This is a genomic window from Agromyces sp. P2_B3 (genome assembly GCF_056404815.1).
Genome location: NZ_JBFUDH010000002.1, coordinates 401,577 through 457,686 on the forward strand (window position 1 = coordinate 401,577; position 56,110 = coordinate 457,686).

At 71.8% G+C, this 56,110-nt stretch carries 55 protein-coding genes and 1 tRNA gene (1 of these 56 running past the window's edge); 38 read left to right on the forward strand and 18 right to left on the reverse strand.

Annotation, left to right across the window (positions count from 1 at the left end):
* Window positions 1–119 precede the first annotated feature (119 nt).
* Window positions 120–1,445, reverse strand: a complete 1,326-nt coding sequence (locus AC1DZA_RS04695) for a bifunctional o-acetylhomoserine/o-acetylserine sulfhydrylase (protein WP_309973081.1) — start codon at window positions 1,443–1,445, stop codon at window positions 120–122.
* 116 nt (window positions 1,446–1,561) lie between these two features.
* A complete protein-coding gene (locus tag AC1DZA_RS04700) occupies window positions 1,562–2,764 on the reverse strand; it encodes an acyltransferase family protein (RefSeq protein ID WP_476763157.1) in 1,203 nt (400 codons plus the stop codon).
* 104 nt (window positions 2,765–2,868) lie between these two features.
* Here AC1DZA_RS04700 and AC1DZA_RS04705 point away from each other — a divergent pair, with 104 nt between their 5' ends.
* The 12 genes from AC1DZA_RS04705 to AC1DZA_RS04760 are packed head-to-tail and all read left to right on the forward strand — an operon-like array spanning window position 2,869 to window position 13,498.
* Entirely contained in the window at window positions 2,869–3,657 is a 789-nt protein-coding gene (locus AC1DZA_RS04705) for an SDR family NAD(P)-dependent oxidoreductase (protein ID WP_476771899.1), read from the forward strand.
* On the forward strand, window positions 3,654–4,448 hold the full coding sequence (locus AC1DZA_RS04710) for a potassium channel family protein (RefSeq protein ID WP_476771900.1): 795 nt from the start codon (window positions 3,654–3,656) through the stop codon (window positions 4,446–4,448). Before AC1DZA_RS04705 ends, AC1DZA_RS04710 begins: the two co-directional genes overlap by 4 nt.
* 9 nt (window positions 4,449–4,457) lie before the next feature.
* Entirely contained in the window at window positions 4,458–4,982 is a 525-nt protein-coding gene (locus AC1DZA_RS04715) for a phosphoribosyltransferase (protein ID WP_476763154.1), read from the forward strand.
* On the forward strand, window positions 4,979–5,713 hold the full coding sequence (locus AC1DZA_RS04720; protein ID WP_476771901.1) for a Type 1 glutamine amidotransferase-like domain-containing protein: 735 nt from the start codon (window positions 4,979–4,981) through the stop codon (window positions 5,711–5,713). The genes AC1DZA_RS04715 and AC1DZA_RS04720 overlap by 4 nt, the downstream gene beginning before the upstream one ends.
* The gene (locus AC1DZA_RS04725; protein ID WP_476763772.1) at window positions 5,710–6,411 is read left to right on the forward strand and encodes a uracil-DNA glycosylase; all 702 of its coding nucleotides are present in this window, start codon (window positions 5,710–5,712) and stop codon (window positions 6,409–6,411) included. Before AC1DZA_RS04720 ends, AC1DZA_RS04725 begins: the two co-directional genes overlap by 4 nt.
* Window positions 6,412–6,458: 47 nt before the next feature.
* The gene (locus AC1DZA_RS04730; RefSeq protein WP_476763773.1) at window positions 6,459–7,037 is read left to right on the forward strand and encodes an N-acetyltransferase family protein; all 579 of its coding nucleotides are present in this window, start codon (window positions 6,459–6,461) and stop codon (window positions 7,035–7,037) included.
* Window positions 7,034–8,458, forward strand: coding sequence for an amidase (locus tag AC1DZA_RS04735; RefSeq protein ID WP_476771902.1), 1,425 nt, complete (start codon window positions 7,034–7,036; stop codon window positions 8,456–8,458). The genes AC1DZA_RS04730 and AC1DZA_RS04735 overlap by 4 nt, the downstream gene beginning before the upstream one ends.
* 54 nt (window positions 8,459–8,512) lie before the next feature.
* Window positions 8,513–9,475 carry a siderophore-interacting protein gene (locus AC1DZA_RS04740; RefSeq protein ID WP_476771903.1) on the forward strand — a complete coding sequence of 321 codons (963 nt, stop codon included), beginning with the start codon at window positions 8,513–8,515 and terminating at the stop codon, window positions 9,473–9,475.
* Window positions 9,476–9,479: 4 nt separating this feature from the next.
* Complete coding sequence (locus AC1DZA_RS04745) at window positions 9,480–10,556, forward strand: FecCD family ABC transporter permease (protein WP_476771904.1); 1,077 nt, start codon at window positions 9,480–9,482, stop codon at window positions 10,554–10,556.
* A complete protein-coding gene (locus AC1DZA_RS04750) occupies window positions 10,553–11,632 on the forward strand; it encodes a FecCD family ABC transporter permease (RefSeq protein ID WP_476771905.1) in 1,080 nt (359 codons plus the stop codon). Before AC1DZA_RS04745 ends, AC1DZA_RS04750 begins: the two co-directional genes overlap by 4 nt.
* Window positions 11,629–12,435: an ABC transporter ATP-binding protein gene (locus AC1DZA_RS04755; protein WP_476771906.1), complete on the forward strand. Its 807-nt coding sequence runs from the start codon at window positions 11,629–11,631 to the stop codon at window positions 12,433–12,435. The genes AC1DZA_RS04750 and AC1DZA_RS04755 overlap by 4 nt, the downstream gene beginning before the upstream one ends.
* 46 nt (window positions 12,436–12,481) lie before the next feature.
* A complete protein-coding gene (locus AC1DZA_RS04760) occupies window positions 12,482–13,498 on the forward strand; it encodes an iron-siderophore ABC transporter substrate-binding protein (RefSeq protein ID WP_476771907.1) in 1,017 nt (338 codons plus the stop codon).
* A gap of 74 nt (window positions 13,499–13,572) precedes the next feature.
* Here the strand turns inward: AC1DZA_RS04760 and AC1DZA_RS04765 are convergent, their stop codons facing one another.
* The 9 genes from AC1DZA_RS04765 to AC1DZA_RS04805 all read right to left on the reverse strand — a co-directional run bounded on the left by AC1DZA_RS04765 (window position 13,573) and on the right by AC1DZA_RS04805 (window position 22,214).
* Window positions 13,573–13,965 carry a Fe-S oxidoreductase gene (locus tag AC1DZA_RS04765; protein WP_476771908.1) on the reverse strand — a complete coding sequence of 131 codons (393 nt, stop codon included), beginning with the start codon at window positions 13,963–13,965 and terminating at the stop codon, window positions 13,573–13,575.
* Complete coding sequence (locus tag AC1DZA_RS04770) at window positions 13,962–15,443, reverse strand: dihydrolipoyl dehydrogenase family protein (protein ID WP_476771909.1); 1,482 nt, start codon at window positions 15,441–15,443, stop codon at window positions 13,962–13,964. Before AC1DZA_RS04770 ends, AC1DZA_RS04765 begins: the two co-directional genes overlap by 4 nt.
* A 68-nt stretch (window positions 15,444–15,511) precedes the next feature.
* A complete protein-coding gene (locus tag AC1DZA_RS04775) occupies window positions 15,512–16,375 on the reverse strand; it encodes an arginase family protein (protein ID WP_476771910.1) in 864 nt (287 codons plus the stop codon).
* A gap of 32 nt (window positions 16,376–16,407) precedes the next feature.
* Entirely contained in the window at window positions 16,408–17,061 is a 654-nt protein-coding gene (locus tag AC1DZA_RS04780; RefSeq protein ID WP_476771911.1) for a J domain-containing protein, read from the reverse strand.
* 127 nt (window positions 17,062–17,188) lie between these two features.
* Complete coding sequence (locus tag AC1DZA_RS04785) at window positions 17,189–17,926, reverse strand: PspA/IM30 family protein (protein ID WP_476763707.1); 738 nt, start codon at window positions 17,924–17,926, stop codon at window positions 17,189–17,191.
* Between the two features lie 147 nt (window positions 17,927–18,073).
* Window positions 18,074–20,122 carry a TPM domain-containing protein gene (locus tag AC1DZA_RS04790; RefSeq protein ID WP_476771912.1) on the reverse strand — a complete coding sequence of 683 codons (2,049 nt, stop codon included), beginning with the start codon at window positions 20,120–20,122 and terminating at the stop codon, window positions 18,074–18,076.
* Window positions 20,123–20,255: 133 nt separating this feature from the next.
* Window positions 20,256–20,328, reverse strand: a tRNA-Arg gene (locus AC1DZA_RS04795).
* A 51-nt stretch (window positions 20,329–20,379) separates the two neighbouring features.
* A complete protein-coding gene (locus AC1DZA_RS04800; protein ID WP_476771913.1) occupies window positions 20,380–21,576 on the reverse strand; it encodes an ROK family transcriptional regulator in 1,197 nt (398 codons plus the stop codon).
* Between the two features lie 11 nt (window positions 21,577–21,587).
* The gene (locus AC1DZA_RS04805) at window positions 21,588–22,214 is read right to left on the reverse strand and encodes an iron ABC transporter ATP-binding protein (RefSeq protein WP_476762284.1); all 627 of its coding nucleotides are present in this window, start codon (window positions 22,212–22,214) and stop codon (window positions 21,588–21,590) included.
* A 39-nt stretch (window positions 22,215–22,253) separates the two neighbouring features.
* Here AC1DZA_RS04805 and AC1DZA_RS04810 point away from each other — a divergent pair, with 39 nt between their 5' ends.
* The 8 genes from AC1DZA_RS04810 (at window position 22,254) to prfA (ending at window position 33,490) form a co-directional block, all read left to right on the forward strand.
* Window positions 22,254–23,930 (forward strand): arginine--tRNA ligase, encoded by a 1,677-nt coding sequence (locus AC1DZA_RS04810; protein WP_476771914.1) that lies wholly within the window; start codon window positions 22,254–22,256, stop codon window positions 23,928–23,930.
* Window positions 23,927–24,913, forward strand: coding sequence for an LmeA family phospholipid-binding protein (locus tag AC1DZA_RS04815; RefSeq protein ID WP_476771915.1), 987 nt, complete (start codon window positions 23,927–23,929; stop codon window positions 24,911–24,913). Before AC1DZA_RS04810 ends, AC1DZA_RS04815 begins: the two co-directional genes overlap by 4 nt.
* Before the next feature lie 201 nt (window positions 24,914–25,114).
* Window positions 25,115–26,536 (forward strand): diaminopimelate decarboxylase, encoded by a 1,422-nt coding sequence (gene lysA, locus AC1DZA_RS04820; protein ID WP_476771916.1) that lies wholly within the window; start codon window positions 25,115–25,117, stop codon window positions 26,534–26,536.
* Window positions 26,533–27,843, forward strand: a complete 1,311-nt coding sequence (locus tag AC1DZA_RS04825; RefSeq protein ID WP_309973031.1) for a homoserine dehydrogenase — start codon at window positions 26,533–26,535, stop codon at window positions 27,841–27,843. Before lysA ends, AC1DZA_RS04825 begins: the two co-directional genes overlap by 4 nt.
* On the forward strand, window positions 27,840–28,937 hold the full coding sequence (thrC, locus tag AC1DZA_RS04830; protein ID WP_476762280.1) for a threonine synthase: 1,098 nt from the start codon (window positions 27,840–27,842) through the stop codon (window positions 28,935–28,937). Before AC1DZA_RS04825 ends, thrC begins: the two co-directional genes overlap by 4 nt.
* Window positions 28,934–29,896, forward strand: coding sequence for a homoserine kinase (thrB, locus tag AC1DZA_RS04835; RefSeq protein WP_476771917.1), 963 nt, complete (start codon window positions 28,934–28,936; stop codon window positions 29,894–29,896). Before thrC ends, thrB begins: the two co-directional genes overlap by 4 nt.
* A 259-nt stretch (window positions 29,897–30,155) precedes the next feature.
* Entirely contained in the window at window positions 30,156–32,408 is a 2,253-nt protein-coding gene (gene rho, locus AC1DZA_RS04840) for a transcription termination factor Rho (RefSeq protein ID WP_476771918.1), read from the forward strand.
* 5 nt (window positions 32,409–32,413) lie between these two features.
* Window positions 32,414–33,490 (forward strand): peptide chain release factor 1, encoded by a 1,077-nt coding sequence (prfA, locus tag AC1DZA_RS04845; protein WP_476762371.1) that lies wholly within the window; start codon window positions 32,414–32,416, stop codon window positions 33,488–33,490.
* Between the two features lie 93 nt (window positions 33,491–33,583).
* Here the strand turns inward: prfA and epsC are convergent, their stop codons facing one another.
* Window positions 33,584–34,162 carry a serine O-acetyltransferase EpsC gene (gene epsC / locus AC1DZA_RS04850; protein WP_476762370.1) on the reverse strand — a complete coding sequence of 193 codons (579 nt, stop codon included), beginning with the start codon at window positions 34,160–34,162 and terminating at the stop codon, window positions 33,584–33,586.
* 4 nt (window positions 34,163–34,166) lie between these two features.
* Entirely contained in the window at window positions 34,167–35,102 is a 936-nt protein-coding gene (gene cysK, locus AC1DZA_RS04855; protein ID WP_476762369.1) for a cysteine synthase A, read from the reverse strand.
* A gap of 127 nt (window positions 35,103–35,229) precedes the next feature.
* Here cysK and prmC point away from each other — a divergent pair, with 127 nt between their 5' ends.
* A complete protein-coding gene (prmC, locus tag AC1DZA_RS04860) occupies window positions 35,230–36,102 on the forward strand; it encodes a peptide chain release factor N(5)-glutamine methyltransferase (RefSeq protein ID WP_476772009.1) in 873 nt (290 codons plus the stop codon).
* 21 nt (window positions 36,103–36,123) lie between these two features.
* On the opposite strand, the gene AC1DZA_RS04865 is transcribed toward prmC, so the two are convergent.
* Window positions 36,124–37,167, reverse strand: coding sequence for a TetR/AcrR family transcriptional regulator (locus AC1DZA_RS04865; RefSeq protein ID WP_476771919.1), 1,044 nt, complete (start codon window positions 37,165–37,167; stop codon window positions 36,124–36,126).
* Between the two features lie 142 nt (window positions 37,168–37,309).
* On the opposite strand from AC1DZA_RS04865, the gene AC1DZA_RS04870 reads away from it, so the two are divergent.
* The 15 genes from AC1DZA_RS04870 to AC1DZA_RS04940 all read left to right on the forward strand — a co-directional run bounded on the left by AC1DZA_RS04870 (window position 37,310) and on the right by AC1DZA_RS04940 (window position 50,141).
* Window positions 37,310–38,221 (forward strand): ATP-binding cassette domain-containing protein, encoded by a 912-nt coding sequence (locus AC1DZA_RS04870; RefSeq protein WP_476771920.1) that lies wholly within the window; start codon window positions 37,310–37,312, stop codon window positions 38,219–38,221.
* 5 nt (window positions 38,222–38,226) lie between these two features.
* Window positions 38,227–39,063 (forward strand): ABC transporter permease, encoded by an 837-nt coding sequence (locus tag AC1DZA_RS04875; RefSeq protein WP_476771921.1) that lies wholly within the window; start codon window positions 38,227–38,229, stop codon window positions 39,061–39,063.
* A 136-nt stretch (window positions 39,064–39,199) separates the two neighbouring features.
* A complete protein-coding gene (locus AC1DZA_RS04880) occupies window positions 39,200–40,009 on the forward strand; it encodes an L-threonylcarbamoyladenylate synthase (RefSeq protein WP_476771922.1) in 810 nt (269 codons plus the stop codon).
* Complete coding sequence (locus tag AC1DZA_RS04885) at window positions 40,006–41,295, forward strand: MraY family glycosyltransferase (protein ID WP_476761135.1); 1,290 nt, start codon at window positions 40,006–40,008, stop codon at window positions 41,293–41,295. Before AC1DZA_RS04880 ends, AC1DZA_RS04885 begins: the two co-directional genes overlap by 4 nt.
* Window positions 41,276–41,755, forward strand: a complete 480-nt coding sequence (locus AC1DZA_RS04890) for a hypothetical protein (protein WP_476771923.1) — start codon at window positions 41,276–41,278, stop codon at window positions 41,753–41,755. The genes AC1DZA_RS04885 and AC1DZA_RS04890 overlap by 20 nt, the downstream gene beginning before the upstream one ends.
* A gap of 180 nt (window positions 41,756–41,935) precedes the next feature.
* Window positions 41,936–42,715 (forward strand): F0F1 ATP synthase subunit A, encoded by a 780-nt coding sequence (gene atpB / locus AC1DZA_RS04895; RefSeq protein ID WP_309973007.1) that lies wholly within the window; start codon window positions 41,936–41,938, stop codon window positions 42,713–42,715.
* 45 nt (window positions 42,716–42,760) lie between these two features.
* On the forward strand, window positions 42,761–42,994 hold the full coding sequence (atpE, locus tag AC1DZA_RS04900; protein ID WP_022888426.1) for an ATP synthase F0 subunit C: 234 nt from the start codon (window positions 42,761–42,763) through the stop codon (window positions 42,992–42,994).
* Between the two features lie 44 nt (window positions 42,995–43,038).
* Window positions 43,039–43,593, forward strand: coding sequence for a F0F1 ATP synthase subunit B (locus AC1DZA_RS04905; RefSeq protein ID WP_476761138.1), 555 nt, complete (start codon window positions 43,039–43,041; stop codon window positions 43,591–43,593).
* 3 nt (window positions 43,594–43,596) lie between these two features.
* On the forward strand, window positions 43,597–44,391 hold the full coding sequence (locus AC1DZA_RS04910; protein ID WP_476771924.1) for a F0F1 ATP synthase subunit delta: 795 nt from the start codon (window positions 43,597–43,599) through the stop codon (window positions 44,389–44,391).
* Window positions 44,392–44,468: 77 nt separating this feature from the next.
* Entirely contained in the window at window positions 44,469–46,109 is a 1,641-nt protein-coding gene (gene atpA / locus AC1DZA_RS04915; protein ID WP_476761132.1) for a F0F1 ATP synthase subunit alpha, read from the forward strand.
* Window positions 46,110–46,151: 42 nt separating this feature from the next.
* On the forward strand, window positions 46,152–47,048 hold the full coding sequence (locus AC1DZA_RS04920; protein WP_159602194.1) for a F0F1 ATP synthase subunit gamma: 897 nt from the start codon (window positions 46,152–46,154) through the stop codon (window positions 47,046–47,048).
* A 21-nt stretch (window positions 47,049–47,069) separates the two neighbouring features.
* Entirely contained in the window at window positions 47,070–48,530 is a 1,461-nt protein-coding gene (atpD, locus tag AC1DZA_RS04925) for a F0F1 ATP synthase subunit beta (protein WP_309972984.1), read from the forward strand.
* Window positions 48,531–48,532: 2 nt separating this feature from the next.
* Window positions 48,533–48,793, forward strand: coding sequence for a F0F1 ATP synthase subunit epsilon (locus AC1DZA_RS04930; protein WP_159602190.1), 261 nt, complete (start codon window positions 48,533–48,535; stop codon window positions 48,791–48,793).
* Between the two features lie 10 nt (window positions 48,794–48,803).
* Window positions 48,804–49,376 (forward strand): P-loop nucleotide/nucleoside kinase family protein, encoded by a 573-nt coding sequence (locus tag AC1DZA_RS04935; protein ID WP_309972981.1) that lies wholly within the window; start codon window positions 48,804–48,806, stop codon window positions 49,374–49,376.
* The gene (locus AC1DZA_RS04940; RefSeq protein WP_476771925.1) at window positions 49,377–50,141 is read left to right on the forward strand and encodes a YaaA family protein; all 765 of its coding nucleotides are present in this window, start codon (window positions 49,377–49,379) and stop codon (window positions 50,139–50,141) included. It abuts the gene before it with no gap.
* 6 nt (window positions 50,142–50,147) lie between these two features.
* Here AC1DZA_RS04940 and AC1DZA_RS04945 read toward each other — a convergent pair whose 3' ends face one another.
* Both AC1DZA_RS04945 and AC1DZA_RS04950 read right to left on the reverse strand, forming a co-directional pair.
* Window positions 50,148–50,765, reverse strand: a complete 618-nt coding sequence (locus tag AC1DZA_RS04945) for a DNA-3-methyladenine glycosylase I (RefSeq protein ID WP_476772010.1) — start codon at window positions 50,763–50,765, stop codon at window positions 50,148–50,150.
* 5 nt (window positions 50,766–50,770) lie between these two features.
* A complete protein-coding gene (locus tag AC1DZA_RS04950) occupies window positions 50,771–51,262 on the reverse strand; it encodes a methylated-DNA--[protein]-cysteine S-methyltransferase (RefSeq protein ID WP_476771926.1) in 492 nt (163 codons plus the stop codon).
* 126 nt (window positions 51,263–51,388) lie between these two features.
* On the opposite strand from AC1DZA_RS04950, the gene AC1DZA_RS04955 reads away from it, so the two are divergent.
* Together AC1DZA_RS04955 and AC1DZA_RS04960 are read left to right on the forward strand one after the other, a co-directional pair.
* Window positions 51,389–52,357, forward strand: coding sequence for an aldo/keto reductase (locus AC1DZA_RS04955; RefSeq protein WP_476771927.1), 969 nt, complete (start codon window positions 51,389–51,391; stop codon window positions 52,355–52,357).
* Window positions 52,358–52,448: 91 nt separating this feature from the next.
* Window positions 52,449–53,618 carry a DUF4192 family protein gene (locus AC1DZA_RS04960; protein ID WP_476771928.1) on the forward strand — a complete coding sequence of 390 codons (1,170 nt, stop codon included), beginning with the start codon at window positions 52,449–52,451 and terminating at the stop codon, window positions 53,616–53,618.
* Here AC1DZA_RS04960 and AC1DZA_RS04965 read toward each other — a convergent pair.
* Together AC1DZA_RS04965 and AC1DZA_RS04970 are read right to left on the reverse strand one after the other, a co-directional pair.
* Window positions 53,605–55,050, reverse strand: coding sequence for an NAD(P)/FAD-dependent oxidoreductase (locus AC1DZA_RS04965; RefSeq protein ID WP_476771929.1), 1,446 nt, complete (start codon window positions 55,048–55,050; stop codon window positions 53,605–53,607). The two genes, AC1DZA_RS04960 and AC1DZA_RS04965, sit on opposite strands and share 14 nt — an antisense overlap.
* A protein-coding gene (locus AC1DZA_RS04970) for an aspartate aminotransferase family protein (protein ID WP_476761126.1) crosses the window boundary here: on the reverse strand, window positions 55,050–56,110 show its 3' portion. Its footprint extends 352 nt past the window's final position; only the last 1,061 of its 1,413 coding nucleotides appear in the window; its start codon lies beyond the right edge, outside the window; it ends in the stop codon at window positions 55,050–55,052. The genes AC1DZA_RS04965 and AC1DZA_RS04970 overlap by 1 nt, the downstream gene beginning before the upstream one ends.

Here is a 56,110-nt window from a genome sequence, read left to right on the forward strand (position 1 = left end):
GTCTCGATTCTCCCGAACCCCGGCGGCGGCCACGCGTTTGTTACGCCCGGCACCCCGTGGAACGACGGATGCCGCGGGCACGTGCGGCCCGCGGCATCCCTCGTTCGTGTCGGCCGGGGTCAGACCCGGGCGGCCTCCGTGGCGGCGCGCGCCGCGGCCAGGCCGGCCTCGAGGTCGGCCTTGAGGTCGTCGATGTTCTCGATGCCCACCGAGAGGCGCACGAGGCCCGGCGTGACGCCGGTCGTGAGCTGCTGCTCGGGCGTGAGCTGCGAGTGCGTGGTGGACGCCGGGTGGATGACGAGCGAGCGCACGTCGCCGATGTTGGCGAGGTGGCTGAAGAGCTGCAGGTTGTCGACGAGCGCGCGACCCGCGTCGACGCCGCCCTTCAGCTCGAACGAGAGCACCGCGCCGACGCCCTTGGGCGCGTACTTGTTCGCCGCGGCGTACCACGGGCTCGAGGGCAGGCCCGAGTAGTTCACGCTCGCCACGTCGGGGTGGTTGTCGAGCCACTCCGCGATCTCCTGCGCGTTCTGCACGTGACGCTCGATGCGCAGCGACAGCGTCTCGATGCCCTGGATCAGCAGCCACGCGTTGTTCGGGGCGATCGCCGCGCCGAGGTCGCGGAGCAGCTGCACCCGCGCCTTGATGACGTACGCGAGGCCGTCGCCGACCGCGGCCGTGTAGCTCGCGCCGTGGTACGACGGGTCGGGCTCGGTCAGGCCGGGGAACTTCTCGACGTTCTTCGACCACTCGAACGTGCCGCCGTCGACGATGGCGCCGCCGATGACGGTGCCGTGGCCGCCGAGGAACTTCGTCGCCGAGTGGATCACGATGTCGGCGCCGTGCTCGAACGGGCGGATCAGGTACGGCGTGGCGATCGTGTTGTCGACGATGAGCGGGATCCCCGCGTCGTGCGCGACGCCGGCCACGAGCTCGATGTCGAGGACGTTGATCTTCGGGTTGCCGATGGTCTCGGCGAAGAAGAGCTTGGTGTTCGGGCGCACCGCGCGGCGCCACTCGTCGGCGTCGTCCTGGTTCTCGACGAACGTGGTCTCGATGCCGAGCTTGGCGAGCGTGTACTTGAAGAGGTTGTACGTGCCGCCGTAGATCGACGACGACGAGACGATGTGGTCGCCCGCCTGGGCGATGTTCAGCACCGCGAACGTCTCGGCGGCCTGGCCCGAGGCGACGAGCAGGGCGCCGGTGCCCCCCTCGAGCGCGGCGATGCGCTCCTCGACGACGGCCTGCGTGGGGTTCATGATGCGCGTGTAGATGTTGCCGAACTCGGCCAGCGCGAAGAGGTTCTGCGCGTGCTGGGCGTTGTCGAACACGTACGACGTGGTCTGGTAGATCGGGGTGGCCCTGGCGTGGGTCACCGGGTCGGGGGCTGCGCCTGAGTGCACCTGCTTCGTCTCGAAGCGCCAGTCGGCGGCATGCTCTGCCATGAGGTCTCCTTCTCGGTCGGGTGTGCGGACCCGCCGCAACCGCGAGCCACGTTACGTCCGCGCCGAGAGGGCGGCAACGGATGCCGACACACGGCGTCATCGGGCGGCGGCCCGCGTCACGCCTGGGGAGTCGGGCCAGTCCGCGGCGGATCCTCGGGTCCGGCCGACTCGGCCGGCGGCGCTGCGGGAGGGGGCGATTCCTGCGCGACGGACGGGGCCGGGGGCATCGCACCGGGCGGCAGCACGAGCGTGCCCGTCGCGGTCGCGGGCTCGGCGCGGAACAGCCACCTCGCCCGCGGCTCCACGAGCGGCCGGAACACCCGCCGCACCGGCTTCAGCGACAGCACCACCGAGATGCCGATGCAGAACAGGATCATGGCGGGCAGCACCCAGAACGGCTGGCGTCCGTGCAGGAGCGGCGTCTCCCGGAACGGGAAGAGGATGAACGTGTGCAGCAGGTAGATGTACATCGTGGCCGTGCCGAAGCCCGTGAACCAGCGCGACCCGCGCGGCATCAGCACGAGGAACGCCACGGCGAGCAGCATCGCGGAGAGCAGCAGCACCAGCCGGATCGCGCCCGACCACGGGTCGTCGTAGCCGATCGCCACGTACGCCTCGTCGTAGAGCATGAAGCGCCGGAGCTTCAGGTCGCGCCACGTCTCGATCGCGAACGGCATCAGCAGGAGGACGCCGGCGAAGAGGGCGATCGCGCCGGCACGCCAGCGCCACGCCACCCGTGACGGCAGGTCGAGCCACCTGCCGGTGAGCTGCCACTGGCGCAGCTTCCACCCGAACACGAAGAACGGCAGCATGCCGAGCGTGCGCGAGATCGCCAGCGTCGAGTCGATCGTCTCGGTGTACCCCGCCCCGATCGAGATCGCGACGGCGATGAGCAGGGGGTAGCGCAGCAGCACGAGGTAGGGCAGCACGATCCGCCAGATCGCCAGGGCGATGAGGAACCACAGCGTCCACGACGCGGTCGTGTAGTCGAGGCTGAACTCGCCGCCGAGCGCCCACTTCACGACCGACCAGATGGTCTCGAAGATGAAGTAGGGGAAGACGATGTCGGTGAGGATCTGTCGCAGCGACCTCGCAGTGGGCGGCCCCGACTTCGCGAAGTAGCCGCTCACCGTGACGAAGACGGCCACGTGGAACGAGTAGATGAACAGGTAGACGCTGTACGCGATGTCGTCCTCCGCGATGAGCGGGAGGATGCCGTGGCCGATCACCACGAGCGTGATCGCGATCCACCGGGCGTTGTCCCACAGCGGGACCCGCCGGCGCTTCGTCGGGGTCGTCGGGTGCGGCCTCGTCTGCATCGACCCATTCAACCGCACCGGTTCGACGGATGCCGCGGCGGCGGCTCCACGCGTCCTGCCGGTGCTGTGCCGGATCGGACCGGCCGCAGTGCAGAATAAGGCGCATGGGAGTGCTGCGAGCGGTCGTGACCGGGGCGAGTTCGGGGATCGGCGAGGCCACCGTGCGCGCCTTCCGGGCCGCCGGGTGGGACGTGGTGGGCGTCGCCCGCCGCGAGGAGCGCCTGCGTGCGCTCGCCGACGCGACCGGGGCATCCGTGTTCGTGGCCGACCTCACCGACCAACGCGACGTCGACGCCCTGCGCGACCACCTCGAGGCCACCGGCCCGGTGCACGCGCTCGTGAACAACGCGGGCGGCGCGAAGGGCCTCGACTCGGTGGAGGCGTCCTCGATCGACGACTGGGCGTGGATGTTCGAGGTCAACGTGCTGGCGCTCAAGCGGGTCACGAGCGCGCTGCTCCCGTTGCTGCGCCGCGGCGCGGTCGAGCGCGGCGTGGCCGACGTGGTGAACGTCACCTCGATCGCGGGGCACACCGCATACGTGGGCGGCGGCGGCTACAACGCCGCCAAGTTCGCGGCGCACGCGCTCACGGAGGTGCTGCGGCTGGAGCTGAACGGCGAGCCGCTCCGAGTGGTCGAGGTCGCGCCGGGCATGGTGAAGACCGAGGAGTTCGCGCTCGTGCGCTTCGGGGGCGACCGCGAGCGCGCCGACGCGGTGTACGACGACGTGCCCGAGCCGCTCCTGGCCGACGACATCGCCGCCGTCATCCTCGACGCCGTGCAGAAGCCCCGCCACGTCGACCTCGACCTCATCGTCGTCAAGCCCGTGGCCCAGGCCGCGCCGCACCGCTTCGCCAAGGGCGAGCTCGCGGTCAAGCCCGAGGCCGCACGGTGACGACCCTCCGCGGGACTCCCGAGGGCGACGAGGCCACCAGCCGGCGACGCCGCTACGTCGACGCCACCGGTCGCAGCCTCGCGCTGCTCGGCGTGCTGTTCGTGTTCACCTACACGGTGTACGTGCTGTGGCCCGATCGGCCGCAGACGGTGACGACCGTCATCTTCGTCATCCTCATCGCCACGTGGATCCTCTTCATCGTCGACGTGGTGATCCGGATCGTACTCACGCCGCGCGGCCGGCGGTGGCACTACGCGTGGCATCACCCGCTCGAGGTGCTCTCGGCGATCCTGCCGGTGTTCCGGGCGCTCCGCGTCGTCGGCCTCCTGCAGGACCTGCCCCTGCTGAAGCGGCACACTCCCAGTGCGGTCCGGGCGCAGTTCATCATCCTCGCGCTCGCCTACGCGACGGCCTGGGTCTTCTTCCTCGCGCTCGCGACGCTGGAGGCCGAACGCGACGCGCCCGGCGCGAACATTACGACGTTCGGCGACGCCATCTGGTGGGCGCTCGTGACGATCGCGACGGTCGGCTACGGCGACACCTACCCGGTCACCGCGCTGGGCCGCTTCTACGCGGTGCTGCTGATGGCCGGCGGCATCGCGATCGTGGGCACGGCGTCGGCGACGATCATCTCCTACCTCAACGAGCGGGTCGCCGGGCTGCGGCACACGGGTGCGGGGCTCGCGCCGCCGTCGCTGTCCACCGGCGAGCAGCCCGATCCGGCTGCCACACACTCGCTGCCGCCCGAGGAGCCCGCCGCCCCCGAGCGACCCACGGGCGCCGCCGGGTAGCCTGTTCGGATGACCTTCGATGCGAACGACGCAGGCACCGGCGTCGACGGGATCCGCCGCGAGATCCTCACCTGGGACGCGTTCGGCGAGGCGGCTCGATCGCTCGCCGGCGACGTGCTGCGATCGGGGTTCACCCCCGACGTCGTGATCGCCATCGCCCGCGGGGGGCTGCTGCTCGCCGGTGCGATCTCGTACGCCCTCGGCACCAAGGCGTGCGGCTCCATCAACGTGGAGTTCTACTCGGGCATCGACGAACGCCTGCCCGAGCCGGTGCTGCACCCGCCGATGCTCGACGCCCCGGCCCTCGGCGGCAAGCGGGTGCTGCTCGTCGACGACGTCTCCGACTCCGGCCGCACGCTCGCCAAGGTGGTGGCGATCATCCGCGACGAGGGTGCCGAGGTGCGCACCGCGACGCTCTACACCAAGTCCCACACGGTGCTCGTGCCCGACTTCGACTACCGGCGCACCGACGACTGGATCATCTTCCCGTGGTCGGCCCTGCCTCCGGTCACCGCGGGGGAGGATGCCGCGTGAGCGTCCACCTCATCGGCGGGGCCGCGACCACGACGGCGGATGCCCCGCTGCACGCGCCGTTCGTCGCCGAGGCCGCCCTGCGGGCGCAGGCCGCCGGTCGGGCGCGGCCCCGCATCGCCGTGATCTCACTGCACCCCGAGGCCGAGGAGAAGGCGGCGGCGCTCGCCGACCTGCTGGCCGCGGCCGCCGGCGGTGATGAGATCGACGCGCACCTCACCGCCGGACGGCCCGGCGAGCCGATCGGGCTCGCCGCGATCGCCGACGTCGACGGCATCGCCGTGGGCGGCGGCCTCGTCGAGGACGTGCGCGCCGGACTCGAGCCGGTGTTCGGCGAACTGCGTCGGCTCGTCGCCGATGGGGTGCCCTATCTCGGCGCCTCGGCCGGCGCGATGATCGCGGCCGAGGGCTCGCTCGGCAGCGGCACGCGCATCGGCGGCGTGGTCGTCTCACCCGAGGACCCCGAGGACCCGGACGAACCGGCGTTCGAGCTCGAGATCGAGGCGGGCATCGGGCTCGTCGACGTCGCCATCGAGGTGCACGTCGCCCAGCGCGGCACGCTCTCCCGCCTGGTCGCCGCGGTCGAATCCGGTCTCGTCGCCGGCGGGCTCGGCATCGACGAGCGCACGGCGCTGATCGTGGGCGAGGGCGGCCTGCGGGTCGAGGGGAGCGGCAGCGTCTGGCGGGTGCTCCCGACCGAGGGCGGCGTGCTGGTCTCCACGATCGGCGGTTGACGGTGCCCGGGAAGTCCCTCGACGAGCTCTCCGCCGACGGGCTCATCGACCCGGGCTGGGCACGCGCCCTCGCCCCGGTCGGGCCGCGCATCGCCGAGATGGGCGACTTCCTCCGCGCGGAGACGGCGGCCGGCCACGGCTACCTCCCGAGCGGCGAGCACGTGCTGCGCGCGTTCGGCCCCCCGCTCGACGACGTGCGCGTGCTCATCGTCGGCCAGGACCCCTACCCGACGCCGGGGCATCCGATCGGCCTGTCCTTCGCGGTCGACCCCGACGTGCGGCCGGTGCCGCGAAGCCTCGCGAACATCTACCGCGAGCTCGCCGACGACCTCGGCACGACGCCGCCGAGCCATGGCGACCTCACCCTGTGGAGCGCGAACGGCGTGATGCTGCTCAACCGGGTGCTGACCGTGCGCCCCGGCGCGCCGGCGTCGCATCGCGGCAAGGGCTGGGAGGCGGTGACCGATCACGCCATCCGCACGCTCGTCGCGCGCGACCAGCCGCTCGTCGCCATCCTGTGGGGCCGCGACGCACAGGGGCTCCGGCCCCTGCTCGGCCGCACCCCCGTGATCGAGTCGGCGCATCCGAGCCCCCTGTCCGCGAGCCGCGGCTTCTTCGGGTCGCGGCCGTTCAGCCGTGCCAACGCGATGCTCGTCGCGCAGGGCGGCGAGCCGGTCGACTGGAGCCTGCCCGCGTGAGGCGCCAGGGGCATCCGGTGCCGCCCCTTCGGCGGTAGTCTGCTGCAATGCTCGAGGAGGAATACCAGGAACGGCGGGTCCTGCCGCGGCATCTCCGCAAGGCGCCCGAGCCCGAGAAGCCGTTCGACTTCACCATCCGTGACGCCGTGCTCGCCGACATGCCGGCCGTGCGGGAGATCTACAACTACTACGTCGCGAACTCCACGGTCACCTTCGACGAGGACGCGATGACCCTCAAGGAGTGGAAGGCGAAGTTCGCCTACCTCGACAAGCTCGGCATGCCCTTCCTCGTGGCCGAGTCGCCGAGCGGGCAGCTGCTGGGATACGCCCTGGTCGCGCCGTGGAAGCAGAAGCGCGCCTACCGCTACACCGTGGAGAACTCGATCTACCTCGGGCCCGCTGCGGCGGGCAAGGGCCTCGGCCGCGCTCTCCTGGCCGAGCTCATCGACCGCTCCAAGGCAGCGGGCCTGAAGGAGATCATCGCCGTGATCGCCGACCAGGGTGCCGACGCGTCGATCGCGCTGCACGAGAAGTTCGGCTTCCAGGAGATCGGCCGCATGGGCCGCGTCGGGTTCAAGTTCGACCGCTGGCTCGGCACGGTGCTGCTGCAGAAGTCGCTAAAATGACCGAGCTGCACGAGTACACCGCCCTCCAGCTCCACCAGCTGCTGCAGCGCCGTGAGGTGTCGCCGGTCGAACTGACACGCCACTACCTCGAGCGCATCGAGCGGCTCGACGGTGAGGTCGGCGCGTTCGCGACGGTGACGCCGGATGCCGCGCTCGCCCGGGCGCGCCACGTCGAGGAGCACGTGCCGACCGCCGCGCCGCTCTGGGGCATGCCGGTCGCCGACAAGGACCTCAACCGCCGCGCCGGCGTGCCGGCGGCATTCGGCTCGCGGGCCTTCGCCGGCTTCGTCCCCGACGAGTCCGACGACCTCGTGCAGGCGGTGGACGCGGCCGGTGCGGTGAGCCTCGGGAAGACCGCCACGCCCGAGTTCGGGCTCCCGTCGTACACGGAGGCGCTCGCGGGGGCCCCGACCCGGAACCCGTGGGACCTGACGCTCGGCGCGGGCGGCTCGAGCGGCGGCGCGGCGGCGGCCGTGGCATCCGGCATGCTGCCTTTCGCACCCGGCTCCGACGGGGGCGGGTCGATCCGCATCCCCGCGGCCGTGTGCGGACTCGTCGGGATGAAGCCGTCGCGAGGCCGCGTGCCGTCGGGATCCGGACTGGCCGGCCTCGCGGGCCTCGGTGTGGCCGGTCCGATCGCGCGCACGGTGGCCGACGCCGCGCTGCTCCTCGACGGGCTCATCGCGCCCCTCGGATACCCGGCCGCGCACCGGTTCGCGGTGCGCGCGCCCGGTGACGACGGCCCGTACCTCGGCGCGGCCATCCGCGGTGAGGGCCGGTTTCAGCTCGGGGTGATGACGGATTCCCCGTGGGACGACGCGTACGAGATCGACCTCGCCGAGGAGGCGCGCTCGGCCCTCGACCGCGCGATCGAGGCGTTCGAGGGGCTCGGCCACGGCATCGAGGCGATGGCGCCCGCGCCCGAGCCCGGGTATCCCGCGGCGTTCCGCACCATCTGGCAGGCGGGTGCGGCGACGATCCCGGTCGACGGTGCGGCCGAGTCGCTGCTCGAGCCGCTCACCCGGTGGCTGCTCGAGCGGGGGAGGGCTGTGCCGGCGCGGCAGCTCGCCGAGGCGCTCGCCTGGCTCGCCGGCTTCGAGGAGCGCACCATCCGCCGGTTCGCGCCGTTCGACGCCGTGCTGACCCCCGCGCTCGCGCTGACGCCGCCGGTCGTCGGCTGGTACGACGCCGACGACGGCGAGCGGAACTTCGCGCAGCAGGTGCAGGTCACGCCCTTCACGTCGTTCGTGAACGTGGCGGGGCTGCCCGCGATCACCGTCCCGGTCGAGGAGACCGCCGCCGGGGTGCCGATGGGCGTGCAGCTGATCGGCCGCCCCGGCGGCGAGGAGGTGCTCTTCGCCCTCGCCGCGCAGCTCGAGCGGCGCGTGCGTCGCGCACACCGGCATCCGCCCGTCTGGTGACGCCTCGACGTCTTCGGATGCACACGATCGGGTCGCGTGTGTAAGACTTAGGTAATGCTTACCTCACTCGTCGAAGCCGCGCCGCGCGAGCGCCCCGCCTACCGCAGCTTCCGCGTGCAGGTAGCCAGGGTCGAACGCCTCGCGCCGCACTTCACGAACGTGACCTTCGCGGGTGACGACCTCGAGGGATTCGGCACCGCCGGGCTCGACCAGCGCGTGAAGGTCGTGCTCCCGCTGCCCGAGATCGGCTTCGCGGCCTTCCCCGACGGCGACGACTGGTACGGCGCCTGGCGCGAGCTCCCCGCCGAGCTGCGGAACCCGTTCCGGACCTACACCGTGCGCGCCGTGCGCCCGCAGGCCCGCGAGGTCGACATCGTCTTCGTCGGCCACGGCGACGGCGGTCCGGCGTCCGCGTGGGCCGCGACGGCCGCGCCCGGCGACGAGATCGTGCTCATCGGACCCGACGAGCTGAGCCCCGGCCGCACCGTCGGCATCGACTGGCGCCCGGGCGTGGTCGACACGCTGCTGCTCGCCGGCGACGAGACGGCCGCCCCCGCGATCGCCTCGATCCTCGAGTCCCTGCCCGCCGATGCGAAGGGCATCGCCCTCATCGAGGTGCCCGCCGACGGCGACCGCCTCCCCGTGCGTGCGCCCGCCGGCGTCGAGGTGCGCTGGCTGTCCCGGGCGGATGCCGCAGCCCGGCACGGCGACCTCCTTGTGCCGGCCGTGCGCGACTGGGTCGTGCGCCACCTCACCGCCATCGGCGCCGCGCGTGCCGCCGACGCCGATGAGGCGGCCGCCGCGCTCGCCGCCGCAGAGCACGACGACCTGGCCGACACCCCGCTCTGGGACGTGCCCGAGGGGCACAGCCTCGACGGCGACTGCTACGCCTGGCTCGCCGGCGAGGCATCCGCCATCACGACGCTGCGCCGGTTCCTCGTGCGCGAGGCCGGCCTCGACCGCCGCCAGGTCGCGTTCATGGGCTACTGGCGCCTCGGTCGCGCCGAGCTCGACTGAGCAGGTGAGCGAACGGATGCCGCGTGCCGGGACGCTCGCGCCGACGACGGGCACGCCCGGGCAACCGGCACGCGGCCGTCGGCGCCGCCTTCCGCCGGGCGCGACGCTCGGCATCGCCGTCGGTCTGCTCGCCGTCGTCGCGATCGCGAGCCTCGCCATCGGAGCGCGGCAGATCCCGTTCGACGTGGTCGTGCAGGCGTTCACGTCCCCGGTTCCCGGTGACGCCGACCACGTGGTCGTGCGCGACCTCCGGCTGCCGCGCGCCGTCATCGGCATCATGGCGGGAGCCGCTCTCGGCGTCGTCGCGGCACTCCTGCAGGGCTCGACGCGCAACCCGCTCGCCGACCCGGGCCTGCTCGGCATCAACGCGGGCGCGTCCCTGGCGGTGGTCGTCGCCATCGCGTTCCTCGGCATCGCGTCGCCGTTCGGCTTCATCTGGTTCGCCTTCGGCGGGGCGGCCGTCGCCGCGGCCATCGTCTACGCGATCGGATCCAGCGGGGGAGCGGGCGCGAGCCCGGCCAAGCTCGCCCTCACGGGGGCCGCGCTGACGGCGGCGGCGACCCCGCTCATCACGCTCCTGCTCATCAGCGACGAGGGCACGCTGTCGCAGTACCGGTTCTGGTCGGTCGGCTCCCTCGCGGGACGCGGCATCGACACGGTCGTCGTGCTCTGGCCGTTCCTGGTCGTGGGACTCGTGCTGGCCGGCTGGCTCGCCGGGCGCCTCAACCTGCTCGCCCTCGGCGACGACGTGGCGCGCGGCCTGGGCGTGCGGCTCGCGACGACGCGGGTCGTCACCGCGGTCGCGGTCATCGTGCTCGCCGGCACGGCGACCTCGCTCGCGGGCCCCATCGCCCTGCTCGGCCTCGCCGTCGCGCACGCGGCTCGCGGCCTCGTCGGCGGCGACTACCGCTGGCTCACCCCGCTCGCCGGCGTGCTCGGCGCGATGGTGCTCCTCGCCGCCGACGTGATCGGCCGTGTCGTCGTGGCCCCCGCCGAGCTCGAGGCTGGCATCGTGGCCGCGATCGTCGGGGCACCGGTGCTCATCGCCCTCGTGCGTCGCGGCAGGGGGGCCACGCTGTGAGCGCGGCACCGGTCACGGCGCCCGCACCCGTCGGCGGGGCGATCGAGGCCATCGCGCAGCGCGTCGGCGCCGCGCGCACCCGGCGTCGCCGCCGGCTCACCGGCGTCCTCGTCGCGACCTCGCTCGCCGCGCTCGCCGCCGCGACCGCGTCGCTGCTCCTCGGCGCGGCCGGGCTCGGCCTGGGTGACGTGGTCGCTGCGCTGGTCGGCCAGGGGTCGCCGAAGGCGGAGTTCGTGATCCTCCGGCTCCGGCTGCCGCGCGTCCTGGCGGCGATCATCGCCGGCACGGCCCTCGGCCTTGGCGGCGCGCTCTTCCAGACGACGCTCCGCAACCCGCTCGCGAGCCCCGACATCCTCGGCGTCACCGGCGGCGCCAGCCTCGCAGCGGTCGGCTCGATGCTGCTCCTGGGGCTCGACGGGCCTGCCGTTTCGATCGCCGCCTTTGCGGGCGCGCTCGTCGTCGCCGCGCTGATGTGGGGCCTGGCCTGGCGCGACGGGCTCACCGGCATCCGCTTCGTGCTCGTCGGCATCGGCCTCGCGTCGATCGTGTCGGGCCTGCTCGGCTGGCTCATCACGCGCGCCGACGTGCGCGAGGCGTCGGAGGCGCTCGTCTGGATGGTCGGCGGCATCGGATCGATCGCCTGGCCCGAGCTCGCGACCGCGGGGGGCGCGCTCGTCGTGCTCCTCGTGCTCACGGCGCTGTTCTCGCCCCGGATGCCGCTCATCGCCCTCTCGGACGACAGCGCCCGTTCGCTCGGGCTCGACGCCACGCGCGCGCGGCTCGTGGCGATCGTGCTGGGCGTCGCGCTCGTCGCCGTGGCCACGGCCCTCGCCGGACCCATCGCGTTCGTCGCCCTCGTGGCGGCGCCCATCGCGCGGACGGTCGTGGGGAACGGGCAGGCCGCGCTCGCGGCATCCGCCCTCGTGGGCGCCGCCATCGTGCTCGTGGCCGACCTCGTGGCGCAGCACGCGTTCACGGGCGTCGCGGTGCCCGTGGGCATCGTCACGGGTCTCATCGGCGCGCCATACCTCCTCTGGCTGATCGCGAGGGGCAACCGGAAGGGATCGGACGGATGACCGCGACCGCATCGCACGGGCTGCGAGCCGAATCGATCACGCTCGCCTACGACGGCCGACGGGTCGTCGAGGGCCTCGACCTCGAGATCCCCGACGGACGCATCACGGCGATCGTGGGCCCCAACGCGAGCGGCAAGTCCACGTTGCTGCGGGGGCTCGCGCGCCTCATGCGCCCAGAGGCCGGACGGGTGACGCTCGACGGCCGCGACATCCGCTCGTATGCGCCCAAGGAGTTCGCCCGCCGCGTCGCGGTGCTGCCGCAGCAGCCGGTCGCGCCCGACGGCGTGCTCGTCGGAGAGCTCGTGTCGAGGGGCCGGCACCCGCACCGCGGCTGGTTCGGCGGGCGTTCGAGCGACGACGACCGCATCGTCGCCGAGGTGCTGGAGGCGACCGGCACGGCCGACCTGGCCGACCGGGCGGTGTCTGAGCTCTCGGGCGGCCAGCGGCAGCGCGTCTGGATCGCGATGGCACTCGCCCAGCGGGCCGGGATCGTGCTGCTCGACGAGCCGACGAGCTTCCTCGACGTGAGCCACCAGCTCGAGCTGCTCGACCTGCTCACCGAGTCGAACCGGCTGCACGGCACGACCGTGGTGATGGTGCTGCACGAGCTCAACCTCGCCGCGCGCTACGCCGACCACCTCGTCGTGGTCGACGGGGGACGTATCGCTGCCGCGGGCGCACCGGCCGCAGTGATGACCGCGGAGACGGTCGGTTCGGCCTTCGGCCTCGAGTGCGTCATCGCCGAGGATCCGGTGGCCGGTTCGCCCATGATCGTGCCGATCGGGCGGTTTCACCGGGCCTGAAGTTTAGGTTAGGCTAACCTCAATCCACCCCATCGAAAGGGACTTCATGCACGCCCGACGCACGATCGCCGTCATCGCCGCCGCCGCAGCGGCCGCCCTCACGCTCGCCGGCTGCTCCTCGGCCGCTCCCGAGGAGTCCGGCCCGGCCGCGGCATCCGACGGCACGTTCCCCATCACGATCGAGCACGCCTTCGGCGAGACGGAGATCCCCGCCGCGCCCGAGCGTGTCGCGACCTGGGGCTGGGGGAGCACCGAAGCCGCGCTCGCGGTCGGCGTCGTGCCCGTCGCGATGGCGCAGCAGTCGTACGGGGCGAACGCCGACGGCGTGCTGCCGTGGGTCGCCGACAAGCTCGACGAGCTCGGCGTCGAGACCCCGGTCATCCTCACCGACGACGGCGAGGCGCCGCCCTACGAGGAGCTCATCGAGGCCGCGCCCGACGTGATCCTCGCTCCCTACTCGGGCATCACCGAGGAGCAGTACGACCTCCTCAGCGAGATCGCGCCGACCGTCGCGTACCCCGACGAGCCGTGGACCACCCCGTGGCGCGAGACGGTGACCATCGTCGGCACCGCGCTGGGCAAGGCCGACGAGGCGCAGGCCGTGCTCGACGACCTCGACGCGCAGCTCGCCGCGCAGGCCGAGGCCCACCCCGAGCTCGACGGCAAGACCATCGCCGCGGTCTGGGACGTCGGCGGCACCTTCTACGTCTACACGCAGGAGGACTCGCGGGTGGAGTTCCTCTCCGCGTTCGGCATCGAGGACGCGCCCGCCGTCGCCGAGCTGGCGAACGGCGACTCGCCGTTCTTCTACACGCTGAGCTACGAGCAGCTCGACCAGCTCGACTCCGACCTGATCCTCAGCTACCACGACACCCAGGCCGAGGCCGACGCGTTCCTGCAGTCGGCGCCCATCCGGGCCATCCCCGCGGTCGCCCGCGGCCAGGTCGCCCAGGTCGTCGGCACCGAGCTCATCGCGGCCGTCTCGCCGCCGACGGCGCTCTCGCTCACCTACGGGCTCGACCAGCTCGTCGCGTCGCTCTCGGCCGCCGCGCAGGCGGGCTGAGCCGGCCACGCCGACCACGACCGACCTGAACGGCCCGGATGCCGCAGCACGCGGCATCCGGGCCGTTCTGCGTCTCAGCGGCGGGGCCGCCGACGCGGCAGGTATCCGCCGGCCTCGAGTCCGGCCTCGATCTCGAAGCGGTTCTGCAACGGATCGCGCCCGGCGATGAGGTAGAGCAGCGGGAAGAGCATCCCGTGCGTCAGCCACTGCTGCTTGTGCACCGCCTCGTGGCCGAGCACCACCTCGCCCGCGTTCCGGTCGGTGAGGTAGCACCCGCCCACGCAGGAGCCGCCGCGTCCGAAGGTCCACTTCGGCATGCCCGTGAAGACGAAGAGCCCCTGGCGTCGCTCGATCGGGCCCGTGCTCCAGAGGAACCCCCAGGTGAATCCGACCAGGGTCGCCCACCAGTAGCCGGCGCGGCTGATGGCGGAGTCGGTCAGCCGGATCGTCACCCGCCGCTCGCTCATGCGGCCGCCTCGGGCCGGCCGAGGTCCTCGAGCAGGCGCAGCCACACCTCGCTCATGGTGGGGAACGACGGCACCGCGTGCCAGAGCCGCGCGACGGGCACTTCACCCACCACGGCGATCGTCGCCGCGTGCACCAGCTCGGCGACGTCCTGGCCGACGAACGTGGCCCCGATGACGACGTCGCGCTCGGCGTCGATCACGAGACGGGCACGGCCGTCGTAGCCGTCGGCAAGGATGCCGGCGCCGCTCGCGGACTGCATCGGCACGTCGGCGATCCGGATCGCACGGCCCGCCTTCGCGGCATCCGCCTCGGTCAGCCCGACCGACGCGCACTCGGGCTCGGCGAACACCACCTGCGGCACCGCGGCGTGGTCGGCGGTGGCCACGTGCACGCCCCACGGCGACACGTCGACCGGTCGCCCGAGCGCCCTGGCCGCGATGAGGTCGCCGGCGGCGCGGCCCTGGTACTTGCCCTGGTGGGTGAGCAGCGCACGGTGGTTGACGTCGCCGACGGCGTAGAGCCAGTCGCGGCCGTCGCCGTCGCCGTCGGCGCCGTGGCCGTCGCCACCGTTGCCTTCGACGCCGCGGACGACCATCGTGTCATCGACGTCGAGCCAGGTTCCGGGCTCGAGGCCCACGGTCTCCAGGCCCGCTCCGTCGGTGCGGGGTCGCCGTCCGGTCGCGACCAGGACCTCGTCGGCGATCACCGTGGAGCCGTCGTCGAGGGTCAGGACCACCTCGTCGTCGCCGTTCCGCTCGACCCGCGTCGGCGTGATGCCGAGTCGCACCGTGGCGCCGAGGCCGCGCAGGCCGGCGGCCACCGCCTCTCCTGCGAAGGGCTCCATGCCGCCGAGCAGTCCGCTCCTGGCCAGCACCGTCACCTGGGTGCCGAAGCCGGCGAACGCCGTCGCCATCTCGACGGCGACCACGCCGCCGCCGATGACGGCGAGGCGGGTGGGTGGCTCTTTGACGCTGGTGGCGTCGCGGCTCGTCCAGGGTCGCGCGGCGGCGAGCCCGTCGATGGGCGGTACGACCGGATCGGATCCGGTCGACACCACCACGGCGTGGCGGGCCACGAGCGTCGTCTCGCCGTCGTCGGCGTGCGTCACCACGACCCGGCGCGGCCCGTCGATGCGACCGTGACCGCGTTCGAGCTGGATGCCCACGCTCGCCACCCAATCGGCCGCGCCGTGGTCGTCCCAGTCGGAGACCCAGTAGTCACGGCGGCGGAGCACGGCGGCGACGTCGAGTTCACCCGTGATCGCCTCCGCAGCTCCGGGCACGCGCCGCGCGGCGCGGAGCACGGCCGCACTGCGAAGGAGTGTCTTCGACGGCACGCAGGCCCAGTACGAGCACTCGCCGCCCACGAGCTCGTGCTCGACGAGCACCACCTCGAGTCCGCCGGCCCTGGCCCGGTCGGCCACGTTCTCACCGACCGGCCCGGCGCCGATCACGACGACGTCCACCTCGCGCTCCATGCGTCTCCCTCCGGGCCCGATCGCGGCCGGGCAGCCATGGCCAGCCTAGGCAGGCGGGGGGACCCGCGTCACGCGTCGGTCGCCGTCCGCGTGCCGCCGGCCGACGTGAGCGCCGCCACGATGCGCAGGATCGTGGGCAGGTCGTCTTCGGCGGCCTCGGCCGAGCGCGGCGCGAACCCGGCGATCGCCGCCCCCGCGAGCGGGAACCGCGCGGCGACCGCTCGCAGGAGCGCGACGAGGGCGGTCGTGTCGACGCCGAAGGGCATCGGGTACGACAGGCCGGCCAGTGCCGACGGGTCGAGCACGTCGAGGTCGACGTGCACGAACACCTGACCGGCCCCGGTCTGCTCCAGCGCGGCGACGACCGCCGTGGGGTCGAGGAGGTCCTCGACGGTGAGCACGCTGACGGCGTGCTCGTCGATGAAGCGGGCCTCCTCGTCGTCGATCGCGCGGACGCCGCCGAGCACGAGCCGGGCGGGCGGGATGCGCGTCTCGGCGTCGAGCGCGAGCCCGTCGGCGCCCTCGCCGGCGATCGCCCGCAGGGTCATCCCGCCGAAGCCGCCCGACGGGGACGACTCGGGCGTGTTCAGGTCGGGGTGCGCGTCGAGCCAGAGCACGGCGAGGTCGCCGCCGCTGCGGCGTGAGGCGTGCGCGACCGCCGCGAGCGACGCGCCGCAGTCGCCGCCGATCGTGAGCGCCCAGTCGGGCACCTGCGCGAGCGCCTCCTCGGTGCGCTCGCGCACCCGGAGCAGGGCGCTGTAGCGGCGCACCCCCGAGCCGAGCTCGTCGCCGGCCTCCACCGGGACCTCGACGAGGACGGTCGCGGAGGCAGGCAGATCGCCGAGGATCGCGGCGGCACCGTCGGCATGGCTCATCGCGCGCGACGACACGGAGCCCTGCCACTGGGGAACGACGACGAAGGTTGCGGGCATGCCTCACAGTATCGCGCGGGCGCCCGACGTCGTCACTGGTCGGGGAAGCGCACCAGGCGGGCCTGCACGGCGAGCCCGAAGCTCGCCACCATCATGAATCCGAGCCCGAGCAGGCCGCCCACCGTCGTGGCGAGCACCACGGCCACGCCGTTGACGGCGATGAGGACCAGCGTCGTGTTCCAGAGCCACCGTCGCCCGGTGAGGCCCGTCGCGATGGCGGATGCCGCGAGCAGCACGACGCGCAGCCACAGGTCGACCGGCTGCCACACCGGGAGGCCGGACAGGGCGAGCACCGCGCCGATGACGAGGAGCAGCGTCCACGTGGCGAACAGCCCCCAGCTGGCCGGCACGGGACGCACCGAAGCCACGACGTCCACGACGTGCTCGTCGACGATCCGCACCCGCGTACCGGTCCTCGGATACCCCGGACCGTCGTCGCCCGACGGGTCGTCGGCGCCGGGTCGTCCGCCGCCGCCCGCGCGGCTCGCGGCGGAGCGCAGCAGCACCTCCTTGGCCAGGGTCGCATCGACGAAGCGCTCGCTCGACGCCTGCACCGTCGAGGGCGCTGCGCCGATGGCCCGGTCGGGATGGAGCTCGCGGGCGAGGCGCCGGTAGGCGTGGTCGATCTCGGGCTCGTCCGCATCGGGTGCGACACCCAGCACCTCGGCCGCCTCATCCGGCGTCATGCCCGAACGTTACCGCGTCACGCTGGGATCGCGCTTCGCGTCTACGGGCCCGGGTCGTCGCGAGTTGCGGCGGCGAGACACGGATGCCGCGGGCACCCGTGCGCCCGCGGCATCCGTGTGCTCGTGCTCAGCCCGAGATGGCGCCCTGCGACGATCCTCCGGCCTTCAGCGCGGCGAGCCGTGCGTCGACCTCGGTGAGCTCGCCGAGGTCGTCGAGCTCGTTGAACTGCGCGTCGAGGCTGGATGCGGCGAGCTCGCTCTGTCCGCGCACGACGGCCTCCTCGCGGCGGATCTTGTCCTCGAACCGGCCGATCTCGCTGGTCGGGTCGAGGATGTCGATGGACTTGACGGCGTCGTTCACCTGCCGCTGCGCCTGGGCGGTCTTCGCCCGCGCGATCAGCTCGGACCGCTTGTTCTGGAGCTGGACCAGCTTCTCCTTCATGCCGTTGAGCCCCGACTTGAGCTTGTCGACAACCTCGGTCTGCGCCGCGATCTGGGGCTCGGCGGCGCGCGCCTCGTTCTCGGCGGAGATCTGGCGGCTCAGGGCGACCTTGGCGAGGTTGTCGAACTTGTCCCCGCCGGACGCGTCGCCGGCCGAACGAAGCTCGTCGCCCTTGCGGCTGGCAGCGAGCGCCTTCTCGCCCCACTCGCGGGACGCCTCGACGTCCTCGCGGTGGTCGTCCTCGAGGAGGCGCAGGTTGCCGATGGTCTCGGCGATCGCGGCCTCGGCGTCGGCGATGCTGTTGGTGTAGTCGCGCACCATCTGGTCGAGCATCTTCTGCGGGTCCTCTGCCTCGTCGATGAGCGAGTTGATGTTCGCCCGCATGAGCTGCGAGATGCGGCCGAAGATGGACTGCTTAGCCATGGTGGTTCCTTTCGGTGATGGTCGGTCGTGGTCGGTCGTGGTCTGTGGTGGTGAGTCGTCGTGGTCGGGTGGTGGTGATCGTGGTCCGTCGTGGTGATCGTCGGGCCCTGCCGGGTGTGGCTCAGGCCGGCGGCTGCATCGTGGAGCTCAGAATCGGCCTCCGCCCCCGCGACGCGACCGCGTGCCCGAGCCTCCGAAGCTCCCGGGCGACCGCCGGCCGCCTCCGCCGAAGCCTCCGCCGAAGCCGCCGCTGCTCCGACCGCCTCCGCCGCCGCCGAAGATGCCGCCGCCGCCTCCGCCGCCGCCGCCGAGCATCGAGTTGATGAGGATGCCGCCGAGCACGGCCCCGAACACGTCGCCGCCCCGTCCGCCGCCCTGGGGCATGCCGCCGTAGCCGCCGCCGAACCCGCCGCCTCCGCCGTAGGCGGTGTCGAACCCGCCCACGTCCTGCTGGGCGAGCGACATGGCCGTGCCGGCGAGGGACTCGGCCCGCTGGGCGGTGCTGAGCGCCGCAGCCGGATCCACGGATGCCAGTCCCTCGGCTTCGACGAGCAGGCGCCCGGCCTCGGCGAGGCGGGTCCGCGCTTCGGCGCCCACCGCGCCGCGTCGGGCGACGAGGTAGTCCTCGGCCGCCTGCACCTGGGCGCGGGCGGTGGCCAGCGAGCGCCCGAGCTGGGCCTGCGCGCGCTCGAGCCGCACGGCCTGGTCGCGGGCGCCGGCGATCGCGGCGTCGATCTCGGCGTTGACCTGCTGGATCCGTGCGTTCGCCGCGAGCGGGTCGCGGCCCGGCCCCGTCATCCCGGCGCGGATGGCCGCGGCGTCCGACGCCACGCGGTCGGCGAGCGATGCGATGGCCGGGTCGCCGAGTCCGCGCCCGGTCTGCACGTCGCGCTCGAGGTCGGCGACGCCCGCCTCGACGGCCCGGTCGGCCGTCGACAGGTCGGCGGCGAGGCGGTCGACGGCGTCGACGAGGAGGCTCGCCTGGTCGACGGACTCCTCGGCGGCGCGGATGCCGACGGCCGCGTCGCCCGATCGTCCGGCTGCGACGGCGGCGGCCGCCTCCGAGAGCTCCTGCTCGGCGAAGGCCAGCCGGGCCTGCGCCTGGGACTGGTTGTCGGCGACGGGCGCGAGGGCGGATGCCGCGTACTGGGCTGCGAGGGCGGCGAGACGTTCGCCGGCCGGGCCGACGCGGGCCGCCGCGGCATCCGCTTCACCGCGCACGCGCTGGAGCTCGGCCGGCGCGTTGCGTTCGAGCGCGCGGAGGGCGTCGAACCGCTCGGCCTGCTCGTCGAGCAGCGCGTCGGCCTCGCCGGCCAGGCGGGTGATGCCGCCGTACCAGGCGCGGCGTTCCGCGTCGGTGTCGGGATCGACGTCGTCGAGCTGCTGCTGCAGCGCGAACGCCTCGGCCAGCTTGGCCTTCGCGCCGTCGAGGGCGGTGCGGAAGGGGGCGGTGGCCTCTTCGCCGTAGGAGGCGACCGCGAAGCCGAGCTCCTCCTCGCTCGTCTTCACGGCGTCGTCGGCCTGCACGAGCGCGCTGCCGGCCTGCCGGCGGAGTTCCTCGATGGACGGCGGGGGAGGCCCTGCGGGCTCGGCTCCGGTCGCGCCCTCGGTGCCCTGCCGGCGTCGGCGACGGGAGAGCACGATGGCGATGACGCCCACGACGATCGCCACGATGACGATGAACCAGACCCAGCCCCACCCGCTGGAGCCGCCACCGCCGCTGCCGCCGCCGAGTGCGTCGGCTGCCGCGATCGCCGCGCCGGCCCAGTCGCCGTCGCGCAGCTCGGGCTCGATGACGTCCTGGCTGATGCGCTGCAGGTCGGCGTCGGACAGGGAGGCCTCCGAGTCGGCCGAGAGGTAGTAGGTGCGCCCGTCGACCGCGACGGCGAGCAGGTAGTCCTCGGCACCCATGTTGTTCGCGATCGCGGTGTCGTTGGCCCACGCGTCGGCGGCCTCGGGATTCGTGAACTCGCTCACGTAGGCGACGAAGAGCTGCCGCCCGCTCGCGTCCGCGTTGGCGTCGATCGCCGCCTCGACCTCGTCGAGCCGCGCGCCCAGGGCACCGACCGTGTCGACGACGGGGCTCGCGCCGAACTCGACCGGATCCTCAGCCCAGGCGGCCACCGGGGCGCCGAGCGCGAGCACCGCTCCGATGAGGATTCCGAGAACCGTGGACTTCCGACGTGACGACGCCATGCACCAGTGCCTTCCCCGACCGAGCGGACCCCATCGAGTCTATGGTCGGTGCGGATGCCGCGTCCACGCCGTCGGGCGCTGGACAGCACTGCGGGCCGAGCGCATACCCGCGCATCGGCCCGCCATGTGTGAGTGCCCCCGGAGGGATTCGAACCCCCGACCTACGGTACCGGAAACCGGCGCTCTATCCCCTGAGCTACGGAGGCGCACAGCAGAAGACACTATCACTGCCGGGGGCGTCGCTCCGACACCAAGGGTCAGGCGAGGCTGACGCTCGCGACGGTGTCGAGGAGCTCCTCGCGCACGCGCCCTGCGAGCACGATGCGGGCGCCCCGGAGCACGGCGTCGCCGGGCACCCGGGTCGCGACCACGTCGGGGTACCACCGGCTGATGCGCCGGATCGCACGGCCGACCTCGTCGGCGAACGCGTCGCCGCCGAGGCCCGCGGTCGGCCCGGCGAGCACGAGCCGGCCGGGATCGAGCGTGGCGAGCAGGGGCAGGGCCACCCAGGCCACGCGCTCGGCGAGGTCGTGGAACACCGCCCGACGTGCCGCCTCGGCCTCGGGCGCCGCGAGTGCGGCCCGAGCCGCATGGTAGCCGTGCACGTCGAGGCCGTGATGACGCGCGAGGAGCGCCACCGCGCGCCCGCCCACGAGGTCCTGCGAGGTGCGGGCGCTCGGGTCGAGGGCGTGCGCGTCGACGGGCACCGGGAGGAAGCCGATCTCGCCCGCGCCGCCGAAGCTGCCGCGGTGCAGGTCGCCCGCGACGTCGAACGAGGCGCCGACGCCGTTGCCGAGCCAAAGGAGGGCGAACACGTCACTGTCCGCGCCGGCGCCGTGCTCGCGCTCCGAGACGGCCGCGAGGTTCACGTCGTTCTCCACGTACACCGAGCGCGCGAGCTCCTCCTCGAGGATCGACTTCAGTCCGCGCACCGGCCAGCCGGGCAGGGTCTCGCTGAACAGCTCGCCCGTGGGCCCGGGGTCGACGTACCCCGGGATGCCCACGCAGATGGAGTGCACCACGGCGGGATCCGTGCCGGCCGCAGCGCTCGCCTCGGCGATCGCCCGCGACACCTCCTCGACGGCGGATCGCTCCGTGGGATCACGCGGGAGCTCGATGCGGATGATCGGGCGGTCGGCGCCGGTCGCGTCGACGACGCTCGCCCGGAGCTCGAACGCGTCGAGGTCGAGGGCGACTCCGAGCGGCCGGTCGGTGCGGGCCGCGTAGACCACCGCACTGCGGCCGGCCGAGCCGGACGTGGTCCCGCGTTCCTCGATGCAGCCGGCCGCGAGCAGGCGCGACATCATCTGCGACGCCGTCGGCTTCGAGACGCCGACGAGCTCGCAGATGCGGTTGCGGGTGAGCGGGCCGTGGTCGAGGAGGACGGCGAGGCCCGCGCGGTCGTTCACGGCCCCCAGCCAGGAGGGCGTGCCGGTCGCGGAGTTGGCCGTCACGGTGCTGCCCGTCAGGCCGCCGGCAGGTTGCCGAGCACGGCGGTCACGAGCTGCTGGGCGTCGCCCGGCTCGAAGATCGCGGCGGAGTCGACCACGATCCAGTAGGGGCCGTGGAACACCTGCGCCTCGCCGGTGCCGCCCGCCTGCAGGAAGTACCCCTCGACGTCGGGGGGCGTGCCGTAGGTGGGCACGGGCTTGCTCGTCGTCGCGGCCGCGTTGCGGCGGGCCTCGCCCGCGGTGGTGGTCGGCGTGGCGACGGCGATCTCGATGACCTCGCCGCTCGTCTGGTTGAGGTAGCCGCAGGCCGTGCCCTCGTCCTCCTCGACGACGGCGACGACGTTGGCCGCCGACGGCTCGTAGCCGGGGTCGGTGCCGAAGTTCGGGTTGAACGCGTAGAGCTGGTCGGCGGTGACGAGCGCGTCGCAGTCGATCGCGAACGGGATCGCGGGCTCGGCCGTCTCGGTCGGCTCGGGCGCGGCGGTCGGGCTCGCGGACGCCGTGGCCGTGCCGGTCGGCGCCTCGGACCCGCTGGGTTCGGCGGGCCCGGGGGTGCAGCCGGCGAGCAACGCGACGGATGCCGCGGCGAGCAGTGCGAGGCCGGAGGAACGGATTCGGAAGGGCGAAAGCGAGCGCGGCATGTGACGAACCCTACCAACCACGACCGGTAGGATTTGCGGGTGACTCCTGACGATCTTTCGCGTGCCCTGTTCGACCTGGTGAACGGCCTCGTCGCGCGACGTCGGGAGGCCGGATCCGAGGTCGAGCTGGAGCTCGTGCCGTCCCAGGTCACCCTCGAACGGCCCAAGCTGCGCGAGCACGGCGACTGGGCCTCGAGCATCGCGATGCGGGTGGCGAAGCCCCTCGGGTCCAACCCGCGCGAGATCGCCACCGAGCTCGCCGCAGACCTGGGCGGCATCGACGGCGTGGCGAGCGCCGAGGTGGCCGGGCCGGGGTTCATCAACATCCGGCTGGATGCCGCGGCGGCGGGTGCGCTCGCGAAGGCCATCGTCGACGCGGGGCCGGCCTACGGGCACGGCGACTCGCTCGCCGGCGGCGCGCGCATCAACCTCGAGTTCGTCTCGGCGAACCCGACCGGCCCCCTCCACATCGGCCACACCCGCTGGGCCGCGCTCGGCGACTCGATCGGCCGGGTGCTCCGTGCCGCGGGTGCCGAGGTCGCCAACGAGTACTACATCAACGACGCCGGCACGCAGATGGACAACTTCGGCCTGTCCGTGCTGGCGGCCGCGAAGGGCGAGCCCACCCCCGAGGGCGGCTACCCGGGAAGCTACATCGCCGACCTCGCTGCCCGGGTGCTCGAGCGCGAGCCGAACCTCCTCGAACTCGACGAGGCCGTCGCGCTGCACACCGCCACCGAGATCGCCTACGAGCTCCAGCTCGACGAGATCCGCGCGTCGCTCGACCGGTTCAACGTGCACTTCGACGTCTGGACGAGCGAGCGCCGGCTGCAGGTGAAGGGCGACGACGGCCTGTCCGACGTCGACACCGCCGTCGAGCGCCTGCGCGCGCAGGGCCACGTCTTCGACGAGGACGACGCGGTGTGGGTGCGCACGACCGACTTCGGCGACGACAAGGACCGGGTGATCCGCCGCAGCAACGGCGCCTACACGTACTTCGCGGCCGACGCGGCCTACTACCTCGACAAGGGCGACCGCGGCTTCGCGCACAAGATCTACCTCCTCGGCGCCGACCACCACGGCTACGTGCACCGGCTCCGCGCGCTCGCCGGAGCGGCGGGCGACGACCCCGAGCGCGACATCGAGGTGCTCATCGGCCAGCTCGTGAGCATCAACGGCGCCAAGCTCTCCAAGCGCGCCGGCAACATCATCGAGCTCGACGACCTGCAGGCCTGGCTCGGCACCGATGCGCTGCGCTACACCCTCGCGCGCTACCCCGCCGACTCGCCGCTCACCATCGACCCCGAGATCCTCACCCGTCGCACGAACGACAATCCCGTCTTCTACGTGCAGTACGCCCACGCGCGCACGGCCGCGGTCGACCGCAACGCGGCATCCGTCGGCCTCGACCGCTCGTCGTTCGCGCCCGAGCTGCTCGGGCACGAGACGGAGTCGGCGCTGCTCGGCGCCCTGCAGGAGTTCCCGCGCATCGTGGTGCAGGCCGCAGAGCTGCGCGAGCCGCACCGGGTCGCGCGCTACATCGAGGAGCTCGCCGGGCTCTACCACCGCTGGTACGACAACTGCCGGGTGCTGCCCCTCGGCGACGAACCGATCGGCGACCTCCATCGCACGAGGCTCTGGCTGAACGACGCGACGGGCCAGGTCATCCGCAACGGCCTCGACCTGCTCGGCGTCTCCGCTCCGGAGCGGATGTGAGCGCCGGGCCGGGCCGCGACGACGAGTCGCAGCCGACGGATGCCGCAGCCGACGACCAGGGGGCCACGGCCGTGATCCCCGCCGACGAGCAGGCGACCGAGGTGATCGCGCCCGCGACCGCCACGCCGGCCGCGCCCGCCCCGGCCGCTGCACCCGCGCCGGCCGCGGATCCCGCAGTCGCTGAGGCCGACGCCGACGCCGACGCCGATGCCGCGCCCCGGCGCCGCCGGCTCTCGCGCGCCGCCCGCGTCTGGATCACCGTGGTCGCGATCGTGGTCGCCCTCGTCGCGCTCGTCGTGGTCGCGGACATCGTCATCCGCAACGTCGCCGAGGCCCGCGTCGCCCAGGAGATCCAGGCGAACCTGCCCGACGAGGTGAGCGGCGACGTCGACGTCACGATCGGCGGCTTCTCGGTGCTCGCGCAGTACCTCTCGGGCAGCATGGAGCAGGTGGAGCTCTCGGCCCCCGCGCTCGCCGTGCAGGGCGTGCCGGTCAGCGTCGACGTGGTCGCCCAAGACGTTCCCGTCGACCTCGCGTCGCCGGTCGGGCAGCTGACCGCCACCATCCAGGCGTCGCCCGAGGCGGTCAACCAGCTCGTGGCCTCGCAGGGCATCGAGGGCGTCGACGGCGACCTGACGTTCGGCGACGGCACCGTCGGCTACACCGGTTCCATGAGCCTGCTCGGCTTCCCGATCGACTACACGGTCACGGCGCGGCCCACCGCGGCGGGCGACACGGTGCTGCTCGAGCCGGTCGGCGTGGAGCTCGGCAGCGGCGGCGGCTCGTTCGACGTGTCGGGCCTCGTCGACCGGCTGCTCGGCGACGACCCGGTGCCCGTGTGCGTCGCCCAGTACCTTCCCGAGGGCGTCGAGGTGCAGCAGATCGCGGTCGCCCCGACCGGCGCGGTGGTCACGCTCGAGGGCGACGGCCTGCGCCTCGACCAGGCCACGCTCTCGCAGACGGGCTCCTGCCCCGCCCGCTGATCGGCCATGCGTGCCCGCGGCGGACCCGCGGCCGGGCACGACGCGGTCCGTCACCCGATTTCGGCGGGCCACCGGGGCCTCGATAGACTCGCGGGCAAGGCCGCCCCACAAGGGCGGTACGCAGCAGGCTTCAGGAACCAATCCGGGTTCGCTCGCCGCGAGCGACCCCGTCGATTCTCCGCATCACGTTGAGGTTTCCCCGTGGCATCCACCGACGCAGCACCCCCATGGCTCCGCACGCCCGATGACGCCAACGCCCTCGCACCGAAGGTGTGGCCCGAGCGCGCCCACCGCGACGCCGACGGCCGGCTCGTGCTGGGCGGGCTCCCGGTCACCGAACTCGCCGAGCGGTTCGGCACGCCGCTGTACGTCGTCGACGAGGCCGACGTGCGGGCCCGTGCGGCTCGCATGCTCGCCGCGCTGCAGGCGGCTGCGGCATCCGTCGGCACCTCTGCGACCGTGTACTACGCGGGCAAGGCGTTCCTCTCCGGCGCCATCGTCCGCTGGGTGACCGAGGCCGGGCTCGGGGTCGACGTGTGCACCGGCGGCGAGCTCGCCATCACGCTCGCCGCGGGGGCGGACCCCGCGCGCATCGGCTTCCACGGCAACAACAAGTCGGTGGCCGAGATCGAGCGGGCGGTCGCCGCCGGCGTCGGCACGATCGTCATCGACAGCGAGATCGAGATCGAGCGGGTCGCGGAGGCCGCCGCGCGGGCCGGTCTCGTCCAGCGGGTGCGCCTTCGGGTGAACAGCGGTGTGCACGCGTCGACGCACGAGTTCCTGGCGACGTCGCACGAGGACCAGAAGTTCGGCGTCTCGCTCGACCGCGCCGTGGAGCTCGGCACGCGCATCCGGTCGCACGCCTCGCTCGACTTCCTCGGCCTGCACTGCCACATCGGATCCCAGATCTTCGACTCCGCCGGATTCGCCGAGTCGGCCGAGCGACTGCTCGCCGCGCACGCCGAGCTCGCCCGCGTGAGCCCGCTGCCCGAGCTGAACCTCGGCGGCGGCTTCGGCATCGCCTACACGGCCGCCGACGACCCGACCCCCATCGAGGAGATCGCGCTCGGCATCGCCGAGGCCGTCGCGTCCGGATGCCGCGTGCACGGCGTGCCGCTGCCGAGGCTGGCGTTCGAGCCGGGCCGCTCCGTCGTCGGCACCGCCGGCGTCACCCTCTACACAGTCGGCACGGTCAAGCCCGTGCCGATCGACGGCGGCTGGCGGCACTACGCCTCGGTCGACGGCGGCATGAGCGACAACCTGCGCACGGCCCTCTACGGCGCGCACTACTCGGCCCGCATCGCCTCCCGCGAGTCGGATGCCCCGCCCGCCCTCTTCCGCATCGCGGGCAAGCACTGCGAATCGGGCGACATCGTGGTCGATGCCGAGTACCTGCCGCACGACGTGACGCCCGGCGACCTCCTCGCGGTCGCCGCCACCGGCGCGTACTGCTGGTCGCTGGCCAACAACTACAACCACGTGCCCCGGCCGGCGGTCGTCGCCGTGCGCGACGGGGTGGCGCGCGTCATCGTCCGCGGTGAGACCGAGGCCGACCTCCTCGCCCGTGACGCCGGCCTCGAGGCATCCGACCGCTCCGACGCCGCAGAAGGGGCTCACGCATGATCGAGTACCGCACCATCCGAGTGGGACTCCTGGGCGCCGGATCAGTGGGGTCGCAGGTCGCGCGGCTGCTCCTCGAGCACTCGGACGAGCTCACGCAGCGCATCGGCGCCCGTATCGAGCTCGTCGGCATCGCCGTGCGCGACCCGGCCGCCAGGCGCGACGCCGACCTCCCGGCCGAGCTGCTCACCACCGACGCCGAGGCGCTCATCCTCGGCTCCGACATCGTGATCGAGCTGATGGGCGGCATCGAGCCGGCCCGCACGCTCGTGCTGGCCGCGATCGCGTCCGGCGCCGACGTGGTCACCGGCAACAAGGCGCTGCTCGCCAACCACGGCCCCGAACTCTTCGCCGCGGCGGAGCAGGTCGGCGCGCAGCTCTCGTACGAGGCGGCAGTGGGTGGGGCGATCCCGATCATCCGGCCGCTCCGCGACAGCCTCGCCGGCGACCGCATCGAGCGCATCCTCGGCATCGTGAACGGCACGACGAACTTCATCCTCGACCGCATGGACACCACGGGCGCCTCCCTCGAGGACGCCCTCGCCACGGCGACCGAGCTCGGCTACGCCGAGGCGGATCCCACGGCCGACATCGGCGGCTACGACGCCGCGCAGAAGGCCGCGATCCTCGCGAGCCTCGCGTTCCACACGAGCGTGCCGGTCGACGCGGTGCACCGCGAGGGCATCACGGGCGTCACCGCGGAGCAGGTCGACTCGGCCCGGCGGGCGGGCTTCGTCGTGAAGCTCCTCGCCATCTGCGAACGGCTCGTCGACGACGAGACCGGCGAGGAGGGCGTGTCCGCCCGGGTCTACCCGGCGCTCGTGCCCCGCAGCCACCCGCTGGCCGCCGTGCACGGTGCCAACAACGCCGTGTTCGTCGAGGCCGCCGCGGCCGGTCCGCTCATGTTCTACGGCGCCGGCGCCGGCGGAGTGCAGACCGCCTCCGCCGTGCTCGGCGACCTCGTGGCCATTGCCAGGCGGCACGTCATCGGCGGTCCCGGCACCGCCGAGTCCACCCACGCCGAGCTTCCCGTGCTCGACATCGGCCGCATCACCACGCGATACGCGATCACGCTCGAGGTCGCCGACGAGCGCGGGGTGCTCGAGCAGATCGCGCACGTGTTCGCCGAGCACGGCGTCTCGGTCGAGCAGTTGCAGCAGAGCGTCAGCGGCGAGGCCGAGCGGGCTACGCTGGTCATCGGGACGCATGAGGCGAAGGAGTCCGCGCTCGCCGAGACCGTCGCCGCCCTCGCCCAGAGCCCAGTCGTCGCATCCGTCGCGTCCGTCCTCCGAGTCGAAGGAGCAGTGTGAACCACCCCACCCCCAAGGCAGGGTCGCGCCAGTGGCGCGGCGTCATCCGCGAGTACGCCGACCGGCTCGACGTCACGGATGCCACGCCCGTCGTCACCCTCGGTGAGGGCGGCACGCCGCTGCTCCCGGCTCCCGCACTCTCGCGCCGCACCGGCGCCGACGTGTGGGTGAAGTTCGAGGGCATGAACCCGACCGGCTCGTTCAAGGACCGCGGCATGACGATGGCCGTGACGAAGGCCGTCGAGGGCGGCGCGAAGGTCGTGATCTGCGCGTCCACCGGCAACACGTCCGCATCGGCCGCCGCCTACGCGACGCACGCCGGCATCAAGGCCGCGGTGCTGGTGCCCGAGGGCAAGATCGCCATGGGCAAGCTGAGCCAGGCCATCGCGCACAACGCGGAGCTGCTGCAGGTGCAGGGCAACTTCGACGACTGCCTCGACATCGCCCGCGACCTCGCCGCCAACTACCCGGTGCACCTCGTGAACTCGGTGAACAACGACCGCATCGAGGGGCAGAAGACCGCCGCGTTCGAGGTCGTCGAGGTGCTCGGCGACGCGCCCGACTTCCACTTCATCCCCGTCGGCAACGCCGGCAACTACACCGCGTACACGCGCGGCTACCGCGAGGACATCGCGGCGGGCAACGCGACGCGGCTGCCTCGCATGTTCGGCTTCCAGGCGTCCGGCTCCGCACCCATCGTGCGCGGCGAGGTCGTCCGCGACCCCGACACGATCGCGAGCGCCATCCGCATCGGCAATCCCGCGTCGTGGGAGCTCGCCCTGCAGGCGCGCGACGAGTCGGGCGGCTACTTCGGGGCCATCGACGACGACAAGATCCTCGAGGCGCAGCGCATCCTCTCGGCCGAGGTCGGCATCTTCGTCGAGCCCGCGTCGGCGATCAGCGTCGCCGGACTCCTCGAGCGCTCGGCGGCCGGGGTGGTGCCCGCGGGCGCCCGCGTCGTGCTGACCGTCACGGGCCACGGACTGAAGGACCCCCAGTGGGCCCTGCGCACCGCAGACGGCTCGGACGTGCAGCCCACGGTGGTGCCGGTCGACACCGCGCAGATCGCCCAGGTGCTCGGACTCACGTCATGACGAGCGCCGCGGTCGTGCCGGGCGGAGCCGTGGAGGCCTCGCTCATCGGCCGCCGGGTGCACGTGAAGGTGCCGGCGACGTCGGCGAACCTCGGCCCCGGCTTCGACACCCTCGGCCTCGCGCTCGCGCGTTACGACGAGCTCGACGTCGAGGCGATCGATGCACCGGCGCACCTCATCGAGGTGCACGGCGTCGGCGCGGGCGAGGTGCCGCTCGACGAGTCGCACCTCGTCGTGCGCGCCATGGCGCACACCTTCGCGTACGCGGGCGTGCCGATGCCCACCATCCGCCTCGAGGCGCACAACGCGATCCCGCACGGCCGCGGACTCGGCTCCTCGGGCGCCGCGATCGTCGCCGGCGTGATGGCGGCGAGGGGACTGCTCGACGGGGTCGTGTCCTTCACGCCCGACGAGCTCCTCGAGCTCGCGACCGAACTCGAGGGCCACCCCGACAACGTCGCGCCGGCGCTGTTCGGCGGCCTGACGATCGCGTGGGTCACCCCCGAGGGGCCGCGCCACAAGAAGCTCATCGTGCACCGGGGCGTCTCGCCACTGGTGCTGGTGCCCGAACACGAGATGTCCACGGCGCTCGCGCGGTCGCTCCAGCCCGAGTCGGTGCCGCACTCCGACGCCGTCTTCAACGTGTCCCGGTCGGCGCTCCTCGTGGCGGCGCTCATCCAGAGCCCGGAGCTGCTGCTCCAGGCGACGGAGGACAAGCTGCACCAGAACTACCGCGCGCAGGCCATGCCGGAGACCGACCGGCTCATCCGGCTGCTCCGTGCCGCGGGGCATCCTGCCGTGGTGTCCGGTGCCGGCCCGTCGATCCTCGTGCTCGCCAGCGATCCGAGCGAGCGCGCCGAGGCGATCCGCCTGGTCGAGGAGTCGGCCGAGACCGCATGGCAGGCCCTGCCGCTCGCGGTGGACTTCCTCGGCGCCACCGTGACCGACGCCGCGCGCTGAGTCGGCGCGGCGCCCGCGGCATCCGCTTTCCACACCGCGCGTCGTGCGTCGGAAACGGGTTCCGTTCGGTGTTAGGATTGGATCGCACCCGGCAGGCGACGCAAAGTATCGCGTTCCCGGCCGCATCGTGCAATTCCCAGCAATCCATTGCTTTCGCTCTCGCGCATGTCTGCGCCACCGCGCACCGACATCGCTCGTGCCGGCGATCAAGCTCTCCTGGGTCGGCAACTCTCGCGACCAGGGGAAAGGAACATACCCAGTGACCAACGCAACCGACCACGCCGACGCGAGCGTGGCGAACCGCACCCGCCTGAGCGCCCTGAAGGTGGCCGAGCTCCAGGAGCTCGCCCTCTCCCTCGGCATCGTGGGTGCTTCGAAGCGCCGAAAGGGAGAACTCGTGGAGTTGATCTCCGCCCACCAGGACGGTGACGTCACCGCCGACGCCTCCGCCGAGGCGAGCGCCTCGGCCGTCGTGGCCGAGACTCCCGTCGCCGACGCTCCCGTCGCCGACGCTCCCGTCGCCGACGTGCCCGTCGCGGACGCGCCGTCCGTCGACGAGGCGCCGACGGCAGACGCGCCCACCGCAGACGCTCCGTTCGCGGCGCCGGCAGCGCCCGCCGACCAGCCCGCGGAGGCGCCCGTCGCCGACGCGCCCGTCGCGGCCGAGGCTCCGGCCGCAGGGCAGGCGGAGTCGACGGATGCCGCATCCGCCCCGGTCGCGGCCCCGGCCACCCGCCAGCGTCGCCAGCCGCGCCGCGCGACCAGCTCCGGCACCGCCGCGGTGCAGCACGTCAACGCCGGCGGCGCCGGCGTCGAGCTCGTGCCCGCCGAGGCTGACGTCGACGCCCGTGAGGCGGCCCGTGCCGCCGTGCGCGAGGAGCTCGCCGCCGCCACCGGCGAGGGCGCCCGTGCCACCCAGTCCGCCGAGGTCGAGGGCGAGGCGCCCTCCGGCGACCAGCCCCGCCAGGGCCGCAGCCGCAACCGCGGCCGCCGAGGCGGAGAGCGCGCCGACCGCACGGAGCGCTCCGGCGACGACGCGCAGAAGTCCGACGAGCGCCAGGGCCGCCAGAACGGCCAGGGCGGCGAGCGCCAGAACGGCGACGCCGGCCGCAAGGGCGACGAGCAGGGCAAGCCGGTGCGCGAGCGCCAGCCCGAGTCCGACGCCGGCAAGGCGCAGGGCGACGGCCGCGGCCAGCAGGGCCAGGCGCAGGGCCAGGCCCGCGACGCACAGCAGCAGCAGCTCGACGGCGAGGGCGGCCGCCGCAACCGGTACCGCGACCGCAAGCGTCGCGGGCAGGGTGCGACTGACGAGCTCGAGCCCGAGATCCTCGACGACGACGTGCTGATCCCCATCGCGGGCATCCTCGACGTCCTCGACAACTACGCGTTCGTGCGCACCACCGGCTACCTCCCCGGCCCGAGCGACGTCTACGTCTCGCTCGGCCAGGTGAAGAAGTACAACCTGCGCAAGGGCGATGCGGTCGTCGGCTCGATCAAGCAGCCGCGCGACGGCGAGTCGAACAGCCGCCAGAAGTACAACGCGCTCGTGAAGGTCGACTCGGTCAACGGGCAGACCCCCGAGGAGTCGGCGGCGCGCGTCGAGTTCCAGAAGCTCACGCCACTCTACCCGCAGGACCGCCTGCGCCTCGAGACGGAGCCCACGAAGCTCACGCAGCGGATCATCGACCTCGTGGCGCCGATCGGCAAGGGCCAGCGCGGCCTCATCGTCGCGCCGCCGAAGGCCGGCAAGACGATCGTGCTCCAGCAGATCGCCAACGCGATCTCGATCAACAACCCCGAGGTCCACCTCATGGTCGTGCTCGTCGACGAGCGCCCCGAAGAGGTCACCGACATGCAGCGCACGGTGAAGGGCGAGGTCATCGCCTCCACCTTCGACCGTCCGGCCGAAGACCACACCACGGTCGCCGAGCTCGCCATCGAGCGTGCGAAGCGCCTCGTGGAGCTCGGCCACGACGTGGTCGTGCTGCTCGACTCGATCACCCGCCTCGGCCGCGCGTACAACCTCGCTGCACCGGCATCCGGTCGCATCCTCTCGGGCGGCGTCGACGCCTCGGCGCTGTACCCGCCGAAGCGCTTCTTCGGCGCGGCGCGCAACATCGAGAACGGCGGCTCGCTCACGATCCTCGCCACCGCGCTCGTCGAGACGGGCTCGAAGATGGACGAGGTGATCTTCGAGGAGTTCAAGGGCACCGGCAACTCCGAGCTGCGCCTCTCGCGCCAGCTCGCCGACAAGCGGATCTTCCCGGCCGTCGACGTGAACGCCTCGTCGACGCGTCGCGAGGAGATGCTGCTCTCGCCCGACGAGGTCAAGATCACCTGGAAGCTGCGTCGCGCCCTCGCGGGCCTCGACCAGCAGCCGGCGCTCGAGGCCGTGCTCGGCCGTCTCAAGGAGACGCAGTCGAACGTCGAGTTCCTCATGCTCATGCAGAAGTCGATGCCGGTCGCCAACGGCGCCGCTCACTCGCACGGGCACGAGACCGACCACCGGTAGGCCGCGTGTTCGAGTCCGTCCAGGCCATGCTCGCCGAGCACGGCGAGCTCCAGGAGGAGCTCGCCGACCCGGCGCTGCACGCCGACGCCGCGCGCGCCAAGAAGGTCAACCGCCGCTACGCCGAGCTCAGCCGCATCGTGGCCGCGCACACCGCGTGGCAGCAGGCGGGCGACGACCTCGAGGCGGCGCGTGAGCTGGCCAAGGAGGACGACGCGTTCGCCGAGGAGGTGCCCTCCCTCGAGGAGGGCCTCGCCACGGCGCAGGAGAAGCTGCGCCGGCTCCTGATCCCGCGCGACCCCGACGACGGGCGCGACGTGATCATGGAGATCAAGGGCGGCGAGGGCGGCGCAGAGAGCGCCCTCTTCGCCGGCGACCTGCTGCGCATGTACATGCAGTACGCGCAGTCCAAGGGCTGGAAGATCGAGCTGCTCGACCAGAACGAGTCCGACCTCGGCGGCTACAAGGACGTGCAGGTCGCGATCAAGTCGAACGCCACCGACCCGTCGCAGGGTGTGTGGGCGCACCTGAAGTACGAGGGCGGCGTGCACCGCGTGCAGCGCGTACCCGTCACCGAGACGCAGGGCCGCATCCACACGTCGACGACCGGCGTGCTCGTCTTCCCCGAGGTCGACGAGCCCGAAGAGGTCGACATCAACCAGAACGACCTGAAGATCGACGTGTACCGGTCGTCGGGTCCCGGCGGCCAGTCGGTGAACACCACGGACTCCGCGGTGCGAATCACCCACCTCCCCACGGGGATCGTCGTGTCGATGCAGAACGAGAAGTCGCAGCTGCAGAACCGCGAGGCGGCGATGCGCGTGCTGCGCGCGCGCCTGCTCGCGCGCCAGCAGGAGGAGCAGGCGGCCGCGGCATCCGATGCCCGCAAGTCGCAGATCCGCTCGATGGACCGTTCGGAGCGCATCCGCACGTACAACTTCCCCGAGAACCGCATCGCCGATCACCGCACCGGCTACAAGGCCTACAACCTCGACCAGGTCATGAACGGCGCGCTCGATCCCCTCATCGAGTCGGCTGTCCAGGCCGACGAGGAGGCGCAGCTCGCCGGGCTCGGCGACGACTGACCCCGGGCCACCCGTGCGTCGATGAAGGGGCGGATGCCGCGGCATCCGCCCCTTCGCCGTTCCCGGCTCGACGAGCCTCGTCGACCGACCGAGCTAGATGTGCCAGTCGTGCACGCCGCGCGCGGCGTCCGCCGTGGCGTGCGAGAGGGGCTTGAACGTCGCTGGGATGCCGACGATGAGCGAGTGGGCCGGGGCGTCCTTCGTGACGACGGCGTTGGCGCCGACGGCGCTCCAGGCGCCGATCGTGACGTTGCCGAGCACCTTCGCCCCTGCCCCCACGGTGACGCCGTCCTCGAGGGTCGGATGCCGCTTCGCGCCGCGCGGCGTGCCCCGTGGCGCCTTCCCGCCCAGGGTGACGCCGTGGTAGAGCATCACGTCGTCGCCGACGATCGCGGTCTCGCCGATCACGACGCCCATGCCGTGATCGATGAAGAAGCGGCGGCCGATGTGCGCACCGGGGTGGATCTCCACCCCGGTGAGGAAGCGCACGAACTGCGAGCCGAGCCGCGCGGGCAGCCGGAAGCCGCTCTCCCACAGCCGGTGCATGAGGCGGTAGCCCCAGATGGCGTGCAGGCCCGAGTACGCGAGCGCGACCTCGGCGGCGCTCCGTGAAGCGGGGTCGTGGGCGCGAGCGGTGGCGATGTCTTCCCGGAGGCTGGCGAGGATTCCCACCCGCTCAGTCAAGCAGACCTTCGTACAGCACCGTGGACAGGTAGCGCTCGCCGTAGCTCGCGACGATCACGACGATGGTCTTGCCGGCGTTCTCGGGCCGCTTGGCGAGCTCGACGGCGGCGTAGACCGTCGCGCCCGACGAGATGCCGCCCAGGATGCCCTCCTCGATGCCGAGGCGGCGGGCGGTGGCGACGGCCTGGTCGATGTTCACGTCGATGATCTCGTCGTAGACGTCGCGGTCGAGGATCTCGGGCACGAAGTTCGCGCCGATGCCCTGGATCTTGTGGGGGCCGGGCTGGCCGCCGTTCAGGATCGGCGACTCGGCGGGCTCGACGCCCACGATGCGCACCTCGGGCTTGCGCTCCTTGAGCACCTGCCCGACGCCGCTGATGGTGCCGCCCGTGCCGATGCCCGACACGAAGATGTCGACGTCGCCGTCGGTGTCGTTCCAGACCTCCTCGGCCGTCGTGCGGCGGTGGATCTCGACGTTCGCGACGTTCTCGAACTGCTTGGCGAGCACCGCGCCGGGCGTCTCCGCGGCGATCTGCTCGGCCCGCGCGACGGCGCCCTTCATGCCCTCGCCGCCGGGGGTGAGCACGAGCTCGGCGCCGTAGGCGCGGAGGAGCGCGCGACGCTCCTTCGACATCGTCTCGGGCATGGCGATGACGACACGGTAGCCGCGCGCGGCGCCGATCATGGCGAGCGCGATGCCGGTGTTGCCGCTGGTGCCCTCGACGATGGTCCCGCCGGGCTGGAGCTCGCCCGAAGCCTCGGCCGCGTCCACGATGCCGACGCCGAGGCGGTCCTTGACGCTCGCGGAGGGGTTGTAGAACTCGAGCTTGGCGAGCACGGTCGCCGCTGCGCCGTCGGTCACGCGGTTCAGGCGCACGAGCGGGGTGCGACCGAAGACCTCGGTGATGTTGTCGAAGACCTGGGCCATGGTGCTTCCTCTCGGGGTGCAACTCGGTGCGTCTCGGGTGTGCGAGCGACGGCGGATGCCGCGGCTCAGCCTACGGCGGCGCCCGCGCCCGGTCACGTGCGTTACATTCCATTTCGTGGATGAACGGATGCCGCCGCAGGGCGAACGCGACGTGAGGACCCTTCGCGGGCAGACGGCGGCGCGCCTCGGCGCGGCGGGCGTTCCCGATCCCGAGGTCGACGCCGACCTGCTCATCGGCCACGTGCTGGGGTTGTCGCGCGGCGGGGTGCAGGCGCGCGCCGTCATGGGCGGTGCGCTCGACGACGAGGCGGCGGCGGCGCTGGAGGCGCTCGTCGTGCGGCGTGCGGCGCGGGAGCCGCTGCAGCACCTCACGGGGCGTGCGGCGTTCCGCTCGCTCGAGCTCGCCGTCGGACCGGGGGTCTTCGTGCCGCGCCCCGAGACCGAGCAGGTCGCGCAGCTGGCGATCGACGCGCTGCGCGCGACGGCGGAGCCCGAGCCCATCGCCGTCGACCTCGGCGCGGGGAGCGGGGCGATCGGGCTCTCGATGGCCACCGAGGTGCCGCACGCGCGGGTGTGGGCGGTCGAGAACTCGCCCGAGGCGTTTCCGTGGACGCGGCGGAATGTCGACGAGGTGGGCGCCGCGAACCTCGAGCTCGTGTTCGGCGACCTCGCGACGGCGCTGGCCGAGCTCGACGGCCGGGTGGCGGTCGTGATCTCCAACCCGCCCTACGTGCCGGCCGCCGAGATCCCGGTCGACCCAGAGGTGCACCTGCACGATCCGGTGGCCGCGCTCTACGGCGGCGAGGACGGGCTCGATGTCGTCCGCGTGCTCTCGCGGCGCGCGGCCGAGCTGCTGCATCCTGGAGGCCTGCTCGTGATCGAGCACGCCGAGCACCAGTCCGCGGCGATCGCCGACATCCTCTCCGGCGACGGATGGCGCGCCGTCGCGCACCATCGCGACCTCACCCTGCGCGACCGGGCGACGACCGCGATCCGCTGAGCGGCGGCATCCGACCCGGCCTCACCTGGATCGGTCGAGTCGCTCCCGTTCGCGCTCGGCCCGCTCGCGCTCGCGCCGGTCTCGGTCCGCCTGTTCCCGTCGGGCGTGCTCACCGGCCTGCTTCTCACGGTCGAGGGCCTGCTTGATCGCGTCGCGCTCGCGCTTGCGGGCGTCGCGCAGCGCCTTCTCCGCCTCGCGCCTGGCCTTCGCGGCCTCGCGCACCTGCCGGTCGCGGGGGAGGGCGACCTCGGGAGCCGGCGAAGGAGGCCGGGGTGGCGCGATCCCGGCTTCGACTTGGCCGACGTGGAACTCGATGCCGTCGAGGATGCGCTGCAGGCCGAACTCGAAGTCGTCGTCGCCCTCGACCGCTGCCGATCCCGGCTCGGCCACGTAGCCGCCCGCGAGGAGGAGCGGCTGGAGGTACGGGAATCGCTCGGGCGTGACGAGTTCGACGAGCGCGCCGAATGCCCGCTCGCCCGACACCTCGGCGGGGTCCGAGGCCGCGGCGGCGGCGCGGATGTCCCGCTCCTGGGCGCTCGTCGCCCGCGCGTAGCTCGTGAGCAGCAGCAGGGTCGACATCTTCTCGCCGTCGCTGAGGGGCAGCTCGCACGCCTCGCGGAGGAACCAGTCGACGATCGTGAGGCTGTTGGGCGTGATGGGCGCGCCCGACACCGGGATGTCGACGAGCCAGGGGTGGGCGCGATACGCGTCGCGGATGGCGAGCACCCACGCGGTGACGCCGTCGCGCCAGGCGCGCTCGACCTCGTCGTCGGGAACCGGCATGGTGCTCGCCGCCTCCTGCATGAGGAGGATCAGGTCGTCCTTGCTCGTCACGTACCGGTAGAGCGACATCGTCGTGAAGCCGAGGGAGGTCGCGACCCGGCTCATGGAGACGGCTCCCAGCCCCTCGGCATCGGCGATCTCGATGGCCGCGTCGACGATGCGCTCGATGGAGAGCTCGCGCTTCGGCCCCCGCTGCGGGTGGGCCGCGATGCCCCAGGCGAGCGCGACGCCCCTGGGGAGCTCGGGGTCGGGCTGCTCGTCGGGCGGCGTGGGGTTGGGCATCGGCTCCCGTTCTCGTGCGTCGAGCGTGGCGCTCAGGTGTTGACGACAGTCTAGAACTGTGTATTACTTAAACAACAGTGGATTACATACACAGTTTGCGGCATACGCAGACGCCACCGGACACCTACGAAAGGAGCAGCACATGACACTCGCCATCGACGCACGCGCATTGCGCAAGCGCTTCGGTCGCACCGAGGTGCTCGCCGGGCTCGACCTCACGGTCCCCAGCGGCAGCGTGTTCGCCCTGCTCGGGCCGAACGGCGCGGGCAAGACGACCACGATCAACATCCTCACGACGCTCGTTACCCCCGATTCGGGCACTGCCGCGGTCGCGGGCCACGATGTCGTCGCCGACGCCGAGGAGGTGAAGCGCCGCATCAGCCTCACCGGGCAGTCGGCTGCGGTCGACGGCGTCCTCACCGCCACCGAGAACCTCGTCATGATGGGCCGACTCTCGGGTCTGTCGCGCGGCCGGGCGCGGGTCCGGGCGGGCGAGCTCCTCGACCGATTCGACCTCGCGGATGCCGCGGCCCGCCGGGTCGGCACGTACTCCGGCGGCATGCGGCGGCGACTCGACCTGGCCCTGAGCCTCGTCGTCGCGCCGGCCGTGCTCTTCCTGGACGAACCGACGACGGGCCTCGACACCCGCAGCAGGCAGGAGCTGTGGAGCGTCATCCGCTCACTCGCGGGTGCGGGCACCACCGTCTTCCTCACCACGCAGTACCTCGAGGAGGCCGACCGCCTGGCCGACCGCATCGCGGTGCTCGACCGCGGCCGGATCGTCGCCGAGGGCACGCCCGAGGAGCTGAAGGCCCGCATCGGGGGCGATGTCGTCGAGTTGCGCGATGCCGACGGCACGCTGCTGCTCGAACTCCCCACCGACGGCAGCGTGCACGGCCTGCGCGCGGCCCTCGACGAGCTCGACCGCAGCCCCGCGGCGGCCGCCGACGGGGTCGCCGTGTCGATCCGCCGCCCGAGCCTCGACGACGTGTTCCTCGACCTCACCGATCGTGACGCCGCATCGGCGTCTCCCGAGCTCATGGAAGCGAAGTGACCGCGATGACCACCACCAGCACCAGTGCCGCTCCCGGCCGTGCGAGCGGCGCCACCGCATCGTCGGACCTCGTCCGCCCGCGCATCGGCGCCTTCACGGCCGAGTCGACGTTCATCGGCCGCAGCCTCCGGCACTCGATCCGCGACGTCGAGGCGGCGACCATGGCGATCGTCCTGCCGGTCATGCTCATGCTGCTGTTCACGTACATCTTCGGCAACGCCATCGACCCCTCGGGCGGCTACGTCGACTACGTCGTGCCCGGCATCATCCTGCTCTGCGCGGGGTTCGGATCGGCCTCGACCGCCGTCTCGGTCGCGAACGACATGACGACGGGCATCATCGACCGGTTCCGCACGATGCCGCTGCGCAGCGGCGCGGTGCTCACCGGCCACGTCGTCGCCAGCCTCGTCCGCAACCTCGTCGCGACGGCGGTCGTGATCCTCGTGGCGCTGCTCGTGGGCTTCCGGCCGACGGCGACCCCGATCGAGTGGGTCGACGTGTTCGCGCTCGTGACGCTCTGGATCCTCGCGATCACCTACCTGTTCGCGGCGATCGGGCTCGCGGCCTCGACCCCCGAGGCGGCGAGCGGCTACGGCTTCATCCTGCTCTTCCTGCCCTACCTCTCGAGCGCGTTCGTGCCGGTCGACACCATGCCCGCGTGGCTGCAGTGGATCGCCGAGAACCAGCCCATCACGCCCATCATCGAGACCCTCAGGTCGCTGCTCATGGGCACGCCGATGGGCGACTCGGCCTGGTGGGCCGTCGGCTGGTGCGCCGTCATCATCGCCGGCTCCGCCGCGTGGGGCGCGTGGCTGTTCCGCCGCAAGGCAGGGCGTCGCTGAGCGCGACCGCCGAACCGGCGACGGATGCCGCGAGCCGCCCGGTTCGCGGCATCCGTCGCGTCCGCCGACCTCGCGCTCGGGCTCGGGTGCCCGGGCCCCGAGGACGGCAAGCCCGCTGGTCTAGAATCGAGCGGTCATGACTGCCATCTACGACTGTTCGGTCGATTCCCAGCTGCTCACCGGCATGCGCCTCGCGCGCGGCGCCATCGGACGCGGCGAGCTCGTGGTGATCCCCACCGACACGGTCTACGGCGTCGCCGCCGACGCGTTCTCGGCTGCGGCCGTCGCACGCCTCCTCGAGGCGAAGGGACGCGAGCGCACGTCACCGCCGCCCGTGCTGATCCCCGGCATCCCCACGCTGGACGCACTCGCCGCCGAGGTGCCCGAACCGGTGCGCCGGCTCGTCGCCGAGTTCTGGCCCGGCGGACTCACGGTCATCCTGCACGCCCAGCCGTCGCTGCAGTGGGACCTCGGCGAGACCCGCGGCACCGTCGCCCTGCGCATGCCGGCCAACCCGATCGCGCTCGAACTGCTGAGCGAGACCGGCCCGCTCGCCGTGTCGAGCGCCAACCTCTCGGGGCAGCCGTCGGCGACGTCCGCGGCCGACGCCGAGGCGATGCTCGGCGAGTCGGTCACCGTCTACCTCGACGGCGGACCGGCCGGCACGGGGTACGAGGCGATCGGCGAACGGCCCGGCGACACGTCCTCGACGATCGTCGACGCCACCGGGCTCACCGCCGACGGGGGAGTGCTCCGCATCGTGCGCGCCGGCGTGATCTCGCGCGAGCGCATCGCCGCGGTCGTCGGCGACGAGCTGCTCGCGCCCATCGAGGGTGCGGCGCCCGCGGCATCCGTCGCCGCCGAGCGCTCGCCCGAGGCATCCGTCGCCGCCGAGCGCTCGCCCGAGGCATCCGTCGCCGATGAAGCGGATGCCGCCGCCTCATGACCCTCTTCCTCGCGCTCGCCCTCGTGGCCGCGCTCGTCACCTTCGGCGGTTCCGTCCTGGTCTGGAAGCTGAGCCTCAAGTACCGGCTCTACCCGAAGATCCGCGAACGCGACGTGCACACCCGCCCCACCCCGCGCCTCGGCGGCATCGCCATGTTCGTCGGCATCCTCGCCGCGATCGGCGCGGCCGCGTTCGTGTCGTCGCTCGGGTCGACCCGCTTCTCGAACGTGTCGATCATCTTCCAGAATCCCTCGCAGATGCTCGCGATCCTCGGGGCGGCCCTGCTCATCGTGCTCATCGGCGTCGCCGACGACATCTGGGATCTCGACTGGACCACGAAGCTCGCCGGGCAGTTCGTCGCCGCCGGTCTTATCGCCTGGCAGGGCGTCTCGATCGTCTCGCTGCCGATCGGCGGCATCACGGTCGGCTCGTCGTGGATGAGCGCCACCATCACGGTGTTCACGATCGTGCTGGTGATGAACGCGATCAACTTCATCGACGGGCTCGACGGCCTCGTCGCCGGAGTCGCCCTCATCGCCAACGGCGTGTTCTTCCTCTACACCTACCTCCTGGTGCAGAAGACGTCGCCGCTCAACTACTTCAACCTCGCCTCGCTGCTCGCGATCGTGATCGTCGGCGCCTGCATCGGCTTCCTGCCGCTCAACTGGCACCCCGCCAAGCTGTTCATGGGCGACGCCGGGGCGCTGCTCATCGGCCTCCTCATGGCCACCTCGGCGATCTCGGTGACCGGCCAGATCAACCCGGCCGCCGTCGGCATCCAGGACCTCTTCGCCGCGTTCATCCCGATCATCCTGCCGTTCGCGGTGCTCGTCATCCCGCTGCTCGACTTCGGGCTCGCCGTCGTCCGGCGGCTGCGTGCAGGCAAGTCGCCGTTCTCCGCCGACCGGAAGCACCTGCACCACCGGCTGCTCGACATGGGCCACTCGCACCTGAACGCCGTGCTCATCTTCTACGCGTGGACCGCGGTGGTGTCGATCGGATGCCTCCTCACGTACGTGCTGCCCGTCTACCTCGGGACGAGCGCCATGTGGGCGTTCGCCTTCATCGGCGTGGGCTTCGTGGTGTGCGCTGCGATCACCCTGGCGCCACTGGGCCGCCGCAAGCGCCTCACGGTCGCCGCGGAGGCCGAGACCCCCGACCTGCCCGAGGGTGTCGTCTTCGACGAGCTCGAACCCAAGCCCGTCCCCGTGACCGTCCCCGATGAGCCCAGCCGGCCAGCCTCCGGCGACCCCGAACTGGAGCACGATGACCGACGCACGGCCTGAGCCCGCCGACCGCACGCCCACCTCGAACCCGGTGCTTCGCCGCGCCCTCGCGTGGGGCGGTGCGCTCGCGGCGGTCGTGCTGGTGGTGAGCGCCGTCCTCGGGCTGATCTTCGCGGGCACCGAGGGGCTCGTCAGCGCCCTCATCGGCACGCTCATGGCGGTGATCTTCATGGGCATCACGGCGGCCAGCATCCTCCTCGCCAACCGGTACGCCTCCAGCGACGTGTTCGTCGGCGTGTTCTTCGCGATCGTGCTCGGCGGATGGCTGCTGAAGTTCATCGTCTTCATCGTGCTCGTGGTCGTGCTCCGCGACGCGTCCTGGCTCAATCCGGTCGTGCTGTTCCTCAGCCTCGTCGCCGGCGTCATCGCGTCGCTCGTCGTCGACGTGCTCGTCGTCGCGAAGTCCCGCATGCCCTACGCGAGCGACGTGCAGCTGCCGAAGGCACCCACCGACGACTGAGGTCCGCTTGAATTCGTCCGCTCGTAGAAGTTGTTGCTAGAGTATTGACGATCCCCCCGGTTTCCGCTCGGCTTCGGCATGTGCGGAATCCGTTCCATGTTCGTCGACGCGAGAGCCGAGCTCCACGCCCCGAAACAGGAGATAGCGCTGCTAGCTAACGCTCTGAACCTGCTGGTTCCGATGTCCACCGACGATGGTGGCTTCCACGGTCCGTCGATCGAGGAATTCTTCCCGGGGGCACTGCTCTTCGGCGGTACTCCGTTCGAGATCAACCGCATCACGCTCGTGCGCATCGTCGCCGTCGTCGCGCTGCTCCTCGTCTTCTGGCTCGGCACGCGCAAGATGCGTCTCGTGCCCGGCCGTTTCCAGAGCCTCGTCGAGATGGGACTCGACCTCGTTCGCGTGAACATCGCCGACGACCTGCTCGGCAAGAAGGACGGCAAGCGGTTCCTGCCGATCCTCACCACCATCTTCTTCATGGTGCTGTTCATGAACCTCACGGGTGTCATCCCGTTCCTGAACATCGCGGGCACGTCGGTCATCGGCGTGCCGCTGGTCCTCGCGATCGTGGCCTACGCCGCGTTCATCTACGCGGGCGTCAAGAAGAGCCCGAAGAACTTCTTCAAGAACTCGCTCTTCCCTGCCGGCGTGCCGTGGCCGGTGTACATCATCGTGACGCCCATCGAGCTGATCTCGACGTTCATCATCCGCCCGATCACGCTCACCCTCCGACTCATGATGAACATGATCGTCGGGCACCTCCTGCTCGTGCTCTTCTTCTCGGCGACGGCGTTCTTCGTCGTGCAGCTCGGCGGCTGGTACACCCTCCTCGGGGTGGGCAGCCTGGCCTTCGGCTTCGTGTTCACGCTGTTCGAGATCCTCGTCGCCGTCCTGCAGGCCTACGTCTTCGCCCTCCTCACCGCGGTCTACATCCAGCTCGCGGTCGCAGAAGAGCACTGAGCCCGGGCACCCGCCCAGCACATCCCTAGGAAAGGAAAACCCAACGTGGACGCAACTACCGTTCTCGCTGAGATCAACGGCAACATCGCAACGGTCGGTTACGGCCTCGCGGCCATCGGCCCGGCAATCGGCGTGGGCATCGTGGTCGGCAAGACCATCGAGGGCGTCGCCCGCCAGCCCGAGCTCGCCGGCCGCCTCCAGGTGCTGATGTGGATCGGCATCGCCTTCACCGAGGCGCTCGCCTTCATCGGCATCGCCACGTACTTCATCTTCGTCTGATCCCCTTCGCCGCTATCTAGGAGGCCAATGTGCTCCACGCAGTTCTGAGCGCTGCGACCGAGGCTGCCGAGGAGAACATGAGCCCGGTCGTCCCCGAGCCCTATGACATCATCGGGTCGGCGATCTGCTTCGTGATCATCCTCGTCTTCTTCTGGAAGTACGCGCTGCCGCGCGTCCAGAAGATGCTCGACGAGCGCGCCGAAGCCATCGAGGGCAACATCGCCAAGGCCGACGAGGCCCAACGCAAGGCGGAGGCGGCACTCGAGGAGTACACCGCCCAGCTCGCCGACGCACGCACCGAGGCCGGTCGCATCCGCGAGACCGCCCGCGAGGACGGCAAGAAGATCGTCGCCGAGGCGAGGGAGCAGGCTTCCGGAGAAGCGGCCCGCATCACCGCCGGCGCCCAGGCCCAGATCGAGGCGGAGCGCCAGTCGGCGCTCGTCTCGCTGCGGTCCGAGGTCGGCACCCTCGCGATCGACCTCGCGTCCGGCGTCATCGGCGAGAGCCTCTCCGATGACCGCAAGGCGCAGAACGTCGTCGACCGCTTCCTCGCCGATCTCGAGGCGAGCGAGCAGGCGGCTGCCGGAGGGAAGAAGTAACCCATGGGTAGCGCTACGAGAGGGGCCCTCGCCGACATGCGAGCGGCGCTCGCCGAGCTCGGCCGTGCCGAGCTGACGGTCGCCGAGGACCTCCTCGCGGTCGGCCGGGTCGTGGGGGCGTCGTCGCACCTGCGCTCCGCGCTCACCGACAACGAGGCGGATGCCGCGCAGAAGCGCGCCCTGGTCGCGGCGGTCTTCGGCTCGAAGATCAGCCCTGCAGCCGCATCCCTGCTGTCGGCCGCCGCCACCGCGCGGTGGTCGAGCGGAGACGACTTCCTCGCCGGCATCGAGGAGCTGGGCTACCGCGTCGCGGCCGAGTCCGCTCCCGAGGGCGTGCAGATCGACGCCGAGCTCTTCACCGTCGAGCAGGCCGTGGCCTCCGACGACGAGCTCGAGCTGGCCCTCGGCAGCAAGCTGAGCCCGACCGCGTCGAAGACCCAGATCGTCGACCGTCTGCTGGGGGGCAAGGCCGCACCGCAGACCGTCGCCATCGTGCGCCACCTCGTGGAGCAGCCCCGCGGCCGTCGCATCGGCGAGGCGCTGCGCCACGCGGCATCCGTCGTCGCCGACCAGCGCGGATTCGATGTCGCGACGGTCACGACCGCCGTCCCGCTCACGCCCGAGCAGCTCGCCCGGCTCCAGCAGGGCCTCGCCGCCCAGACCGGCCGCCGAGTCCGATTCGACACCATCGTCGACCCCGCCGTGCTCGGTGGAGTCCGCGTGCAGATCGGCGACGACGTCATCGACGGCAGTGTCGCCAGCCGCCTCAGCTCGCTGAGGCAGAAGCTTGCCGGCTGACCGCCGGACGAAACGACCGGCGTCCTGCGCCGCGACAGACCAGTAGCTGTACAACCGGTACAGAAAAGGGAAAGACAATGGCAGAACTCTCCATCAGCCCCGACGAGATCCGTTCGGCTCTCTCGGAGTTCGTCTCGTCGTACGAGCCGGGCACGGCGCAGAAGACCGAGGTCGGATACGTCACCGACGCCGGCGACGGCATCGCGCACGTCGAGGGCCTGCCCTCGGTCATGGCGAATGAGCTCATCCGCTTCGCCGACGGCACGCTCGGCCTCGCGCTCAACCTCGACGAGGACGAGATCGGCGTCGTCGTGCTCGGCGAGTTCACCGGCATCGAGGAGGGCATGGAGGTGACTCGCACGGGCGAGGTCCTTTCGGTCCCCGTCGGCGAGGGCTACCTCGGCCGTGTCGTCGACCCGCTCGGCAACCCGATCGACGGCCTCGGCGAGATCACCGGCATCGAAGGCCGTCGTGCCCTCGAGCTGCAGGCGCCCGGCGTCATGCAGCGCAAGTCGGTGCACGAGCCCCTCCAGACCGGCATCAAGGCCATCGACGCGATGATCCCCGTCGGCCGCGGCCAGCGTCAGCTCATCATCGGCGACCGCCAGACCGGCAAGACGGCCATCGCGATCGACACGATCATCAACCAGAAGGCGAACTGGGACTCGGGCGACCCCAACAAGCAGGTCCGCTGCATCTACGTGGCGATCGGCCAGAAGGGCTCGACCATCGCGGGCGTCAAGGGCGCCCTCGAAGACGCCGGCGCCATGGAGTACACCACCATCGTGGCGGCTCCCGCGTCCGACCCGGCCGGCTTCAAGTACCTGGCGCCGTACACCGGCTCGGCGATCGGCCAGCACTGGATGTACGACTCCAAGCACGTGCTGATCATCTTCGACGACCTGTCGAAGCAGGCTGAGGCCTACCGTGCCGTGTCGCTGCTCCTCCGCCGCCCGCCGGGCCGCGAGGCGTACCCCGGCGACGTCTTCTACCTGCACTCGCGTCTGCTCGAGCGCTGCGCCAAGCTCTCCGACGAGCTCGGTGCCGGATCGATGACCGGCCTGCCGATCATCGAGACGAAGGCGAACGACGTCTCGGCGTACATCCCGACCAACGTGATCTCGATCACCGACGGCCAGATCTTCCTCCAGTCCGACCTCTTCAACGCGAACCAGCGTCCTGCGGTCGACGTGGGCATCTCGGTGTCGCGAGTCGGCGGCGACGCGCAGGTGAAGTCGATCAAGAAGGTCTCGGGCACGCTGAAGCTCGAGCTCGCCCAGTACCGCTCGCTCGAGGCGTTCGCGATGTTCGCGTCCGACCTCGACGCCGCGAGCCGTCGCCAGCTCGCCCGTGGCGCACGCCTCACCGAGCTGCTCAAGCAGCCGCAGTACTCGCCGTACCCCGTCGAGGAGCAGGTCGTCTCGATCTGGGCCGGTACCAACGGCAAGCTCGACGAGGTCCCGGTCGAGGACATCCTGCGCTTCGAGCGCGAGCTGCTCGACTACCTCGGCCGCAACACCGAGGTGCTCTCGACGCTGCGCGACACGAACGTGCTGTCCGACGAGACGGTCGCGACCCTCGAGGCCGAGGTCGACAAGTTCAAGCTCGAGTTCCAGACCGGTGAGGGCAAGCCGCTCGCCTCGGTGGGCAGCGAGCAGTTCGAGGCCATCGCCGCGGAGGACGTCAACCAGGAGAAGATCGTCAAGGCTCGCCGCTAGGCAGCCGGCGACGACGATCGAACCTAGGCATACAGGAGAGAAATGGGAGCGCAACTTCGGGTCTACCGGCAGAAGATCAAGTCTGCCCAGACGACGAAGAAGATCACCAAGGCGATGGAGCTCATCGCCGCCTCGCGCATCCAGAAGGCGCAGGCACGCGTGACGGCTTCGACGCCGTACTCGCGCGCCATCACGCGCGCCGTCTCGGCCGTCGCGACGTACTCGAACGTCGACCACGTGCTCACCACCGAGCCCGAGACGATCGAGCGCGCAGCCGTCGTGATCCTCACGTCCGACCGTGGCCTCGCGGGAGCATTCAACTCGCAGGTGCTGCGCGAGGCGGAGGAGCTCGCCGAGCTGCTCCGCTCGCAGGGCAAGGAGGTCGTGTACTTCCTCGTCGGGCGCAAGGCCGTGGGCTACTTCCAGTTCCGTCGCCGCGCGTCGGAACAGCAGTGGACCGGCAGCTCCGAGAACCCCGAGTTCGAGCTCGCCAAGGAGATCGCCGACGCCGTGCTCGAGGCGTTCCTCCGGGACGCCGCCGACGGCGGTGTCGACGAGATCCACGTCGTCTACAACAAGTTCGTGAGCATGATGACGCAGACCCCCGAGGTCGTGCGCCTGCTGCCGCTCGAGGTCGTCGAGGGTGTCGACGAGCCCGACGCGACCGTGCAGCCGCTCTACGAGTTCGAGCCCGACGTCGAGACCGTGCTCGATGCGCTGCTGCCGGTCTACATCGAGAGCCGCATCTTCAACGCGCTCCTGCAGTCCGCTGCAGCGAAGCACGCGGCCACGCAGAAGGCGATGAAGTCGGCAAGCGACAACGCCGACAAGCTCATCACCGACTACACCCGGCTGGCGAACAACGCGCGCCAGGCCGAGATCACGCAGCAGATCTCCGAGATCGTGGGCGGCGCCGACGCGCTCGTCGCCAAGAAGTAACCCAGAAAAGAGAGAGCCAGAATGACTGACACCGCAACCGCGCCGGTCGCCGAGTCGACCGCCGGCGCCGTCGGCCGCATCGCCCGCGTCACGGGCCCCGTCGTCGACATCGAGTTCCCGCACGACTCGATTCCCGAGATCTACAACGCTCTCCAGACCAAGATCACGGTCGGAGGCGAGACCCTCGTCCTGACCCTCGAGGTCGCCCAGCACCTGGGTGACGACCTCGTCCGCGCCATCGCGCTGAAGCCCACCGACGGGCTCGTGCGCGGCCAGGAGGTGACCGACACCGGCGAGGCGATCTCCGTCCCCGTGGGCGACGTCACCAAGGGCAAGGTGTTCAACGTCATCGGCGAGATCCTCAACGGCGAGCCGGGCGAGCAGGTCGAGATCACCGAGCGCTGGCCGATCCACCGCCGGCCCCCGGCATTCGACCAGCTCGAGTCGAAGACGCAGCTCTTCGAGACCGGCATCAAGTCGATCGACCTCCTCACCCCCTACGTGCAGGGCGGCAAGATCGGCCTCTTCGGTGGTGCGGGCGTCGGCAAGACCGTCCTCATCCAGGAGATGATCCAGCGCGTGGCGCAGGATCACGGTGGCGTCTCCGTGTTCGCCGGTGTCGGCGAGCGCACCCGTGAGGGCAACGACCTCATCCACGAGATGGAGGAGGCGGGCGTCTTCGACAAGACCGCCCTCGTCTTCGGCCAGATGGATGAGCCGCCGGGCACGCGCCTTCGCGTCGCGCTCTCCGCGCTGACCATGGCGGAGTACTTCCGCGACGTGCAGAAGCAGGACGTGCTGCTCTTCATCGACAACATCTTCCGCTTCACGCAGGCGGGCTCCGAGGTGTCGACGCTGCTCGGCCGCATGCCGTCCGCGGTGGGCTACCAGCCGAACCTCGCCGACGAGATGGGCGTCCTGCAGGAGCGCATCACGTCGACGCGCGGCCACTCGATCACCTCGCTCCAGGCGATCTACGTCCCCGCCGACGACTACACCGACCCCGCTCCGGCCACGACGTTCGCGCACCTCGACGCCACGACCGAGCTGTCGCGTGAGATCGCGTCGAAGGGTCTCTACCCGGCCATCGACCCGCTCACCTCGACGTCGCGCATCATGGACCCCCGCTACCTGGGCGAGGACCACTACCGCGTCGCCACCACGGTCAAGCAGATCCTCCAGAAGAACAAGGAGCTCCAGGAGATCATCGCGATCCTCGGTGTCGACGAGCTCTCCGAGGAAGACAAGATCACGGTGTCGCGCGCGCGTCGCATCCAGCAGTTCCTCTCGCAGAACACCTACATGGCGAAGAAGTTCACCGGTGTCGAGGGCTCCACGGTGCCGCTCAAGGACACGATCGAGTCGTTCGACGCGATCGCCCGCGGTGACTTCGACCACGTCGCGGAGCAGGCGTTCTTCAACGTCGGCCCCATCACCGACGTCGAGGAGAACTGGGCCCGCATCCAGAAGGAGAACGGCTGAGCATGGCCGTCCTCAATGTGAGCGTCGTCTCGGCCGACCGGGAGGTCTGGTCGGGCGAGGCGTCCATGGTCATCGCCCGTACGGTCGAAGGCGAGATCGGCATCCTGCCCGGCCACGAGCCCATGCTCGCGATCCTCGCCGGTGGCGAGGTTCGCGTCACCCTCCCGGGTGGCGAGAAGATCACGGCCAACGCGGAGGACGGGTTCCTGTCGGTGCAGTCCGACTCGGTCCAGCTCGTCGCGTCGCGGGCCGAGCTCGCCTGAGGGAGCACGGATGCAGGGGGAGCAGCCGATCGAACGCCAGTTCGGTGACCTGAGCGTCACCCAACTCATCGTCATGGCCGGGCTGCCGGGCGCGGGCAAGTCGACGATCGCCGAGATCGTCGGTGCCCGGCTCGGCGCCACGGTCGTCTCCGTCGACCCCATCGAGTCGGCCATTCTCCGCGCCGGCATCGACGCCGACCAGCCCACCGGGCTCGCGGCGTACCTCGTTGCCGAGGAGATCGCGGAGAAGGAGCTCGACTCCGGACGCACGGTCATCGTCGACGCGGTGAATGCCGCGGAGGCGGCTCGGCTGCAGTGGCGCGACCTCGCTGCCCGCGCCGATGTGCGACTGCGGGTGATCGAGGTCGCCTGCTCCGACGAGGGGGTGCATCGCGCGCGTCTCGAGAAGCGCGAGCGTCGGCTCCCGCACCTCGAGGAGACGACGTGGCGCGCCGTCGAGCAGAGCCTCGAGGGCTACGCTCCGTGGACGGGTCCGTCCTCGGCGCTGCCGCGCGTGACCATCGACAGCGTGCAGTCGCTCGGATCGAACGTCGAGGCGGCGCTCGCCTTCATCGCGTCCTAGATGCGGCTGCTCCTGCCGCCGTCCGAGACGAAACGGGATGGCGGCGACGGTGGCCCGGTCGATCTCGCGGTGCTGGCAGCACCCGAACTGACCGATGCCCGGTTCGCGCTGATGGACGCGGTCGCGACACTCGCCGCGGATCATGACGCCGCCATGCGCGCCTTGAAGCTCGGTCCGCGGCAATCGGCCGAGGTCGAGCGGAACCGTCGGATCCACGTTGCGCCGTCGCTGCCTGCGATCGACCGCTACACGGGGGTGCTGTTCGACGCGCTCGACGCCCCGACGCTGTCGGCCGAGGCGAGGTCGTATGCGGCGCGCACGGTCATGGTGCACTCGGCCTTGTTCGGCCTGGTCGGCGCGCTCGATCCCATTCCCGCCTACCGGCTGTCCCATGACTCGCGTCTCCCCGGCATCCGGCTACGTCAGTTCTGGCGTCCGCTCCTCGAGTCGTCGCTCGCGCAGCAGCACGGGCTGATCGTGGACGTCCGCTCCGAGGGGTACGCGCACCTCGGCCCGGCGCCGGTCCGGGAGGACAGCGTCTTCGTTCGCGTCGTCACGGTCGGAGGCGACGGACGACGTCGCGCCCTCAACCACTTCAACAAGACGGCGAAGGGCGCGTTCACGCGGGCGGTGCTCGAGTCCCGTCCGACGGTGGAATCGGTCGACGAGCTGATCGACTGGGCGCGGACCGCCGGATTCGGGCTCGACGCCGCTGCGGGCGCTGACCCCGCGACCGGCATGCGCGAGCTGGAGCTCCTGGCCTGAGCCTGATCAGGCGACTGTCGTGACGGGCTCCGCGGATGCGTCTCGCGGCATCCTCGCCCGGAAGCACCCCGACACGTGGTCGTCCACCATGCCCGCAGCCTGCATGAGCGCGTACATCGTGGTCGGCCCGACGAACCGGAAGCCGAGCCGGCGGAGCTCCTTGCTCATCGCAACGGACTCGGGCGTCGTGGCGGGAACCTCCGCGAACGACCGCGGCGCCGTGTCGCGAGGCGGGGGAGCGAAGCTCCACAGGAGTTCGTCGAGAGGGACATCCAGGGCGAGGGTGGCCCTGGCGTTCTGGATGGCGGCCTCGATCTTGCCCCGATGGCGGATGATGCGGGCGTCGGTCAGCAGCCGCTCGACGTCGGCCTCGGTCATCGCGGCGACCTGATCGACGTCGAACCCGTGGAAGACCTCGCGGAACGCGGGGCGCCGGCGGAGGATGGTGATCCACGACAGCCCCGCCTGGAACCCCTCGAGGCAGACCTTCTCGTAGAGGCGCACCGGATCGTGCTGTGGCATGCCCCATTCCTCGTCGTGGTACCGGCGGTATTCGGGATCGTTCGCGCCCCAGGCGCAGCGGGGGAGGCCGTCGTCACCGATCACGACGTCGGCGGATGGGATGACGGTCACGCGGCGAAGCCGATGCGTTCGTGTCCGAGCAGCCAGAGCTTGGTCGGGATGCCGTCGCCGCCGGAGTAGCCGGTGATACGTCCGTCGGACGCGAGCACCCGATGGCATCCGACGATGATGGGCACCGGGTTGGCACCGACGGCGCCGCCGATCGCACGGGCCGACCCGGGCTTGCCGACGGCCGTGGCCAGCGCGCCGTACGAGATGGCCTCGCCCCACTGGAGCCGCTCGAGCTCGGCCCAGACGGCGTGCTGGAACGCCGTGCCCGAAAGGCGGACGGGGACGTCGAAGTCGGTGCGCGCGCCGGCGAAGTACTCGAGGAGCTGCGATCGGGCGTCGTCGAGCACCGGATTGGAGCGCTCGGGCTCGCCGTCGTGGGGGAGCGCGCCATCGCGCTCGATGGCGACGCCGGTCAGCGCATCGTCATCGCCGACGAGCTCGATGCGCCCGATGGGGCTGTCGAGACGGGTGAGGTACACGTTGGTCATGGTTCGAGCGTAGCCGCGGCATCCGACATCGACTCGCGGGAATCGGACATCGCGGATCGCGCCCGACCGGGTCGGCTGGGGAGGACGAGTCGAGAGCCGAGGACCGTGCGCGAATAGGCTGGAGCGATGACGGATCTCGAGTACCGCTCCCTCGGCCGGTCGGGCCTCCGCGTCTCGACCGTGGGGCTCGGCGGCAACAACTTCGGTCGGGTGGGCACCGCCACGGAAGGCCAGGAGGGCACGGACGCCGTGGTGGCCGCGGCGCTCGACGTCGGCGTCAACCTCATCGACACCGCCGACATCTACGGCCGCGAGTACGGACTCGGCGAAACCCTCCTGGGTTGGGCGCTGCGCGGGCGCCGCGACGAGGTCGTCATCGCGACGAAGTTCGGGCACTCGAGCCTGCCGTCGCCCCTCCCGGCGTGGGGAGCACGGGGCTCGCGCCGCTACATCCGCCTCGCCGTCGAGGGGTCGCTCCGGCGGTTGCAGACCGACTGGATCGACCTGTACCAGCTGCACACGCCCGACCCTGCGACGCCGATCGACGAGACCATCGCGGCACTCGATGACCTCGTGCGCGCCGGCAAGGTGCGCTACCTCGGCCACTCCAACCTGAGCGGCTGGCAGATCGCGGAGGCGGAATACGTCGCGCGCGAGCTGGGCGCCGCACGCTTCATCTCCGCGCAGAACGAGTACAACCTGCTGGCGCGGGGCGTCGAGGCCGAGGTCCTCCCGGCCGTCCGGCACCTGGGGCTCGGCTTCCTGCCGTACTTCCCCCTGCAGAACGGCCTGCTCACCGGAAAGTTCCGGCGCGACGACCAGCCCGCCGACACCCGCATCATGCGTCAGCGCCGTCACCTCGTCGACGACGCGCCATGGGACGTGCTCGACCGATACCGCGACTTCGCCGACGCACGCGGCATCAGCATGCTCGAGGCCACGTTCGGATGGCTGCTCGCTCAGCCGTCGCTCACGAGCGTGATCGCCGGCACCACGCGGCCAGAGCAGATCCGGCAGAACGCGGCCGCCGGTGTCGCCTGGCGGCCGACCGACGCCGATCTCGACGAGGTCTCCCGGATCTTCGCCGCGGGTTGAGTCCTCCTCCCCAGGCCTCGCCCTGCTGAGGGCCACCGATACGGAAGTGGCGCCGGGGTGCGAGGGATGCCGCGGGCGCCATGCTCACCGCATGACCACCATCATCCGTGCCACCGGTGCCCACGACCTGCTGGCCATCGTGCCCACCCTTGCCGGGTTCATCCCCGAACGCTCGATCGTCTGCGTGGCCTTCCGCGGCACGCGCTCGGCCGGCGTCCTCCGTCACGACCTCCCTCGGCGCGCGGCCGAGCGGCAGGCGGTCGTCAGCGCCATCATCGGCACGCTCTGTCGGATGCCGGGCGTCGATGCCGTCGTGCCGATCGCGTACACCGACGCGACCTTCGGCGCGACCCGCCGGTTCCCCGAACGCGCGCTCCTGTCGCTGCTGGTCCGGCGCATCGAGCAGGCCGGATTCGTGGTGCGGGACGCCCTCTGCCACGGCGCCGACGCCTGGGGGTCGCTTCTCGATCCCGCGACGCCCGCCAACGGGCATCCGGTCGCGATGATCGACGAGAGCAGCGCACTGAGCCGGGTTCCGGGCGACGCCCGCTCGATCGGCGGCGTGGCCGACTCCAGTCGCCTGCCGACGCCCGACGACGCCACCTCCCGCGCGATCGCCGAGCACCTCGCCCGATTCGACGACCTCGAGCGAGGCGATGCGGCGCTCGCCGAACTCGGCGCCGAGGCGGACCCGCTGGAGCTCGTCGAGGCCCTGCTCGAGGGCGAGCCCGGCGATCAGCCCGAACGCCGCATCGCGTGGTTCCTCCACCTGGCGCGGCGACCGGGCATCCGCGATGCGATGATGCTGCAGTTCGGATTCGGGCCGGTGGTCGGCGAGACGGCCCTGGACGACGCCTTCGAGACCGCCGCGGTGGCGGAGCGCACGGGAGAGACCGTCGACCAGGTCGTCCGTCGGCGGCACGCCGACGACCCTGGCGAGACGGTCTCCGACCTGCTCGCGCGGCTCCTGCTCGGGCAGACTTCCATCAGGCCCGATGCCGACCGGGTGCGCCGGGCACTCGATGTGGTGCGGTGCGCCGCAGCTCATGCGCCCGACGGCCACCGCGGGCCGCCGCTGTGCGTTGCGGCCTGGCTGGCGTGGGCACTCGGCATGGGATCGGCGGCCGGAGCGCTGCTCGAGCAGGCGATCTCGGCGGAACCCGACCTCTCGATGGCGGGGCTGCTCGCGTCGTTCATCGGCAGTGGCGCGCTCCCCGAGTGGGCATTCTCCCGACCCGGGTCGGATGTCAGTGGCCGGTGAGCGGACCCAGCAGCCGCGCGGCGACGGATGGCCGCTTCGTCACCCGTTCCTCGACGTCGGCGAGTTGCATGCCGAGCACGCCGAGGTTCGCGCCCGCGAAGCGGAGCGGCTCCGGCTCCCACAGGGGCGAACGGTGGTTCGCCCACGGGAGGGCGGTCAGCGCGGTGGAGCGCTCGAGCACGAGGTCGGCGAGCGTGCGGCCCGCCAGATTGGTCGTCGAGAGCCCATCGCCCACGTATCCGCCCGCGAAGCCGACCCCCGTCCTCGGGTTGTAGCTCGCGGTCGCGTGCCAGTCCCTCGCGATGCCGAGCGGACCACCCCAGCGGTGCGTGATCCGCGCGTCGCCCAACGCCGGGAAGAGCTCGCGCAGGGCACGGTGCAGGTGCGAGAAGACGTCGTCGACCCGCTCGTACGCCGGATCTACCGCGCTTCCCCAGTGATACCGGGCGCCACGACCACCGAACGCGAATCGATTGTCGGCCGTGCGCTGACCGTAGATCAGGAGGTGCCGGTAGTCGCTGAACGTCTGGCCGTGCGCGATCCCGATCTCGCTCCAGACCTCGTCGGGGAGTGGTTCGGTCGCGATCATCAGCGAGTAGATCGGGAGGATGCGCCGCCGAACGCGCGGCAGTTGCGAGCCGTAGCCCTCGAGGGCGATGATGACCCGGCGCGCCGAGACGGTCCCGTGCGCACCCGAGTCGACGGCATGGAATCGCACCTTCCCGGCGGCCCAATCGAGCACCTCCGTCCGCTCGAAGATCGCGACGCCGAGCGCCTCGACCACGCGGGCGAGCCCTCGCACCAGCTTCGCCGGGTGCAGCCGTGCGCACGCGGGATCGAACCCGGCGCTCGGGGAGGCCCCGTCGATTCCCGAGGCGCCGAAGCGCCCCGAGACCGCCGCGTCGTCCCAGTACTCGAGGCGATCGACACCGAACCGACGTGCCTCGCCGACGTCGGCGATGGCGGCTGCCCGCTGCACGTCGTTCCGCGCGAAGACCACCGTGCCGCCACGTTCGTAGTCGCACTCGATGCCCTCGGCTCGGGTGACGCGACCGACTTCCTCGACGGTGTCGATCATCGCGCGCCGCATGGCGACGGCCGCATCGAACCCGTGCTCGCGTTCCAGGGACGCTGCCGAGCGGGGGAACAGCGCCGAGCACCATCCGCCGTTCCGGCCCGACGCGCCGTAGCCGGCGATCTCGCGCTCGAGGACGGCGATCCGCAGCCGGGGTTCCGCCTTCGCGAGTGCGTACGCCGTCCACAAGGCCGTCAGCCCTCCGCCGACGATGCAGACGTCGAACGAGGCATCCGACGTCAGGGCGGCCCGGGGAGCCAGGTCGTCCGTGCCCGAGAGGACGACATCGTCGAGCCAGAAGCTCGCCTGCCGATACGTCGCCTCGCTGCCGTCCGTCGCGCGACGGAGCGACGCCATCAGAGCCGGTTCGAGGCTTCGGTGAGCACCCCTCGCAGGATCTGCTCGATCTCCTGGAACTCGGGCACGCCGATGGTGAGCGGCGGCGCGAGCTGGATCACGGGGTCTCCGCGGTCGTCGGCCCGGCAGTACAGGCCGGCGTCGAACAGGGCCTTCGAGAGGAACCCGCGCAGCAGCCGCTCGGATTCGTCGTCGTCGAAGGTCTCGCGAGTGGCCTTGTCCTTCACGAGCTCGATGCCGAAGAAGTACCCGTCGCCGCGCACGTCGCCCACGATCGGCAGGTCGAGGAGCTTCTCGAGCTCGGCACGGAACAGGGGGGAGTTCTCGCGCACGCGCTCGTTCAGCCCCTCCTCCTCGAAGATGTCGAGGTTCTCGAGGGCGACGGCGGCCGACACGGGATGACCGCCGAAGGTGTAGCCGTGGTAGAACGAGGTCGTCCCGGTGGCGAAGGGCTCGTAGATCTTCTCCGAGACGATCGTCGCGCCGATGGGGGAGTACCCCGACGTCATGCCCTTGGCGCACGTGATCATGTCGGGCACGTAGCCGTAGGCATCACAGGCGAACATGTGCCCGATGCGACCGAATGCGCAGATCACCTCGTCGGAGACGAGCAGCACATCGTACTGGTCGCAGATCTCGCGCACGCGCTGGAAGTATCCGGGCGGCGGCGGGAAGCATCCGCCGGAGTTCTGCACCGGCTCGAGGAAGACCGCCGCCACCGTCTCGGGACCCTCGAAGAGGATCATCTCCTCGATCCGGTTCGCGGCCCAGACGCCGAACGCCTCGAGGTCCTCGGACGGCGCGCCAACCTCTGCAGCCCGGTAGAAGTTCGTGTTCGGCACCCGGAACCCGCCCGGCGTGAGCGGTTCGAACATCGCCTTCATGGCGGGGATGCCGGTGATCGCGAGCGCTCCCTGGGGTGTGCCGTGGTAGGCCACGGCGCGCGAGATCACCTTGTGCTTGGTGGGCTGGCCCTTCAGCTTCCAGTAGTACTTCGCCAGCTTGAACGCCGTCTCGACCGCCTCGCCGCCGCCCGTCGAGAAGAAGACGCGGTTGAGGT

Excerpts from the sequence above, each read along its gene's own strand:
- AC1DZA_RS04695 (WP_309973081.1), bottom strand. The coding sequence starts at position 1,445 with ATGGCAGAGCATGCCGCCGACTGGCGCTTCGAGACGAAGCAGGTGCAC.
- AC1DZA_RS04700 (WP_476763157.1), bottom strand. The coding sequence starts at position 2,764 with ATGCAGACGAGGCCGCACCCGACGACCCCGACGAAGCGCCGGCGGGTC.
- AC1DZA_RS04705 (WP_476771899.1), top strand. The coding sequence starts at position 2,869 with ATGGGAGTGCTGCGAGCGGTCGTGACCGGGGCGAGTTCGGGGATCGGC.
- AC1DZA_RS04715 (WP_476763154.1), top strand. The coding sequence starts at position 4,458 with ATGACCTTCGATGCGAACGACGCAGGCACCGGCGTCGACGGGATCCGC.
- AC1DZA_RS04730 (WP_476763773.1), top strand. The coding sequence starts at position 6,459 with ATGCTCGAGGAGGAATACCAGGAACGGCGGGTCCTGCCGCGGCATCTC.
- AC1DZA_RS04735 (WP_476771902.1), top strand. The coding sequence starts at position 7,034 with ATGACCGAGCTGCACGAGTACACCGCCCTCCAGCTCCACCAGCTGCTG.
- AC1DZA_RS04740 (WP_476771903.1), top strand. The coding sequence starts at position 8,513 with ATGCTTACCTCACTCGTCGAAGCCGCGCCGCGCGAGCGCCCCGCCTAC.
- AC1DZA_RS04755 (WP_476771906.1), top strand. The coding sequence starts at position 11,629 with ATGACCGCGACCGCATCGCACGGGCTGCGAGCCGAATCGATCACGCTC.
- AC1DZA_RS04760 (WP_476771907.1), top strand. The coding sequence starts at position 12,482 with ATGCACGCCCGACGCACGATCGCCGTCATCGCCGCCGCCGCAGCGGCC.
- AC1DZA_RS04765 (WP_476771908.1), bottom strand. The coding sequence starts at position 13,965 with ATGAGCGAGCGGCGGGTGACGATCCGGCTGACCGACTCCGCCATCAGC.
- AC1DZA_RS04770 (WP_476771909.1), bottom strand. The coding sequence starts at position 15,443 with ATGGAGCGCGAGGTGGACGTCGTCGTGATCGGCGCCGGGCCGGTCGGT.
- AC1DZA_RS04775 (WP_476771910.1), bottom strand. The coding sequence starts at position 16,375 with ATGCCCGCAACCTTCGTCGTCGTTCCCCAGTGGCAGGGCTCCGTGTCG.
- AC1DZA_RS04780 (WP_476771911.1), bottom strand. The coding sequence starts at position 17,061 with ATGACGCCGGATGAGGCGGCCGAGGTGCTGGGTGTCGCACCCGATGCG.
- AC1DZA_RS04785 (WP_476763707.1), bottom strand. The coding sequence starts at position 17,926 with ATGGCTAAGCAGTCCATCTTCGGCCGCATCTCGCAGCTCATGCGGGCG.
- AC1DZA_RS04790 (WP_476771912.1), bottom strand. The coding sequence starts at position 20,122 with ATGGCGTCGTCACGTCGGAAGTCCACGGTTCTCGGAATCCTCATCGGA.
- AC1DZA_RS04805 (WP_476762284.1), bottom strand. The coding sequence starts at position 22,214 with ATGCCGCGCTCGCTTTCGCCCTTCCGAATCCGTTCCTCCGGCCTCGCA.
- AC1DZA_RS04825 (WP_309973031.1), top strand. The coding sequence starts at position 26,533 with ATGATCGAGTACCGCACCATCCGAGTGGGACTCCTGGGCGCCGGATCA.
- thrB (WP_476771917.1), top strand. The coding sequence starts at position 28,934 with ATGACGAGCGCCGCGGTCGTGCCGGGCGGAGCCGTGGAGGCCTCGCTC.
- cysK (WP_476762369.1), bottom strand. The coding sequence starts at position 35,102 with ATGGCCCAGGTCTTCGACAACATCACCGAGGTCTTCGGTCGCACCCCG.
- prmC (WP_476772009.1), top strand. The coding sequence starts at position 35,230 with ATGCCGCCGCAGGGCGAACGCGACGTGAGGACCCTTCGCGGGCAGACG.
- AC1DZA_RS04865 (WP_476771919.1), bottom strand. The coding sequence starts at position 37,167 with ATGCCCAACCCCACGCCGCCCGACGAGCAGCCCGACCCCGAGCTCCCC.
- AC1DZA_RS04870 (WP_476771920.1), top strand. The coding sequence starts at position 37,310 with ATGACACTCGCCATCGACGCACGCGCATTGCGCAAGCGCTTCGGTCGC.
- AC1DZA_RS04875 (WP_476771921.1), top strand. The coding sequence starts at position 38,227 with ATGACCACCACCAGCACCAGTGCCGCTCCCGGCCGTGCGAGCGGCGCC.
- AC1DZA_RS04880 (WP_476771922.1), top strand. The coding sequence starts at position 39,200 with ATGACTGCCATCTACGACTGTTCGGTCGATTCCCAGCTGCTCACCGGC.
- AC1DZA_RS04885 (WP_476761135.1), top strand. The coding sequence starts at position 40,006 with ATGACCCTCTTCCTCGCGCTCGCCCTCGTGGCCGCGCTCGTCACCTTC.
- AC1DZA_RS04890 (WP_476771923.1), top strand. The coding sequence starts at position 41,276 with ATGACCGACGCACGGCCTGAGCCCGCCGACCGCACGCCCACCTCGAAC.
- atpB (WP_309973007.1), top strand. The coding sequence starts at position 41,936 with ATGTCCACCGACGATGGTGGCTTCCACGGTCCGTCGATCGAGGAATTC.
- AC1DZA_RS04910 (WP_476771924.1), top strand. The coding sequence starts at position 43,597 with ATGGGTAGCGCTACGAGAGGGGCCCTCGCCGACATGCGAGCGGCGCTC.
- atpA (WP_476761132.1), top strand. The coding sequence starts at position 44,469 with ATGGCAGAACTCTCCATCAGCCCCGACGAGATCCGTTCGGCTCTCTCG.
- AC1DZA_RS04920 (WP_159602194.1), top strand. The coding sequence starts at position 46,152 with ATGGGAGCGCAACTTCGGGTCTACCGGCAGAAGATCAAGTCTGCCCAG.
- atpD (WP_309972984.1), top strand. The coding sequence starts at position 47,070 with ATGACTGACACCGCAACCGCGCCGGTCGCCGAGTCGACCGCCGGCGCC.
- AC1DZA_RS04930 (WP_159602190.1), top strand. The coding sequence starts at position 48,533 with ATGGCCGTCCTCAATGTGAGCGTCGTCTCGGCCGACCGGGAGGTCTGG.
- AC1DZA_RS04935 (WP_309972981.1), top strand. The coding sequence starts at position 48,804 with ATGCAGGGGGAGCAGCCGATCGAACGCCAGTTCGGTGACCTGAGCGTC.
- AC1DZA_RS04940 (WP_476771925.1), top strand. The coding sequence starts at position 49,377 with ATGCGGCTGCTCCTGCCGCCGTCCGAGACGAAACGGGATGGCGGCGAC.
- AC1DZA_RS04950 (WP_476771926.1), bottom strand. The coding sequence starts at position 51,262 with ATGACCAACGTGTACCTCACCCGTCTCGACAGCCCCATCGGGCGCATC.
- AC1DZA_RS04955 (WP_476771927.1), top strand. The coding sequence starts at position 51,389 with ATGACGGATCTCGAGTACCGCTCCCTCGGCCGGTCGGGCCTCCGCGTC.
- AC1DZA_RS04960 (WP_476771928.1), top strand. The coding sequence starts at position 52,449 with ATGACCACCATCATCCGTGCCACCGGTGCCCACGACCTGCTGGCCATC.
- AC1DZA_RS04965 (WP_476771929.1), bottom strand. The coding sequence starts at position 55,050 with ATGGCGTCGCTCCGTCGCGCGACGGACGGCAGCGAGGCGACGTATCGG.